General features: G+C 47.6%; 48 protein-coding genes and 1 riboswitch (2 of these 49 running past the window's edge). Of the genes, 26 read left to right on the forward strand and 22 right to left on the reverse strand.

Translation table 11 applies throughout. The features are described from left to right. The 3 genes from PGW97_RS18485 to PGW97_RS18495 all read left to right on the forward strand — a co-directional run. On the forward strand, positions 1–1,611 hold the 3' portion of the coding sequence (locus tag PGW97_RS18485) for a PTS mannitol transporter subunit IICBA (RefSeq protein ID WP_273860397.1). The gene continues 393 nt to the left of window position 1, outside the view; 1,611 of the gene's 2,004 nt are visible here — the last part of the coding sequence; the start codon falls outside the window, past its left edge; it ends in the stop codon at positions 1,609–1,611. 118 nt (positions 1,612–1,729) lie between these two features. Then, on the forward strand, positions 1,730–2,875 hold the full coding sequence (locus tag PGW97_RS18490) for a mannitol-1-phosphate 5-dehydrogenase (RefSeq protein ID WP_273860398.1): 1,146 nt from the start codon (positions 1,730–1,732) through the stop codon (positions 2,873–2,875). A gap of 154 nt (positions 2,876–3,029) precedes the next feature. Then, on the forward strand, positions 3,030–3,560 hold the full coding sequence (locus tag PGW97_RS18495; protein ID WP_047884602.1) for an MltR family transcriptional regulator: 531 nt from the start codon (positions 3,030–3,032) through the stop codon (positions 3,558–3,560). A 261-nt stretch (positions 3,561–3,821) separates the two neighbouring features. Here the strand turns inward: PGW97_RS18495 and PGW97_RS18500 are convergent, their stop codons facing one another. The 3 genes from PGW97_RS18500 to PGW97_RS18510 form a co-directional block, all read right to left on the reverse strand. Further along, positions 3,822–5,768, reverse strand: a complete 1,947-nt coding sequence (locus PGW97_RS18500) for a glycogen debranching protein (RefSeq protein WP_273860399.1) — start codon at positions 5,766–5,768, stop codon at positions 3,822–3,824. A gap of 62 nt (positions 5,769–5,830) precedes the next feature. Continuing rightward, a complete protein-coding gene (locus PGW97_RS18505) occupies positions 5,831–6,652 on the reverse strand; it encodes a MalM family protein (protein WP_047884600.1) in 822 nt (273 codons plus the stop codon). 148 nt (positions 6,653–6,800) lie between these two features. After that, positions 6,801–8,042: a maltoporin gene (locus PGW97_RS18510; RefSeq protein WP_047884851.1), complete on the reverse strand. Its 1,242-nt coding sequence runs from the start codon at positions 8,040–8,042 to the stop codon at positions 6,801–6,803. A 1,014-nt stretch (positions 8,043–9,056) separates the two neighbouring features. On the opposite strand from PGW97_RS18510, the gene PGW97_RS18515 reads away from it, so the two are divergent. Continuing rightward, on the forward strand, positions 9,057–10,259 hold the full coding sequence (locus PGW97_RS18515) for a potassium/proton antiporter (RefSeq protein WP_047884599.1): 1,203 nt from the start codon (positions 9,057–9,059) through the stop codon (positions 10,257–10,259). A 196-nt stretch (positions 10,260–10,455) separates the two neighbouring features. Here the strand turns inward: PGW97_RS18515 and PGW97_RS18520 are convergent, their stop codons facing one another. Further along, complete coding sequence (locus PGW97_RS18520; protein ID WP_047884598.1) at positions 10,456–10,635, reverse strand: hypothetical protein; 180 nt, start codon at positions 10,633–10,635, stop codon at positions 10,456–10,458. Positions 10,636–11,039: 404 nt separating this feature from the next. Beyond that, positions 11,040–12,149, reverse strand: coding sequence for a maltose/maltodextrin ABC transporter ATP-binding protein MalK (gene malK / locus PGW97_RS18525; protein WP_273860400.1), 1,110 nt, complete (start codon positions 12,147–12,149; stop codon positions 11,040–11,042). Positions 12,150–12,755: 606 nt separating this feature from the next. Here malK and malE point away from each other — a divergent pair. The 3 genes from malE (at position 12,756) to malG (ending at position 16,512) form a co-directional block, all read left to right on the forward strand. Next, complete coding sequence (gene malE, locus PGW97_RS18530; RefSeq protein WP_217392515.1) at positions 12,756–13,937, forward strand: maltose/maltodextrin ABC transporter substrate-binding protein MalE; 1,182 nt, start codon at positions 12,756–12,758, stop codon at positions 13,935–13,937. Positions 13,938–14,054: 117 nt separating this feature from the next. Next, the gene (malF, locus tag PGW97_RS18535) at positions 14,055–15,608 is read left to right on the forward strand and encodes a maltose ABC transporter permease MalF (protein WP_242551992.1); all 1,554 of its coding nucleotides are present in this window, start codon (positions 14,055–14,057) and stop codon (positions 15,606–15,608) included. Positions 15,609–15,621: 13 nt separating this feature from the next. Next, entirely contained in the window at positions 15,622–16,512 is an 891-nt protein-coding gene (malG, locus tag PGW97_RS18540; RefSeq protein ID WP_047884595.1) for a maltose ABC transporter permease MalG, read from the forward strand. A gap of 832 nt (positions 16,513–17,344) precedes the next feature. On the opposite strand, the gene PGW97_RS18545 is transcribed toward malG, so the two are convergent. Both PGW97_RS18545 and PGW97_RS18550 read right to left on the reverse strand, forming a co-directional pair. Then, positions 17,345–17,908 (reverse strand): DUF1415 domain-containing protein, encoded by a 564-nt coding sequence (locus PGW97_RS18545; protein WP_273860401.1) that lies wholly within the window; start codon positions 17,906–17,908, stop codon positions 17,345–17,347. 194 nt (positions 17,909–18,102) lie between these two features. Next, positions 18,103–20,157, reverse strand: a complete 2,055-nt coding sequence (locus tag PGW97_RS18550) for an exoribonuclease II (RefSeq protein ID WP_273860402.1) — start codon at positions 20,155–20,157, stop codon at positions 18,103–18,105. Positions 20,158–20,919: 762 nt separating this feature from the next. Here PGW97_RS18550 and PGW97_RS18555 point away from each other — a divergent pair. Next, entirely contained in the window at positions 20,920–22,848 is a 1,929-nt protein-coding gene (locus PGW97_RS18555; protein ID WP_047884592.1) for a DEAD/DEAH box helicase, read from the forward strand. 313 nt (positions 22,849–23,161) lie between these two features. Continuing rightward, on the forward strand, positions 23,162–24,871 hold the full coding sequence (locus PGW97_RS18560) for a phospho-sugar mutase (RefSeq protein ID WP_273860403.1): 1,710 nt from the start codon (positions 23,162–23,164) through the stop codon (positions 24,869–24,871). 226 nt (positions 24,872–25,097) lie between these two features. Here the strand turns inward: PGW97_RS18560 and PGW97_RS18565 are convergent, their stop codons facing one another. Further along, on the reverse strand, positions 25,098–25,550 hold the full coding sequence (locus PGW97_RS18565; protein WP_273860404.1) for an exoribonuclease R: 453 nt from the start codon (positions 25,548–25,550) through the stop codon (positions 25,098–25,100). A gap of 276 nt (positions 25,551–25,826) precedes the next feature. Here PGW97_RS18565 and mrcB point away from each other — a divergent pair, with 276 nt between their 5' ends. Both mrcB and PGW97_RS18575 read left to right on the forward strand, forming a co-directional pair. Further along, positions 25,827–28,217 carry a penicillin-binding protein 1B gene (mrcB, locus tag PGW97_RS18570; RefSeq protein ID WP_273860405.1) on the forward strand — a complete coding sequence of 797 codons (2,391 nt, stop codon included), beginning with the start codon at positions 25,827–25,829 and terminating at the stop codon, positions 28,215–28,217. A 149-nt stretch (positions 28,218–28,366) separates the two neighbouring features. After that, the gene (locus PGW97_RS18575) at positions 28,367–28,918 is read left to right on the forward strand and encodes an NUDIX hydrolase (protein ID WP_273860670.1); all 552 of its coding nucleotides are present in this window, start codon (positions 28,367–28,369) and stop codon (positions 28,916–28,918) included. Positions 28,919–29,109: 191 nt separating this feature from the next. On the opposite strand, the gene PGW97_RS18580 is transcribed toward PGW97_RS18575, so the two are convergent. Further along, positions 29,110–29,397: a Rho-binding antiterminator gene (locus PGW97_RS18580; RefSeq protein ID WP_047884589.1), complete on the reverse strand. Its 288-nt coding sequence runs from the start codon at positions 29,395–29,397 to the stop codon at positions 29,110–29,112. Positions 29,398–29,933: 536 nt separating this feature from the next. Next, positions 29,934–30,722, reverse strand: a complete 789-nt coding sequence (locus PGW97_RS18585; protein ID WP_273860406.1) for a RelA/SpoT domain-containing protein — start codon at positions 30,720–30,722, stop codon at positions 29,934–29,936. 425 nt (positions 30,723–31,147) lie between these two features. Between PGW97_RS18585 and PGW97_RS18590 the strand changes: the two genes are divergently transcribed. Further along, the gene (locus PGW97_RS18590) at positions 31,148–31,480 is read left to right on the forward strand and encodes a hypothetical protein (RefSeq protein WP_273860407.1); all 333 of its coding nucleotides are present in this window, start codon (positions 31,148–31,150) and stop codon (positions 31,478–31,480) included. Between the two features lie 108 nt (positions 31,481–31,588). Here PGW97_RS18590 and PGW97_RS18595 read toward each other — a convergent pair whose 3' ends face one another. From PGW97_RS18595 to PGW97_RS18605, 3 genes are all read right to left on the reverse strand, one after another. Continuing rightward, positions 31,589–31,942, reverse strand: coding sequence for a HopJ type III effector protein (locus PGW97_RS18595; RefSeq protein WP_047884586.1), 354 nt, complete (start codon positions 31,940–31,942; stop codon positions 31,589–31,591). A gap of 139 nt (positions 31,943–32,081) precedes the next feature. Continuing rightward, the gene (locus PGW97_RS18600) at positions 32,082–32,477 is read right to left on the reverse strand and encodes a DUF2750 domain-containing protein (protein WP_047884585.1); all 396 of its coding nucleotides are present in this window, start codon (positions 32,475–32,477) and stop codon (positions 32,082–32,084) included. 106 nt (positions 32,478–32,583) lie between these two features. Continuing rightward, positions 32,584–33,606 (reverse strand): transporter, encoded by a 1,023-nt coding sequence (locus tag PGW97_RS18605; RefSeq protein ID WP_047884584.1) that lies wholly within the window; start codon positions 33,604–33,606, stop codon positions 32,584–32,586. 428 nt (positions 33,607–34,034) lie between these two features. Here PGW97_RS18605 and PGW97_RS18610 point away from each other — a divergent pair, with 428 nt between their 5' ends. The 6 genes from PGW97_RS18610 (at position 34,035) to PGW97_RS18635 (ending at position 38,704) form a co-directional block, all read left to right on the forward strand. Next, complete coding sequence (locus tag PGW97_RS18610) at positions 34,035–34,625, forward strand: hypothetical protein (protein ID WP_047884583.1); 591 nt, start codon at positions 34,035–34,037, stop codon at positions 34,623–34,625. A gap of 44 nt (positions 34,626–34,669) precedes the next feature. Next, the gene (locus PGW97_RS18615) at positions 34,670–35,005 is read left to right on the forward strand and encodes a hypothetical protein (RefSeq protein ID WP_047884582.1); all 336 of its coding nucleotides are present in this window, start codon (positions 34,670–34,672) and stop codon (positions 35,003–35,005) included. A gap of 183 nt (positions 35,006–35,188) precedes the next feature. Then, a complete protein-coding gene (locus PGW97_RS18620; RefSeq protein ID WP_047884581.1) occupies positions 35,189–35,755 on the forward strand; it encodes a hypothetical protein in 567 nt (188 codons plus the stop codon). A 115-nt stretch (positions 35,756–35,870) separates the two neighbouring features. Beyond that, positions 35,871–36,545, forward strand: coding sequence for a C39 family peptidase (locus PGW97_RS18625; protein WP_047884580.1), 675 nt, complete (start codon positions 35,871–35,873; stop codon positions 36,543–36,545). Positions 36,546–36,553: 8 nt separating this feature from the next. After that, a complete protein-coding gene (locus PGW97_RS18630; protein ID WP_047884579.1) occupies positions 36,554–37,063 on the forward strand; it encodes a hypothetical protein in 510 nt (169 codons plus the stop codon). Positions 37,064–37,360: 297 nt separating this feature from the next. Further along, on the forward strand, positions 37,361–38,704 hold the full coding sequence (locus PGW97_RS18635) for a sigma-54-dependent transcriptional regulator (protein WP_047884578.1): 1,344 nt from the start codon (positions 37,361–37,363) through the stop codon (positions 38,702–38,704). Between the two features lie 110 nt (positions 38,705–38,814). Here the strand turns inward: PGW97_RS18635 and PGW97_RS18640 are convergent, their stop codons facing one another. The 7 genes from PGW97_RS18640 to PGW97_RS18670 form a co-directional block, all read right to left on the reverse strand. Then, positions 38,815–39,831, reverse strand: a complete 1,017-nt coding sequence (locus PGW97_RS18640; protein WP_273860408.1) for an adenosine deaminase — start codon at positions 39,829–39,831, stop codon at positions 38,815–38,817. 118 nt (positions 39,832–39,949) lie between these two features. Continuing rightward, a riboswitch (purine riboswitch) is annotated at positions 39,950–40,049 on the reverse strand. 147 nt (positions 40,050–40,196) lie between these two features. Next, on the reverse strand, positions 40,197–40,946 hold the full coding sequence (locus PGW97_RS18645; protein ID WP_273860615.1) for an MBL fold metallo-hydrolase: 750 nt from the start codon (positions 40,944–40,946) through the stop codon (positions 40,197–40,199). A 340-nt stretch (positions 40,947–41,286) separates the two neighbouring features. Further along, positions 41,287–42,198, reverse strand: a complete 912-nt coding sequence (locus tag PGW97_RS18650) for a sensor domain-containing diguanylate cyclase (RefSeq protein ID WP_273860409.1) — start codon at positions 42,196–42,198, stop codon at positions 41,287–41,289. A 178-nt stretch (positions 42,199–42,376) separates the two neighbouring features. Continuing rightward, positions 42,377–42,874 (reverse strand): copper chaperone PCu(A)C, encoded by a 498-nt coding sequence (locus tag PGW97_RS18655; RefSeq protein WP_047884576.1) that lies wholly within the window; start codon positions 42,872–42,874, stop codon positions 42,377–42,379. A 43-nt stretch (positions 42,875–42,917) separates the two neighbouring features. Beyond that, positions 42,918–43,466 (reverse strand): hypothetical protein, encoded by a 549-nt coding sequence (locus PGW97_RS18660; protein ID WP_273860410.1) that lies wholly within the window; start codon positions 43,464–43,466, stop codon positions 42,918–42,920. 213 nt (positions 43,467–43,679) lie between these two features. Beyond that, a complete protein-coding gene (locus tag PGW97_RS18665; protein ID WP_273860411.1) occupies positions 43,680–44,369 on the reverse strand; it encodes a response regulator in 690 nt (229 codons plus the stop codon). A 20-nt stretch (positions 44,370–44,389) separates the two neighbouring features. Next, positions 44,390–46,069, reverse strand: a complete 1,680-nt coding sequence (locus PGW97_RS18670) for an ATP-binding protein (protein ID WP_047884573.1) — start codon at positions 46,067–46,069, stop codon at positions 44,390–44,392. Between the two features lie 192 nt (positions 46,070–46,261). Between PGW97_RS18670 and PGW97_RS18675 the strand changes: the two genes are divergently transcribed. The 8 genes from PGW97_RS18675 (at position 46,262) to PGW97_RS18710 (ending at position 55,547) form a co-directional block, all read left to right on the forward strand. Then, positions 46,262–47,245, forward strand: a complete 984-nt coding sequence (locus PGW97_RS18675) for a tripartite tricarboxylate transporter substrate binding protein (protein ID WP_047884572.1) — start codon at positions 46,262–46,264, stop codon at positions 47,243–47,245. A 244-nt stretch (positions 47,246–47,489) separates the two neighbouring features. Continuing rightward, complete coding sequence (locus PGW97_RS18680) at positions 47,490–47,963, forward strand: tripartite tricarboxylate transporter TctB family protein (RefSeq protein WP_217392569.1); 474 nt, start codon at positions 47,490–47,492, stop codon at positions 47,961–47,963. Between the two features lie 3 nt (positions 47,964–47,966). After that, positions 47,967–49,532, forward strand: a complete 1,566-nt coding sequence (locus PGW97_RS18685; RefSeq protein ID WP_047884570.1) for a tripartite tricarboxylate transporter permease — start codon at positions 47,967–47,969, stop codon at positions 49,530–49,532. A 168-nt stretch (positions 49,533–49,700) separates the two neighbouring features. After that, entirely contained in the window at positions 49,701–50,639 is a 939-nt protein-coding gene (locus tag PGW97_RS18690; RefSeq protein ID WP_169776017.1) for a LysR family transcriptional regulator, read from the forward strand. Between the two features lie 389 nt (positions 50,640–51,028). Next, a complete protein-coding gene (locus PGW97_RS18695) occupies positions 51,029–52,234 on the forward strand; it encodes a NupC/NupG family nucleoside CNT transporter (RefSeq protein WP_047884569.1) in 1,206 nt (401 codons plus the stop codon). Positions 52,235–52,746: 512 nt separating this feature from the next. Continuing rightward, complete coding sequence (locus PGW97_RS18700) at positions 52,747–53,274, forward strand: NADPH-dependent FMN reductase (RefSeq protein WP_047884568.1); 528 nt, start codon at positions 52,747–52,749, stop codon at positions 53,272–53,274. A gap of 603 nt (positions 53,275–53,877) precedes the next feature. Beyond that, positions 53,878–54,114, forward strand: a complete 237-nt coding sequence (locus PGW97_RS18705) for a hypothetical protein (RefSeq protein WP_242551958.1) — start codon at positions 53,878–53,880, stop codon at positions 54,112–54,114. A gap of 8 nt (positions 54,115–54,122) precedes the next feature. Next, entirely contained in the window at positions 54,123–55,547 is a 1,425-nt protein-coding gene (locus PGW97_RS18710; RefSeq protein WP_273860412.1) for a porin, read from the forward strand. 145 nt (positions 55,548–55,692) lie between these two features. On the opposite strand, the gene PGW97_RS18715 is transcribed toward PGW97_RS18710, so the two are convergent. After that, complete coding sequence (locus PGW97_RS18715) at positions 55,693–56,130, reverse strand: GlcG/HbpS family heme-binding protein (protein ID WP_047884566.1); 438 nt, start codon at positions 56,128–56,130, stop codon at positions 55,693–55,695. Between the two features lie 23 nt (positions 56,131–56,153). Continuing rightward, positions 56,154–57,671 carry the 3' portion of a malate synthase A gene (aceB, locus tag PGW97_RS18720; RefSeq protein ID WP_273860413.1) on the reverse strand. 108 nt of this gene lie beyond the right edge of the window, so only the last 1,518 of its 1,626 coding nucleotides appear in the window; the start codon falls outside the window, past its right edge; it ends in the stop codon at positions 56,154–56,156.

The raw sequence follows: 57,671 nt of genomic DNA on the forward strand, positions 1-57,671 counted from the left end.
AACAACTTCTCTGCGGGTCTGATAGGGATGATTTGCGCCATTGTTGCGTTTTTCATGATTGGCCCGTTCGTGAAAGTGTTGTCAGGTGGGTTGGCGGCCGGTGTTAATTTTCTGGTTGATGCCGGATTATTACCACTGACCTCCATTTTTGTTGAGCCGGCAAAAATCCTTTTCCTGAATAATGCCATCAATCACGGAATTTTCTCTCCGCTTGGTATCCAGCAAGCCAATGAGATGGGCCAGTCTATCTTCTTCCTGATTGAGGCAAATCCGGGGCCTGGTCTGGGTGTGTTACTGGCTTACATGGTATTTGGTCGTGGCACGGCGAAGCAAACCGCTGGCGGTGCATCAATTATCCACTTCTTTGGTGGTATTCATGAGATTTACTTCCCGTACATTCTGATGAATCCACGTCTGATTCTGGCGGTTATTGCGGGCGGGATGACGGGTGTGTTTACCCTGACAATGTTCAACGCCGGTATCGTGTCACCGGCATCACCGGGCTCTATTTTTGCGGTACTGCTGATGACACCCAAGGCCTCATTCGTGGGAGTGATTGCGTCAATCATTGCCGCTACCGCTGTGTCTTTCACTGTTGCATCCGTACTGCTGAAAACGCAACGTGAGTCTGAAGAAGACGACGGGACGTCACTGGCGAAAGCCACCTCACAAATGAAGGGCATGAAAGAAAGTGCTAAAGGACAACCAGCCGATGTAACGGCTAATCGAAAAGACGATATCAATCTGGCTCATGTGCGCAGCATTATTGTAGCGTGTGATGCCGGGATGGGCTCCAGCGCGATGGGGGCAAGCCTGCTACGTAAAAAAGTGCAGGAAGCCGGTCTGAACATCAGCGTCACTAACTGTGCCATTAATAGCTTACCGCAAGAGGTAGATATCGTGATTACTCATAAAGATCTGACGGATCGCGCGCGTAAGCATGCGGCCCATGCCAAACACCTTTCTTTGACAAACTTCCTGGACAGCCAGGTATACAATGACCTGGTGACCAGTATTCTGGCTGCTACCAGACCAGAAGCGGCGAATGATGCCAATATGGTGAATGTTTCACCGATCGCCGCCAATGATGATTGCTTTAATAAGGATGACGGCTTTAATGCTGACAGCGCTGCGCAACATAGCGGCAGTGAGGCACAACAGCCGCAGGTCTTCCAGATTCAGGCGGAAAACATCCACCTTGGGTTGCAGGCTGGCAACAAGGAAGACGCGATTCGCTATGCCGGTGAGCAACTGGTTCGGTTAGGCTACGCGGAACCAGAGTATGTGGACGCGATGTTCGAACGAGAAAAAATGGTGCCGACTTACCTTGGCGAGTCCATTGCCGTGCCACACGGTACCGTCGAAGCTAAAGACCGTGTCATTAAAACCGGTATTGTAATTTGCCAGTACCCATCAGGTGTGTGCTTCACTGAGGATGAAGACGACGTCGCCAAACTGGTTATTGGTATTGCCGCAAAAAATGATGAACATATTCAAGTTATTACCACCATCACCAATGCTCTGGACGACCCAGATGCCATCGAGAGGCTGACTCAGACCCGTGATGCCAGTGAAGTACTGCGCATTCTTGCGGGTGAGCAGGCTGCCTGATCGGCTGCTGACGGTTAATTGAGTAAATCTGAGGTCGGCCTCTGTTGCTGTCCGGCCTCATTCACTCTCTAGCATATTGAGAGTGATGATAAATGCATTGATGTTGAAGGATTTGAATATGAAAGCAGTACATTTTGGCGCAGGTAACATTGGTCGAGGTTTCATCGGTAAATTATTGGCAGATGCGGATGTCGCGGTCACCTTTGCTGACGTGAATGAGCCGCTGGTGGATCAACTTTCTCACCAGCAATCCTATAAAGTGAAAGTAGTAGGCAGTGAATGTAAAATTGACACGGTTACCCATGTAACCGCGGTCAACTCGGCCAGTCCGGCTGTGATAGAGCAGATCATTCACACCGATCTGGTGACCACCGCCGTCGGCCCAAACGTATTGGATCTGATTGCAAAAACCATTGCGACGGGATTGACCCATAGGTTTGAGGCCGGTAACAACCAGCCACTGAACATTATTGCCTGCGAGAATATGGTTCGTGGCACCAGCCATCTCAAGCTGGAGGTGTACAAGCATCTCAATAATATCTATCACCAGCAGGCCGATGAGTGTGTTGGGTTCGTAGATTCAGCGGTTGATCGTATTGTTCCGCCTGCTGAAGCGGCTAATGATGACCCGCTGGAGGTGACTGTAGAAAGCTTCAGCGAGTGGATTGTCGATAAAGATCAGTTTAAAGGCGAGATTCCGGCCATTGAGGGCATGGAAACCACGAATAACCTGATGGCTTTTGTCGAACGTAAGCTGTTTACCCTCAATACCGGCCATATTATTACCGCCTACCTCGGTGCATTGAAAGGGCATCAGACAATACGTGATGCTATCGAAGATGCTGAGATCAGAGCTGAAGTAAAAACAGCCATGCAGGAGAGCGGAGAAGTGCTGATTCGTCGCTACGGTTTTGACCGAGCACTGCACCATGCTTATATCGAAAAAATCCTGTCCCGTTTTGCCAATCCTTACTTGCGAGATGAAATTGATCGGGTCGGTCGTCAACCTATTCGTAAACTCGGAGAAAATGATAGATTAATCAAACCATTACTCGGTACAATTGAATACGGTACGGAAAACGGTACGTTGTTGAAAGGCATTGCTGCCGCGCTGAAATACACCAATAACACCGATCCGCAAGCAGTAGAGCTTCAGACGGTTATTCGGGAAAAAGGGTTGCGAGCCGCACTGTCACAGTACACGGGATTGTCTGCTGACAGTCAGGAGGCAGAAAAAATCGAAGCGATTTACCAGACCTTGTAGTTAACTGCTTGGTAGTTGAACTGCTTGGTAGGTAACCGCGTTCGATATTTCACCCTGATTTGTCAACGTGACATTGAAACGCATCAGGAAGGCCGGGAAGGGCGCAGGTCCTTCCCCTGTTACCCCCCTGATTTATTTAGAGAAGACAGTTGTTATGGCACAGAGTGACCAGGAGTCAGACATTCTTGAAAGGCTAAGTGAGGCGCCGACAGCTCGGGGATTTTTCATTTCTACGGTGGAAATTTTCGAAGAAGCTGTTGATGCCCTTGTGCAGCGCATTTTTCGGAAGGATGATTTCGCGGTGAAATCTGTCGTCGAACCGTTGCTCGGGAGTGCAGGGCCGTTAGGGGAGTTGACCGTCAGACTGAAACTGTTGTTTGGTCTTGGCGTCGTTTCCCATGATGTCTACGATGACATGGATGCAATCATCCGCTTGCGGGATTTCCTCAATAAGGAAAGTCAGGACTACGGATTTACTGATCCGGCTATTCTGGAGCCGATTAAAACGCTGAAAGTAGTACATAAGATGGGCGTGGTGCAGCTCGATATTCTGCCGCCGGATGATGATACTGATATTGCGTTTTATCAGATGCAACTGGCACGGCAAGAGCAAGTTATCCGCTCGGCGCTGGCGTTGGCCGTATCCAGTATTTGTACTGAGCTCGACAAAGACAGCCCGTTCTGATCGGCGAAAACGGTTTTACGATCTCTTTTCTTCAATGGCTCTGAAGCCTGCATCCTGTCGTATCTTGTGCGATTAGCACAAAGACGGATGACTCCCTGAGATATCAATCAGGAAGTATGAACCAGGTAGTGTTTCTCATCAGCCATCAGCCCGGCGAGTAACGCCGGACTGATGTTTTGAGGGACTTGACGACATCAGAGCAGAAACAGGCTTCTTTTGTGTCAGCTTGCTCTGCTTGATACCGTTTCCCGCACATCTCCATCAGGTGTTTATTGAAGCAGATTGCCGACAAAGTATCGTCATCGAATGGGCGCTTTGCATATAGGTGGTTTGAATCTCCCTGCTGCACACTGCCAGCTCAGAGGTATCACAAATAATTTTCCAACGGCTGTTTTCGGGCAGACGATACCGGGTCGGAATCTCAGAGCCATTAAACAGAAACATCAATTCATCACCGTGTTTATCCAGTCCTAGGATTAATGCAAACGCTTCGATGTGTTGCCAGTCATCGGCATTCATTGGCGTTCCGTTTGAACGCAACCAGTTCACCCGGTGACGACCGCGATCGTGGCCGCTGAAGGCTTGTATAAACGGTGTCATGTAGGTTTGTCGGGCGTCAACCATGCATGACAACCAGCGCTTGAAGTCTTCTTTGTCCTCACCCGGTGTCCAGTCAGCCCAACTAATGTCATTGTCCTGACAGTATGCGTTGTTGTTCCCTTTTTGGGTATGCGACAAGGCATCAACCGCCAGAATATGGGGAATCCCAAAACTGAAGAGCAGGGTGGTCATCAGGTTTCGTTTTTGGCGTTCACGACGAAAGCGTACGGCATAGTTATCGGTGTCACCCTCAATGCCGTGGTTCCAGGAGCGGTTATCACCGTGGCCGTCACGGTTGTGTTCACCATTTGCCATGTTGTGTTTATGGTTGTAAGACACCAGATCTTGCAGGGTAAAACCATCATGGTAGGCAATATAATTGACTGGCAGTTTATGCGGCCAGAGCCCCGCACTGACCAGATCACGGGAACCCATGATTCGCGTAGCCAGCTCTCTGACATTATTGTCACGACGGAGCCAGTAGCTTTTCACGGTATCTCGGAATTTGTCGTTACATTCATTCCACGGTGACGGAAAATGGCCAAGCTGGTAGCCGTCTGGGCCAATATCCCAGGGTTCGGCGACCAGCTTGATACGCTTAAGCACCGGATCCTGCGCTATTGTTTTAAAAAACGCGCTGTCGGGTGCGAAGTAATGGCCATGACGTCCCAGTGTGGCCGCTAAATCGAAGCGGAAGCCGTCAATCTGGAACTCATTTACCCAGTACCGGAGGTTATCCAACACGATGTTCAGGCTGGGCTGATAGGTAAGATCGACCGTATTCCCGCAGCCGGTATAGTTGATGAAAGACTTGTCATGGTTCAGCAGGTAATACTTCTTGTCCAGCAACTTCAGGTGGAAGGCCGGCCCCTCTTCGCCGCCTTCAGCCGTATGGTTGAAGACCACATCAAGAATGATTTCAATGTTGTGCTCATGGTAGGTTTTCACCAGCTGTTTCAGCTCAGCAATCGGGTCTTCTGATGCGAAGCGGGCATCTGGTGCAAACCAGCTGAGTGGGTTGTATCCCCAGAAATTAGTCAGCCCTTTTTCCTGTAAATGCGGCTCGTCGTAACTGGTCGCAATCGGCAGAAGTTGCAGTGTAGTCACCCCGAGTGTTTTGAAATGCGCCAGAATGCTCGGGTGACAGAGGCCAAGGTATGTCCCACGAATATGTTCAGGAATACCAGGGTGCGATTGGGTGAAGCCTCTGACATGGACTTCATTGATGATGGTGCTGGCACGCGGAATGCGTGGATGGCGACTATTGCCCCAGTCAAAGGGTTGATAATAGGTCACGGCAGCCGGTACTTGCGTACTGAATGGATTCTCTGCCAGGCGAGTGGCGTACGAATCCAGAATCCAGACGATGTCATTGCCTTGTTTGCCCTGGTACGCGTATTTCACGCCATTGCCAAGGTCATGGATAAAGACAGAGTGAACACCGTGATTATGTGCAAATAGTGGGATAGTGCAGGGCTGGTCGTCGTGATCAAAAATAATCAGATTCAGGTGGAGGTGTGAAGGCGCGTGAATAGCAAAATTACAGCCTTCTTCCGATAGGGTCACACCTAAATCATGTGGTGAACCTGTTTCGAATTGCCAGTTCATGTTTCCCTCGAACAACGAATAAAGGCTGCCAAAGCAGCCTTTTATTACAGCAAAGACATCGCTTAGTGCTTCTCAACTGCCTTGATGAAGGTAGAACGGGCGTCTTTAATGCCCAGGCGTTCAGCCTCATCCAGCAGCTTCATTGCCTTATCTATATCTCCATTAATGACAGCGTTTTCGATCGAATTCAAGTAATAGCCGCGACTCTCTTCCATCGCTGGAGCCTGATCGGGGATGGGTTTGTTGAAGGTTACGGCTGCATTATCGAGCTGTGGCGAGGAGATACGCATGGCAAACCGTCCATATGGACTGTGTTGTGCGTAGGGATTCGGGATATCCGGCTCAACGGTGTGGCGCGCACGGGCATAGGCTTTAGCCGGGTGCAGCATCTCAGTCGACTGCTGAACATCTTGCGGGGTGGTGTACACCAAAATACGGACTTCATCGGTATTGTAGGCAGGCACAAAACTGAAATCGCCTTCTACACGGTCGCCGTCGAGCAACTTGGCTGGCTGGTAAGCGAACTGGTCGAAGCGATAGTTCTCCAGTTCCTTGTTGTTCTGATCAAGAATCTTGATGTTCGGAGCATAAATGGTGTTGTTAGCAAAGCTCTTTAGCTTCAGGGTGATAGCCCCACGGTTGGCGGGCACCTTGAAGGCCGCTATCGGGCCGGCACTGTCAGCGGCGTAGTAGGTCTGGCTCTTGGTATTCAGTTCAAAAGCGACATCTGATGGCAGTGATAGAGGTTTCCAGTCAATTTGTGCCAGTGAGGCATTGCGTTGCGCAGCTTGGGCGGCAGACGCTGAAGTATCAACAATATTCTCATTGCTGGCACAGCCACCTAGCAGAGCGGCAGCAATACAGAGGGGAAGCAGTTTTTTCATATTATCTTTACACCTTTTATGTGGCTGTATTTGAGCTCATGCGGTGAAATAGAGCATGAAATCAAATACAGCCAGTCTCGGGAGAGACTGGCTGTGGTATTACGTGTCGTGGTCAGTTATCACAAGATAGTGACCACCAGACAGTCGATTACCACCAAGCTTCAGCCTGGATACCTACGTTGTACTCAGTGTCGTTACCAGCACCGAACGCATTGTCGTTGTCGTAGTCAGACAGGTAGCTAGCGTAAACACGGATTTCAGGACGTGCCCAGAAGCTGTCGCCGGCAGACCATGCCTGAGCGATAGTGAACTTGCTTCCAGACTTGTCTTCACCTGATTTATCTTCGTCGTAGTAACCGGCTTCGAAGATAGTCTTCATGCTGTCATCCCATTTGTACATTGGACGAACCACAGCACTGAAGATGGAGTGGTCTTTAGCGTTATCAAATGAGGTATTTGCGTAAACCAGCTGGTGGCCGATTTCCCAGCTCTTAGCTGGCGCAATCACACCCCAGTTGATGATACGGTAGCCTTCTGCATCGTCGTTAGACGAAGCATTGAAGTAGTGACCGGCACCCAGGCCTGCCATTTGCTCACCAAAGCCTTCTGTACCGTACTGCAGAACAGTTTTGTTGAAACCACCCAGGAAGTTACCTTGAGTCATTTCTGCTGTCAGCATCACACCATCGTTGTAGTTGTTGCCGACTTTCTGAGCGTCTGTTTCGTTAACCATGGCGTAGTTGACGCCCAGTTCCAGACTGGCATCAGACCACAGACCGATGCCGGCGTAACGCACGTCGAAGTTGTTAACGTTCACATCGCCAGAATCGTCACGAAGCCATGCAACAGACAGTTTACCTGCGCCAAGAGAAAGGTTTTCTACACCGGCACCTGCACCAGACGTATCCCAGTAGTAGAAGTCAGAAATGTGGATATCATGACGTTGGTAGTAGCGCTTACCTGCCCACAGAACCGCCTCTTTGTCGCCGCTGAACAGGCCTTTCGCCTGAACATTGAACTGACGCAGTGCAACGCCCAGGTCGTCTTTACAGTTGATGGTGGAGTTTGATGATTCGAACTCACACGTTGAGCCAGTGCCTTCCCAGTCGTTTGAACCGTTTGATGTTACAGCCAGCATAGAGTCAACGTAGAAAGACTTACCATTCTGGTTGTACACTTCTTTGCCCAGACCAATTTCGCCGTAGACGTCGTTTTCGTTACCCAGACGGCCAACTTTGGCTTTCTCGTAAGAAAGGTTTGCGCCGTTTTCACCGCTGATCCCAACACCTGCACGCATGTAACCATGGAAATCTACACCGCTTTCAGCAAATGTCGCAGTGGACATCAGTGCAGCAGACACTGCCGCGGCAGTCAGACAAATCTTGTTCAATTTCATTACTGAAACTCCTTCATGGAACGTTATATTTTTTTATTTGCTTATAAAAGGTGGTGGGCTTCTTACGGATACAACCCGCCGCCTGAAATCCATTTGTAAAATGGGCGGGTTGTGTTCAAACCCGCCGGACCAGTAGGGTCACGTTCTCAAATAAACCGAGATAAGCGTGAATTCGACAGTGAAACTCACAGTGTTTACCTGATGCGTTTATATTGAGCCTCACCTGACGCATAAACATCCTCCTCCTCCCTCCTCCCTATGAGGATAGGAGGGAGGAGGAGTGTCCAGATCACGTTTTGTAGCCTTGGTATGGGGTGGAGGCATAAATTAGGGTTAAGTTGTGGTGCAGATCAAAATTTGAAACCTTTTGAGGCGGGCTGAAAGAAATTTAACATGACGATTATCACAGGTTTAGAGGCGTAGAAAGTGGCGTAAGGCGCCGTTTGATAAGGGCTCATTGTCACAAACTGCAAATTATCGTGATGAAAATCGCATAAAAATTTTGTGGTTCAATGTGTGGAAACTTGATGTTCATCACGATCAAATGCGGGAGAAATCAGGCGTGCTTTCAGAGGGAAACCCAGACTTATATTCATCATGCCGCTCTTTTGTCTGATAAAGGGGATTTTCAGCAAGTCTGCGAATCGAGCATCTAAAATGAGTATGAAAGAGGAGCATGAAACTGAGAGAAAAACGTTAAAGCATGACTGCCGTTATCACATCAGATACCACTTTTATTAAGAACAGAAAAAAGTGCCCCTGATTGTTGAACCGATGAATATCTCTGATAAGAGTAAGAGCGAAAAAAGTCGATGAAAAGGCGAAGAGGCACAGAAACAGCCAGACAGTCCCAGTAAGACTTTTCCACGATTATCGAATGGTAAAAATATGCGCGAAATTAGTTGTTTTTTAACAGGTTGAAATGATTATTTGGTCTATTTCTTTGCCGGAAATTAACACTATTAGCATATACTAGTGCAAACACTTTCCTTGGCTAGGAGAACTCTATTGACCTTACAAATTGCATTTGTACTTATGGCTTGTCTGGTGGCGTTAGGCATCCTGCTGCATCAGCCATCTAAAACACTGGGTATCCCCTCGTTGCTGATTTTCATTGGTGTCGGACTGATGTTCGGTAACGGGGAATTTAACTTTATTTACGATAATCTTGCACTGACCTCACTGATAGGCTCAATTGCCCTGAATGTAATTGTATTTGTGGGTGGCCTGAATACATCGACCAGCGCGATTCGGGTGGCGTTTAAAGAAGGCGGTATTCTGTCCACCATTGGCGTGCTGCTAACGACAGTGCTGCTTGGCGGCATGCTGTACTTTATTACGGATTTCAATTTCCTGGCCTGTTTGTTATTTGCTGCCGTGGTTTCATCAACTGATGCGGCGGCGGTATTTTCGATTCTTGAATCCAAAAAGCTTAAGCTGAAGCACAACACAGACACTGTACTTGAGTTCGAATCTGCGACGAATGACCCGGTGGCGTTGCTGATGGTGACTATCCTGACCGGTATTCTGGCGATGTCTGGTGATCCTGTTACCGTCGGATCCATCACGGTCACGCTACTGCAGCAAGTCGTGGTTGGACTGCTGGTGGGTTACGCTGTCGGAAAAATCTGTGTCGGCCTGCTAAATGCGATCAAACTTGAAGAATACGGTCTTATTCCGGTATTTGTGATGGCCTGCTTCTTTATTGCTACTTATGGCGGCGAATTGCTGGGCGGCAACATCCTGATCGCGTCGTACGTATCAGGCGTGATGATTGGCAATAATTTGCAAAGGGGTCGGGAAGTCAGCCGGCACTTCTTCAACAGCGTGTCGTGGCTGGCTCAGGCTCTGATGTTCATCATTCTGGGTTTGCAGTTCTTTCCGAAGGAGCTGTTCAGTGATGCCCTGGCGTCAATTTTGCCTGCGATAGCACTGATTTTTGTGGCTCGCCCGGCCGCGGTATTCCTGAGTTATCTGCCGTTTCGTAAGGTTGAGCGCAATAAGAAGCTGTTTATTTCCGCAATTGGCCTGAAAGGCGCAACGCCTATTGTGTTTGCGTTGATTCCGGCTGCGGCGGGTGTAGAAGGCGCACAACAAATGGCGCATATGGTGTTCTTTATTGTTCTGATTTCTGTTGTCTTGCAAGGCGCAGCATTGGAGCCTCTGGCAGACAAGCTGGGGCTACGTCAGGATGAGGAAACCTCAGCCTGAGCTTCTGTCCCTGTTGGCAGTGGCGGGAGACGGTGAGGCAAAACACGCTTTGTAGATCGTTGACTGTTCGGCCATTAAGGCAAAGTCAGATAAGACGTTAGATAAACAGAAAGCAAAACGCTGAAAAAACGGGCACGTTTGAACGTGCCCGTTTTTTTGTACCTATAACGCGGGTAGCGCTATCTGGGGAGGATCATTATTCGTCAGGGTAAATCCTTCCTTCAATTGAGTACGGCTCTCTGCTATCAAACAGACTTTTTTGACCTTTAAGCTTTTTCACTTCATTTTCCAGCATTTTTGCCTGCTGATAGTCGCCTTCCTGGTAGGCGAAATAGATACGCTGTTCAAGATCTTCGATTCTGTCACGATGGTTCATAGCTCGCTCCTCAATCAAAGTGACCAACATCAGGGGGGCTCAGCCCGGGTGTAAAATGGTGACACGGGCAGACCCATTATCCTAAGTGGGTACGTATTAAGTGTAGAATTGGTTCACTGTACGCTCCATGTTGATCCTGTATTGGGGACTCGATAGGGGAAGAGGAAAACCTGACGGAGTGACTCTGCCAAGGTGAACGAAACAAAAACGGCCGGTTAGAAAACCGGCCGTTTGGATTAATTATCTCTTGGATTATTTATCTCTTGGAATATTAAGGCCTCGCATATTAGGTCTTAGTTGCTTAATTAAAGACCCGACAGCTTAAAGAACTCAGTGTTCAACGATAAATGCCTGCTACCCCGAGTGTTTGCAAGGCATCGACCATAAAGGCTGCTCTAGCTGCGTTAGACACCATCTTCCTGATGCAAGCGACGGCAGGCAGTGCCATCACGATGGAACAGATGGCAGCGATGCGCAGGAATACCAACCGAAAAACGTTCGCCGGAATCGATAGATAGGGTGTCTGACTGACGGTAGATGAAGTCTGCATCCACGCCTTCCAGTTCCAGGTAAACCTGTGTCTCGTGGCCCAGTTTCTCGACAACCAAAACGCGGCCTTCAATGCAGGCATCACCGTCGTCGCAAGGCACCAGGTGTTCAGGGCGCACCCCTAAAGACATGCGGTCACCTTTGGTCACCGTCGTACCGTCAACCTGAATCCAGAATGCTTTGCCGTTCGCCATTTGCACCATCACTCGGTCACTTTCCACTTCTTCAATGAATACGCTCATGAAGTTCATCTTCGGTGAACCGATGAAACCTGCTACGAAACGGTTTTGCGGATAATGGTATAGTTCCAGTGGTTTTCCGACCTGAGACACAAATCCGCCATCAAGTACCACAATCTTGTCAGCCAGAGTCATGGCTTCAACCTGATCGTGGGTAACGTAAATCATGGTGCAGCCCAGCTGCTTGTGTAGCTTGGCCAGTTCGATACGCATCTGCACACGCAGGGCAGCGTCGAGGTTAGAGAGTGGTTCATCAAGCAGGAAGACGTTAGGTTGTGCGACCAGTGTACGACCGATGGCCACACGCTGACGTTGGCCGCCAGAGAGGGCTTTTGGCTTGCGCTCCAGCAGATGTCCGAGTTGAAGAATTTCTGCCGCGTGGTCAACACGACGTTTGATTTCCGCCTTATCGGCTTTGGCCAGTTTCATCCCGAATGACATGTTGTCAAACAGGTTGAGGTGAGGATACAAAGCGTAAGACTGGAAAACCATGCCGACTCCGCGCTGAGAGGGCGGCACGTCGTTCATGCGTTCTTCACCAATAAACAGGTCACCTGATGTGATGTCTTCCAGACCGGCGATACAACGTAGCAGGGTTGATTTACCGCAGCCCGATGGACCAACAAATACCACAAATTCCCCTTCAGCGATGTCAAGATCGACATTCTTGGAAATCAGGTTATCTCCATACGCTTTACAAACGTTTCGTAAAGTCACACTCGTCATCGAGCTTATCCTCTAAGTTTGTTGTTGCCTGTAAGGTGCAATGATATTCAGCTTGCACCTTACCGGTAAAGAATCCTGAACGGCAGTTGAAAAAAAGGGGTAGCGTCATCACACATCGCTGACGTGAAATGAAGCGCTACCCTGACTCAATCTACTCCATTTACTTCCCCAAGAAATAAAGTAGCCCTGTCGTCTCCAATAAAGTGGTCACAGTGAAAACAAAAATAAATCGTCAAAAGCGTCTTCAACTACCCCGATGAGTATGGAACCAATTTTACCCAGACGGGCATGCTGAACATCCTCCTTATTGATAAATAAAAAGGGGGATGAGGGGGGGAGGAGTACATGGATCACACTTTATAAACCTGTACACCGATAATGAAAAAACGGCAGGTTACCATGTGCGCATAATCACAAATGCACCTCATAATTAGATCTGCGTCACCATCCGAGATGACCAAGATCACGCTTTCAACTTAGAGGGGGTGGGGGCGTAGGGCACAGGATGATGTTCAGTGCCTTTTGAATATGGATGATAGACCCTGACAATTTTGTTGCAGTCAGGTTCTGCAACATTGCAAATAACAATCACGAAGGATGTTAATAATGAAGAAAGTCCTCAGCACAGTCGCTTTATGTACCCTTGCTGCTCTTGGCTCCGTTCAGGCGCACGCTGCGATTGAAGAAGGTCAACTGACCATCTGGATTAATGGTGATAAAGGCTATAACGGCCTGGCAGAAGTGGGTAAAAAGTTTGAAGCTGACACGGGTATTAAAGTAACCGTGTCACACCCTGATGCGCTGGAAGAGAAATTCCCGCAAATGGCTTCTACAGGTGATGGCCCGGACATCATTTTCTGGGCACATGACCGTTTTGGCGGTTATGCGCAGGCTGGCCTGCTGGCTGAAATCAAACCTTCTGATGATTTCAAAGCCAAGTTTGTTGATTTCACCTGGGATGCAGTTTCTTACAGCGGTAAGTATGTGGGTTACCCGGTTGCAGTTGAAGCACTTTCTCTGATTTACAACAAGGATCTGGTTGCCAACCCACCGAAGAACTGGGAAGACATTGCTGCTCTGGACAAAGAACTTCAGAAAAAAGGCAAGCGTGCCATTATGTGGAACCTTCAAGAACCGTTCTTCACATGGCCAATTCTGGCAGCTGATGGTGGTTACGCGTTCAAGTTCACAGCGAATGGCTATGATGCCAAAGACGTGGGCGTGAATAACGAAGGTGCCAAACGTGCCATGAACTTCGTGAAAAACCTGGTCGACAAAGGTGTGATTGCAGCAGATGTTGACTATTCTATTGCTGAGTCTGGCTTCAACCAGGGCAATGTGGCAATGACCATCAACGGTCCTTGGTCCTGGTCAAACATTGATAAAGCCGGCATCAACTACGGCGTAACGCTGCTGCCTAAGTTGAACGGTAATCCGTCCAAGCCTTTCGTTGGCGTACTGACTGCGGGCATCAGCACGGCGTCGCCAAACCAGGATCTGGCTGTTGAGTTCCTGGAAAACTACCTGCTGACTAACGAAGGTCTGGCTAAAGTGAACAGTGACACCCCTCTGGGTGCGGTCGCTCTGAAATCCTTCCAGCAAGAACTGAGCTCTGACAAGCGTATTGCTGCAACTATGGATAACGCAATGAACGGTGAGGTAATGCCAAACATTCCTCAGATGTCTGCCTTCTGGTATGCCGAAAAAGCGGCAATCACCAACGTAGTAACAGGTCGTCAGTCAGTGGATGATGCACTGAATACTGTTGCCGAGCGTATGACGAAGTAATTGCTTCCATAGTTATACCGTCACAAAGGGGGAGGGGACTCCCCCTGTTCAGAAGTACTGTGAGGATCTCTAATGCAGTCTCATCAAGCGGCCGATATGTCAGTTGTGAAGACCGATATGGCAAATCAATCAAAGCCAAAATTAAGTGCCAGCCATAAATCCTGGTTGAAGTGGGCTTCGTTAGGGTTAGTCAGTTTTATAAACGGCTACGCTACCATTCTTATGTATGCTCGCGGTGAGTATGCATTCGCCCTGTTAACGCTCGTTTTGACTTCACTGGGCGTGTATATTTTTGCCCGTAAGCAAACCTACGCTCACCGTTATATCTTTCCTGGCGTGGCCGGGATGATTCTGTTCATCATTTTCCCGCTGTTATATACCGTCGGCTTGTCATTCACCAACTACAGCGGCAGTAACCAGCTGAACCTGGAGCGTGCGCAGAATGTACTGATGCAGCGCACTTACCAGAGCGGCGACAGCTATAACTTCTCCCTGTATGAGCAGAATGGCAATTTCAGCATCGCCCTGAAAGATGGCGATCAGTGGTACAGCACTGATTTCTATGATTTGAAAGCACTGCCGACTGATGAAGATGTGGCACTGCGCCCGGTGGATGTGCCTGCTGGCGAACAAGCACCACTGAAGACCGTGATTCAGAACCGGACCGGTATCAGTGGCCTGGTGCTTGCCACGCCGGGTGGTACAGAGCTGAAAATGTCTGGTCTGCGTCAGTTTGCGGAAATTCAGCCGCTGTATGTGTTGCAAGAAGATGGCGAGACGTTATACAACACCCGTGAAGACAAGACACTGAAACCAAACTATGAGATTGGTTTCTACCAGCAGGTTGATGATAACGGTAACTTTGTCGGTGAACCGATCGCACCGGGCTTTATTGTGAATATCGGTATGGATAACTTCGCCCGCATTATGTCGGATCCGGGTATCCAGCAACCATTCTTCAAGATTTTCATCTGGACCGTTATCTTCTCGGCGCTGACCGTTGTGCTGACACTGGCTGTTGGTGTGATTCTGGCTCAGATTGTTTCATGGGAAGCATTGAAAGGGCGTGGTGTTTATCGTGTCTTGCTGATTCTGCCTTATGCGGTACCAGCCTTTATTTCGATTCTGATTTTCAAGGGGCTGTTCAACCAGAGCTTCGGTGAAATTAACCAGCTACTGCAAGGACTGTTCGGGTTGAGCCCGGCGTGGTTTACGGACCCGTTCCTGGCGAAAACCATGATCATCATCGTGAACACCTGGCTGGGTTACCCGTACATGATGATTTTGGCCATGGGTATGCTTAAGGCGATACCGGATGACTTGTACGAAGCCTCTGCGATGGATGGTGCCGGCCCGCTGGATAACTTCTTCAAGATTACGTTGCCATTGCTGGTCAAGCCGATGATTCCTCTACTGATTGCCAGTTTCGCATTTAACTTTAACAACTTCGTGCTTATCCAACTGCTGACCAATGGTGCGCCGGATATGATTGGTACCAGTGTTCCTGCTGGTCATACAGACCTGCTGGTAAGCTACACCTACCGTATCGCATTCGAAGGTGCAGGCGGTCAGGACTTTGGTCTGGCCGGGGCAATCGCGACAATTATCTTCCTGCTGGTTGGTGGTCTGTCACTGCTCAACATGAAGTTCACCAAGCTGGAATCAGAGTAAGGAGTGCTGAAAAATGGCTATGGTTCAACCTAAATCGCTTAAATATCGTATTTGGGCAACCCATATAGGTATGTGGTGTTTCCTGGCGCTGATCATGTTCCCGCTGCTGATGGTGATTGCGATTTCCTTCCGGGAAGGTAACTACGCATCCGGTGAGCTGATCCCAAGCAATCCATCTCTGGAGCACTGGAAACTGGCGCTGGGTATCGCTGTACAGAATGCTGATGGCTCTGTAACGCCACCCCCGTTCCCGGTACTGACCTGGCTGTGGAACTCGGTGAAAGTGGCTGGCTTGACCGCAATTGGTATTGTGGCGCTGTCTACCACGTGTGCTTATGCATTTGCCCGCATGAAATTTGCAGGTAAAACCATGATTTTGCGCTCGATGCTGATTTTCCAGATGTTCCCTGCTGTACTGGCTCTGGTTGCTCTGTACGCGCTGTTCGACCGTCTCGGCGCCTACGTGCCATTCCTGGGTATGAATACACATGGTGGGGTGGTATTTGCCTATATGGGCGGGATTGCCCTTCACGTTTGGACAATCAAAGGTTACTTTGAGTCGATTGATAACTCTTTGGAAGAAGCCGCTGCGCTGGATGGGGCAACCCCATGGCAGGCATTCCGTCTGGTGCTGCTACCGTTGTCAGTGCCTATTCTGGCGGTGGTCTTTATCCTGTCGTTCATTGCTGCGGTAACGGAAGTGCCGGTTGCATCGCTGCTGTTGCGTGAAGTCGACACCTACACGCTGGCTGTTGGTATGCAACAGTATCTGTACCCTCAGAACTACTTGTGGGGTGACTTCGCGGCGGCTGCGGTATTGTCGGCGCTGCCAATCACCCTGGTATTCCTCCTGGCACAGAAATTCTTGGTTGGTGGCCTGACAGCTGGCGGCGTGAAAGGTTAACGGCAGCCTTTGAACCGAGTCTTCCGTAAAGCGAGTAGCTTCTGGAATAAATAGCGAAAAAGTAAAGCACATCAGGGCCTGCATATGCAGGCCCTTTTTTATGTGTTTATTCGCTTATATTTGGCGAGTTAACTGAGTCACTATCAGGTTTTGAAAAATGAGATTTCAGTGTTTGAAGTGAATGTTTGACGAGAATGAATACGGTCAAACGATATTATATGAAACGTTAGGCGATGGCTGATTTATTATTAGATTTATCAGGAAATTGATAATATAACGTATTAAATTTGATGAGTTTTGTAGTCTTTTTTATTTCCCATTCAGCTTGAGACTGTTATTATAATTTGTGTGGGGTATGTTGAGTACCTCATCTAATAACCTTAATAATAACACGCTTGTCGGTTCACTTAGGCAAGTGTTTTAAGCCGGAGTCTGACGTTGGTTTGGCCGCCGATCCGTCAGCAATAATTCGCGCTTATCTATATTGGCGTTGCTGCATAGCTGGGCTTGTTTTCTTTCGGGAAGGCAAGTTGACCTTAGTAACCGAACCCGATATCCATGGTCGGGTTTTTTTATATCTGTAATTTCACGCTCGCGTTTTCTGTGTTGCCTTTCTGTGTGCTTCTTTTGTGAACGTCATTTATGAGCTTCTATTTATAATGGCTTTCTGAGTGGATTCCTCGCAATGCGCTCTCGATCCCTAGATGCCAAGTCACTTAAGCCGCTATTCAGGACAGCTAAGTCAAGACAGCTAAGGCAATGCCCTAAGCCAAGGGACAAAAAACGCCTGTTGAGATAAAACCCAACAGGCGCTTATGCAAATCAATACGGATTACTTTTTAAGAAACGGGAACAGCGTTGCCACTTCCTCTGGTGTCAGGGCTTCTACCCGTTCAATGTTTCGCTCCGGGATCCCTTCAGGGTCAGGATAGTGTTTCAGAACTTTTTCCATGCTGTCTTCACGGATCAGATGGAAAATCGGGTAGGGCGAGCGATTGGTCAGGTTCTCTGCATCATCTGGGTGCGTGCCGTAGAAGCAGTAGTCCGGGTGGAAACTGGCAATCTGATAAATACCATCATAACCGGCTTGAATAAGCAGGCCATCAAGAATATCGAGAAACTGATTGTAGTCATCGAAACTCTCAAACAGATTCGGGGTGACAACCAATGTCGTTTCGAGCTCATCAACAGGCGTCGTATCAAGTTCCTGCATCTGGCGGTAGATGTCTTCCAGCGCATCATTTTCTGTTGAAGCCTCACTGACGTGAATCTTAATTTGTTTATTGCGCTGTGGCTTAGCGGCAAACGGACACAGGTTCAGTCCGATCACGACGTTGTCCAGCCATTGCTGGACGGCAGTATGAACCGTGTTGTGATCTGATGTTGTTGATGACATAGCTGACTTCTTTTCGTAGTTATTGTACGTATTCGTTTAATCATGTTTGCAGGCAAGCAGATTGGTTGCACTGCGGATCGTAATGACAGCCTGAAAACTCAGGTAAGCAAAACAATCAATGTGTCCTGAACAAAGTATAAGGGCCAGCATCTGCTGGCCCTTATTATTCTGAACAGTTTTTCTGAATCAGCGAATTATGCTTTTTCAGCTTCTGTTGTTACAGACGCTTCAGTCGCCGCAGATTCCACCGCAGGGGCAGTTGTTTCAGCTTCTGGCTTGTCTGATGGCAGATCAGGGTACTGCTTCACTGGTTTCGCAACCAGCTGACGGGTAGCAGCACGAACTTCAGCAATAACCACTTCGAAGTGGTCACCCAGTTGGTATTCGCGCACTTTGTCGATATTAATGATACCCAGATCGCCGTTACATTCGATACGCTCTTTGTTATCCAGGATAAGCGGAGCAGGAATGAAGGCCGCAGCACCGTTTTCTAGCAGACGCACGCGCATACCGGCACGGTTGATATCGAATACCTCAGCTGTGAAGACGGTACCTTCTTTAACAGCATCTTTCAGTAGGCGAACGTATAGCCAATCAGCCACATCACGTTCAGCCATGCGATGGTTACGACGGTGCGTTGCAATTTCTTCACCTACGCTGTCATCTGGCGTTTGTACCGGCTCCAGACCTGAAATCACCGCTTTCAGCAGACGATGGTTAATCATGTCGCCGTATTTACGGATAGGTGATGTCCAGGTCGCGTACACATCCAGACCCATTGCGTAGTGTGGAGCTGGCTTGTTGCCCACTTCACTGTATGCCTGGAACTTACGCAGACGATTGTCCAGATAGGTAGTGTCCTGATCGTTCAGCCAGCGGCGCAGCGCACTGAAACCTTCAAGCGTCAGCAGATCGTCTTTTTCAAACGGAGCTTCAGCGTTAGTCAGGAATTCCATCGCTACATCCAATTTTTCCGGATTGAAGCCGCTGTGGAAGTTGTACACACCCAGACCGAATTTTTCTTGCAACACGCGGCCTGCACAGATGTTAGCTGTGATCATGGCTTCTTCAATCATGCGGTTTGCAGTACGGCGAGGATCGGTATGAATCGCGATGACATCGTTATCTTCGCTCAGCTCAAAGCGGTAATCAGGACGATCCGGGAAAACCACGGCATGCTTGGCGCGCCATTCGCTGCGTGCGTTGGCCAAACCATGCAGGGCTTTAACCTGTTCAATCACGACGTCAGACGGTTCCCAGCCTTCACACTGGCCATTTTCCAGCAGATCAGACACATTGTCATAAGCCAGGCGGCCGTGAGATTTGATCCACGCTGCGAAGAAGCTGATATCGTTCTGAATAACACCGTCTTTATCGATGGTGACACGACAGCACAGAGCCGGACGGGTCTCACCTTCCATCAGAGAACACAGTTCGTCACTCAGTTCACGTGGCAGCATTGGGATATTACGGCCTGGCAGGTAGATGGTAAAACCACGCTGACGGGCTTCATCATCCATCTTGTCGCCAACGGTAATGTAAGACGTTGGATCCGCGATAGCGACCGTCAGTTCAAAACTGCCGTCTTCGCGAGCAACTGTATAGATGGCATCATCCATATCTTTGGTTGACTCACCATCGATAGTGATGAATGGCAGATCAGTCAGGTCCTGACGCTCCAGGCCTTCTTCCAGCATGCTCCAGCTTTCCTGTGGGGCTGGTTCTGCATTTGGCAGATCGTGACGTGCCAGAGTTACCCACCAAGGCGCAATTTTGTCATTGCTGTCAGTGATTTTCTCTTTCACTTCACAGAAGAAAGTTTTGTTATCACCGACCAGCGGGTGGCGGGTCATGTGAGCAACTACCCAGTCACCTTCTTTAAGAAGTTCAGGATTCAGACCTTTAACAGGGCGAGCCTTGATAGCGTCCTTTAGTTGCGGGTGATCCGGCACGACATGCAGGCGGTCGCGGATCAGTTTAATGCGGCCGATAAAACGGCTCAGGAAAGGCTCAATCAGTTCTTGCGGTTCAGCAACTTCACGCTCTTTCTCTGTACGAATTACAGCGATAACACGGTCACCGTGCATCACGTTCTTCATATAGGTCGGTGGAATGAAATAACTTTCTTTGTTATCGACTTCAAGAAAGCCGAAACCGCGGTCAGTGGCTTTGATGCTGCCTTCTTTCTTAGGAAGCGTTTCCTGAATCTGTTTTTTAAGTTGTGCTAGTAAAGGATTATCTTGAAACATTATGCCCGGTCTCAGGTTGTTAACTCGGACACTATAAAGTTTTCGGCCGCTAAAACCAAGTTTCTCGGGAGGAAGACACAGGAATGTCACAGAAAGATATACTGAAAAGAGGCTCAAATAGCGGATGGTATAAAAATTGTGACCGATAAGGCTGCTTATATATGTATCCGTTATAAAGGGTAAGGAGCAAGGGGGAAGGGACACGTTGCGGGCTAAGAAACCCAGCGATATAGCTTTGGTTTCAGCCAGCAATAAGCAGTAAGTGGCTAGCTGAAGCAATCGGCTTAGGAATGTCGGAATAGGCATAAAGAGGGCTAAACGTAACGGTTTTGTGAGCTGTAGAACGTAATAATTGAGCTAGATGCGTTGTTTTTAAGACGGGTTGTGAAAAGCCGACGTGGGAGCGAAGCAGAACGGTGTATTCGGCGCCGTTATTTAGGGAAAGCCATGAAATTACTGTGTTTGTAAGGCACTGAACGGGGCGGTCAGGTTTGCCAAGGTGGGACTTCAGACGCTATCACTTGCATAGAAAATGCGTCGAAAAGAAACAAAAAACGGCAAGTCATTGGGCGAATTGTTTAAATAGTAGTTTCTTGAAAGTTAATTTGTGACAGCGCTCAATTTTTTCTGGCTTTTTATCGAGTAATGGCGCACAATGCGCGCCTTCACTATTGTCGAGGCCCAAGCTTGTGGTTGCTGTTGCAGAACCGTTTTATAGCCTTAGGGGCCCCGTTTTATGTTCGATTATTTATTGGGATCCCAATGCAAGAATCTGTTACAGAATTTCGCCAGTTAGACCTGGCCGACACACTACTATCCGCACTTGACTCAATGGGCTTCGTTGCGCCGACTCCAATTCAGGCGGCGTCTATTCCTCTTCTACTTGCCGGTAATGATGCGCTGGGTAAAGCGCAGACAGGTACGGGTAAAACAGCTGCATTCTCACTGCCGCTGCTGAACAAACTTGATCTGAACCAGCACAAGCCACAAGCCATCGTTATGGCGCCGACTCGTGAGCTGGCTATTCAGGTTGCAGCTGAGATTAAAGTTCTTGGTCAAAACATCAAGGGCCTGAAAGTTCTGGAAATTTACGGTGGTGCTTCTATCGTTGACCAGATGCGTGCTCTGAAATCAGGCGCTCACATTGTTGTGGGTACTCCTGGTCGTGTTAAAGACCTGATCACTCGTGATCGTCTGCACCTGGACGAAGTACACACTTTCGTTCTGGATGAAGCAGATGAAATGCTGAAGATGGGTTTCGTTGATGACGTAACCTGGATCATGGAACAAGCGCCTGAATCGGCACAGCGTGTTCTGTTCTCAGCAACTATGCCTCCAATCGTTAAGGAAATCGTTGATCGTTTCCTGCGTGATCCAGCGCGTATCGACGTAGCCGGTGAAAACCGTACTGTTGCTAAAGTTGAGCAGCAGTTCTGGGTTGTAAAAGGCGTAGAAAAAGATGAAGCAATGATGCGTCTGCTGGAAACAGAAGACACTGACGCGTCAATCGTGTTTGTACGTACTCGTCAGGATACCGAGCGTCTGGCTGACTGGCTGTCTGCGCGTGGCTTTAAGGCTGCGGCACTGCACGGTGATATTCCTCAGTCACTGCGTGAGCGTACTGTTGAGCACATCAAACGCGGTGTGATTGATATCCTGGTTGCAACTGACGTTGTTGCTCGTGGTCTTGACGTGCCACGTATCACGCACGTATTCAACTACGACATCCCGTTCGATGTAGAATCGTACATCCACCGTATCGGTCGTACAGGCCGTGCCGGTCGTAACGGTAAAGCGATCCTGCTGGTTCGTACCAACCAGATTCGTATGCTGCGCACTATCGAACGCGTGACTAAATCACGCATGGAAGAAATCCAACTTCCTCTTCGTGATGCTGTTGCTGAAGCCCGTCTGAGCCGTCTGGGCCAGGAGCTGGAAGCTCAGAAAGAAGAAGCAAGCCTGGAGTCTTTCGTTGAGCTGGTAGAAAAGCTGCAAGAAAGCATCGAAGTTGACGCGGCAACACTGGCTGCAATGCTGCTGAAGCGTCAGCAGGGTAACCGTCCTCTGTTCTACAAAGGTCCGGACCCAATGATCGCTGCAGTTGAGCGCGACAAGCAGCGTCGTGACCGTCGTCGTGATGACCGTGGCGAGCGCGGTGAACGTGGCGAACGCGGTGAGCGTCGTGAGCGTCGTACTTACAACACTGCTGACTGGGATACTTACCAGCTGCAAGTGGGCCGTGAGCAAGGCGTACAGGTTAAAGATATCGTTGGCGCAATCGCAAACGAGCTGGGCCTGAACAAAGACAGCATCGGTGCAATCAAACTGGCTCCTGAGCACACTTACGTTCAGCTGCCTAAGAAACTGCCAAACGAAGTTGCAGCTCAGCTTAAGAAGCTGCGCATCCGCCAGAACGACGTGAAAGCGGTTGTGGTAGAAGACGATGTACTGCGTGAGCACCGTCGTGGTGGCCGCGAAGGCAACCGTGGTGAAGGCCGTGAAGGCAACCGTGGTGGTTACCGTGGTAATGCCAATAATGGCAGCCGTGAAGGTTTCCGCCCACGTCGTGACGGTGAGCGTCGTTTCGACCGTAACCGTGGCGGCGATAACCGTGGCAGCTTCCGTGGTGAACGTAACCACGGTAGTACGGGTGCGCCACAGCGTCGTAGCAAGCCTCGCTTCGAAGACTAATCGTCTAGCGTAAAGCACTAAATCGTAATCCAGCCCTTAGGGGCTGGATTTTTTTTGCCTGTAAAACGCCCCTGCCAGTTGAATATAGCAATATTTACATTTGAGTTGATAATGGTTATCAGTTAGATTGTTTGGTCGCCACATTGAGACAGATTTCGTTGTCCCATGTAGCACAACCTCTATACTTTTTTCAGTTGTTTCTGAACTGTACAGAACCCTTGGAAGGACGGTGTGCTGATGCAGCACGTAAACGGCCTGACAATTTCGCCGTTAGGGCGGGTTCAATAGCATTCTTAAATGGTAGGACTTCCATATGAATACAGAAGTATCAACTTGGCTGGCACGCGATCCCGATCCGGTTACAAGAGAAGAATTACAACGGCTTATTGATACGAATGACCGTGATGCGCTGGAAGATCGCTTTTCATCTCGACTGGCGTTCGGTACTGCCGGATTGCGTGGGATTGTTGGCGCAGGACCCAATCGCATGAACCGCCTGGTGATTCAGGAAACGGCACTGGGACTTGGGAAGTACCTGCTGGCCACTTTTAGTGACGCAGCCTCACGAGGCGTGGTGATTGGTTATGACGGTCGTCCTGACTCCTCACAGTTTGCCCGTGATGCAGCCGCTATGCTGGCCTCACTGGGGATTAAGGTCTACCTGACTGAGAAAGTGGCCCCTACACCGCTAGTGGCATTTGGTGTCCGTCATCTTGGAACGGCTGCCGGTATTGTTGTGACTGCCAGCCATAATCCGCCAGCGTACAATGGATTTAAAGTGTATTGGGACAATGGCGCGCAGATCATTCCTCCACATGATTCAGGGATAGCAGCACAGATTGATATTGCAGCATCTGAACCACTACCGGTGATGAGTGTGGAAGATGCTGAGCATCAAGGGCTGTTGACCTGGCTGAACGGTGACTTTTACACTGAGTACCGTAAAACGCTCAATAACAGTGCGATTTTGTCCAATCATCAGCAGCCGGAGGCGGTTAGTCTGGCGTATACCGCGATGCATGGTGTTGGAGCTGACATGGCAGAGCAGTTGCTGGCTGATGCTGGTTTTAAAAATGTGTACAGCGTTAAAGCCCAACGCGAGCCGGACGGAACTTTCCCGACGGTGAATTTCCCCAATCCAGAAGAAGCCGGTGCGATGGATATGGTGATCGCTGAAGCCAAAGCCCATGATGCAATGCTGGCTTGTGCCAACGATCCTGATGCTGATCGCTTTGCGGTGGCAGTCAGGACGGAAGATGGCGAGTACAAAATGCTGACCGGTGATCAGGTCGGTGTGTTGTTGGGACATTACCTGCTTACCCATGCTGCACCGGAGCAAAATCTGGTTGGTACCACTATTGTTTCTTCCAGCTTGTTGAAGAAAGTTGCTGAGGCCGCTGGGGCGAAGTATTACCAGACATTAACCGGCTTTAAATGGCTGACCAACATTGCCATGCAGAAGCAAACCGGGGACAACCAGTTCTTGTTTGCGTATGAAGAAGCGCTGGGTTACACCGTGGGGCAGACCGTGTGGGACAAAGACGGCTTGTCAGCCTTGGTGGCCTTTGCACAGTTGACCTCAGAATTACAGGCTCAGGGTAAAACGATCTGGAACCGGTTGGAAGATATTTACCGTGAACACGGTTTTTACCTTAATGCGCAGCGGAGTATTGCCCTGGATCCGAGCTCGCCACCGGTTGGTGACAGTCTACGTACCACACCACCAGAAGCCATTGCTGGTCGCGCTGTGGTCTGCATTGACGATTTGAAAACATCGCAGCGCCAGTATGCTGATGGTAAGGTGGAAGCCATCGACCTGCCTGCGAGTGATGTGCTGATTTACTGGCTGGATGACGATTCCCGTGTGGTTGTGCGCCCGTCCGGTACGGAGCCGAAACTTAAGTGTTACTACGAGGTGGTAGAGCCAATTGGCCATGAAGATTGTCTCAAACATGTTCAGCAGCGGGCGGCTGAAGCGATGGACGATCTGATCACCAAACACCAGGCATCTTTACCGAAATAGTTTACCGAAATAGCGAGATGGAACACTGGTATCTGCGAAAGCTTCAAAGATCGCGATAGGTTTTAGCGGAGAACAAATAGCCGGGCATAATCGCCCGGCTAATTTTTATAATGACTTTTGTTTTAACGCGTTGCTGCGGTGACTGGCTGCCTTTGTCCGATAAACAACTCATTGTATAAGCAACCTGTTCTAAACCAGCTTGTTCAATGAACACTCAGCTTAAAAGTTATTGGCTGCGTTTTTCGTTAAGTTCTGCGTAGGTATGTAGCAGCTCGGTCAGCACTTTAATCCAGCCAAACGCGTCAGAGGGTGCATTTGGAAGAATTTTTTCTACCTGATCACAATGTTGTTCCAGTGTCACTGCCTCTTCCAGATTGAAAGAGATCGCGTAAAAATGCCACAGCAGCAAACGCGTCATGCGCTCGGTATTTTGAGACGCATTGTCAGACTCACTAAACGCACCTTTCACTTCGCCCAGCGCAATGGCTGTCATACGTAACATCGCATCAAATTGCGCCGAAATAAGTCGCTCCTGACTGTCGACTTCTTCTTGGTCAAACGTAAACAATTCCTGCATGACATCTTCCGGCACCATGCGGCTCACCACTCTGTGGCTGAATTCTTCCAGTTCATGACGCGGCATGGTCATCAGGCATTCGAGTTTATAATCACGTTCCATAATTTTCGGCTTGATCGTTCAGTTAAAAATAGAATTCCCGCGTTAACATCATCACTATTTCGCGTAAAAACGCGGTGTGTGAATGATTCGGTGGGGGCAAGTATTCTGCGGGATTTTATCGCGGATTACCAGCCGGGTTGCAACCTTGCGCTGTGCTCTCGTCATCTGCAAAAATCAAGTGTTTAGCCGCTTTTCATGTAGGCTTTGACATTTTTCTGACACCGCAAAATGATGCTTGCGCTAATGTCTGCGCGTTATTTCTACCAGAAACAGACTATGACAAAGCAACAGACACCTGACGATTCTAAGCAATCACCTGAAAACACCCCTTCTTCACGCATGGTTCCGCCTAAAAAGAAGAAGGAAAAAAAGCGTAGCTGGCTGGCTTACACCGCAATTGCAGCGGTTATTGCCACATCTGCTGGCCTGATGAAAATGGGCTACCAGCTTAACGATGAGGTGACCGCCAAATTTGAAGGGGAGCTCTGGCAGCTGCCTTCTGTGGTTTATGCCCGAGAGCTGACACTTCAGCCGGGCGCATTGATCCGTTACGAAGATCTGGTCAATGAGTTGAAGGTACTGAAATACCGGAAAGTGGACAAACCGTCTCAACCGGGTGAGTACACCACCAGTCGATTAAAGGTCGAGTTCATTCGCCGCCCGTTTGAGTTCCGTGATGGGGAGCAGGATGCCCGCCATGTACAGGTGACCTTTGATTATTCCAGTGTAAAGAAAATTATCGATGTCCCCAGCAAGCGAGAAATGGGGATCTTGTCGGTTGAACCGAAATTGCTTGGCATGCTGGAAGCGAAAACCGAAGAGCAGCGCATTTATAAGCCAAAAGATGAAATGCCGCAGCCTCTTATTGATGCGCTGATTGCCACCGAAGACCGCGACTTTTATGAGCACGAAGGGGTGTCTCCGACTGCGATTATGCGCGCATTTGTTGCAAACCTGAAAGCCGGCCGTACTGTTCAGGGAGGCAGTACCCTGACCCAGCAACTGGCGAAAAACATGTTTCTTACCAGTGAACGCAGCTTGTGGCGGAAATTCCGTGAAGCCTATATGGCTCTGATCCTGGATTACCGATTCACCAAAGATCAGATTCTCGATGCTTACCTGAATCAGGTATACCTGGCGCAGAGCGGTCGTGAGGCGGTGCATGGCTTTGAGTTGGGCTCTCGGTTCTATTTCGGGTTACCACTGTCTGAGCTGCGGGTTGATCAGCAGGCATTACTGGTGGGTCTGGTCAAAGGACCGTCTTACTACAATCCGTGGCGCTATCCTGAACGTGCAAAAACACGCCGTAACTTGGTGTTGAAGCTGATGGCAGATAATGGCGTTCTGGAAGAAAACGAGTACAAGAAGGCTTTAGATAAACCGTTGGATTTGCAACCGAAAGGTAAGATTGCTAACCGACAGCCTGCGTACTTTGGCCAGTTGGAACGTGAACTGCAAGCGAAAGTCGACGGTTACCAGCCGGGGAAAGGGTTGCGTCTGTTTACTACGCTGGACCCCCGCTCACAAGAGCTGGCTGAGCGATCCGTCAATTCGGTTATTCCACAATTGGAAGCACGAGCTGGCAATGAGCTGGAAACCGCGGTGGTTGTGGCGGATCGCCTGACAGGTGAAATCCGCGCGATGGTGGGAGGCTCTCGTACCGGTTTTGACGGGTTTAACCGTGCGATTGATGCCAAACGTCAGATTGGTTCGGTGGTGAAACCTGCGGTGTATTTGTCAGCACTGGAGCTGCCAAAGCGTTTCTCACTGGCGACCAGTTTGCAGGATCGACCACTGACGCTGAAAGGACAGAAAGGTGAAAACTGGACACCACGAAATTATGACCGTCAGTATCGAGGAGAAGTGCCATTGTATCTGGCACTGGCTAAATCTTACAACATCCCGACAGTCAACCTGGGGATGGCGGTTGGCTTGGATCATGTCATTGATACCATGACCAAGCTGGGAATCGATGAAGGTGAAATCCCGAAATTACCTTCAATGCTACTGGGAGCATTTACGCTGACGCCACTGGAAGTTACTCAGATGTACCAGACCATCGCCAGTGGTGGTCGTCGCAGTAAGCTGACGGCACTGAATGCGGTGGTGGATAAAGAAGGCAATATGCTTTATCAGCATTTGCCGACATCCAAAGAAGTGGTATCTGAGGAAGCGGCGTGGCTGACACTGTACGGTATGCAACGTGTGGTGACAGAAGGTACAGCGCGTTATCTGAATTCTGTATTGCCGTCTTCCCGTCTGGCTGGTAAAACCGGTACCTCAGATAAGGGCCGTGACAGCTGGTATGTGGGGGTCGACGGTCGTGAAGTGGTGACGATCTGGATGGGGCGCGATGACAACAAGGCGGTGAAGCTAACAGGTTCTGCCGGGCCACTGCGTCTTTATGCTGACTATATCCAGCACCGTGATCCTGAACCGTTGGTACTGAAACGTCCGTCAAAAATTGTTGATTTTGATTATTACACAGACCGTCAGGGCGTACTGGCACAAAGCTGTATCGGCCAAACGCATCTGCCTGCCTGGGATCCGGAAGGAACGTTAAAGCAGGGCTGTATCCATCAGGGCTTGGGTGATGATATTTCGGAAGGGATTCGCAAAGGCTCCGGCCAGGTTGAAGGCTTCCTGAAGCGTCTGTTTACCTGGTAACCCTGAGAAACTGATTCTCTGGTTTATCCTCACTGGCTTTACTGCTATAGGGGATCATGCCGATAAGGGGATCGGTGCCGGGCATTGTCGAAATGGCTTCAGGCCGCTACAATGCCCGGCTCTTTCATCCGGTAGCAGAGACTTCTTCCATGCGTTTACTCCAATCAAGTGTCCATCCCGAGCTGACTAATTTGGACGGCACGCTTTTCCATCGTAAAGCGGCACGTGGCATCATCCTGAAAGGCGAAGAGATCCTGATGGTGTATACCGCACGTTATCACGATTACACGTTGCCGGGTGGTGGACTGGATGATGGAGAAGACGCTGTTGAAGGGCTGATTCGTGAGCTGCAGGAAGAAACCGGTGCCAGAAATATTCGCGACATTCGTGAATTTGGTCTGTATGAAGAATATCGCCCTTGGTATAAACCGGATTTCGATATCATGCACATGGAATCATACTGCTATGTGTGTACGATTGATGATGAGCTAGGTGAGACCCGTTTGGAAGACTATGAAGTCATTAATGGGATGAAACCAGTGTGGATCAATATCTTTGATGCTATCGCTCATAATGAGCACACCATGGCGAACAGTGAGAAGAAAGGCATGTCGATTGAGCGCGAAACGTTCCTGCTCAAGCGCATTGTCGAAGAGTTGTTGCCTGAGGCGTCTGAAACGGTGCTTCAGGCTGCGAGCTGAGCATACAGAAGCCAGCGTAGTATGTTAATGCTTTGCAGCGAAAACATCTGCGCCTCCCAAAGACTTATATCTGTGAAAGGCTGCCAATGGGCAGCCTTTCATTTATGTACTTGAACCTGTTTTACGTTGTTTTACGTAATGTGGCATCTTGTCTGATGCTGAACTTTATCTCAGCAGGCTGGATGCCGTTCTCATACACCAACGGTTTTATCAAATTCACTCTTGGTGACTTCATCAAAACGGGCATTAGGGGTCAAAGCTTTCATGCGGTTAATGCAATCCAGTCGTATTTTGGTGTATTGATACTGTGTTTTACAGATCAGCCATTCCGATTTGTCCGGCTGAATGTCGGTATCTATACACCTTCCTTCTACAGTAGAACCATCCCGTAATTCCAGCTGCACATCGTAATGATACAGGCAGGCTAGCTCAAAATGGTCATACAGGGCGCAATCAATGGGCTGGTAGCGGTCACTCATGGTTCCCTCATCTGGTAGTGGACACGTTTCAAACACAGGTAATTTACACGCAAAACTAAACACCTGTTAGTTAACCGTAGACAACATCATTGTGTCACAAAACCGTCATGAGCGACTTTTGAGACTCAATATCGAAAAACTGTCTGTAGTTTGAGACACCACCGTGACTAATTGATTCCTCTTATCCCTGAGATTGTGTGTTTGAATAGGCACTTCACGGCACTTTTCACAGACGTCGTAATTATGCTGTGAAGCTGCACTTTCGAAGATTTGTGATTACGGGTATAAGGTTGGCCGCCGCTCATTAGGTTAGAGAGGTAAATTGGTAGATAGTTACATAGGTGGATAGTTAGATAGGTAGATAGTTAAATAGGTTGATAATAAGTAGATAGGGACGACGGATCCGACAGCAGTGGGTCGGCGGCCAGAACTGCAGTTTACATGCTGAAAACTAAAACCCGTCGATTAAAACCCCTTTTTAGTCAATCCCGCTGAGTAATATCAGTGTTAGTGCCTGGTGTGAACCTGACGGCTGGTTAGCTAGCCAGCCGGTTAGGGTGCAGGTATTGCTGCCAGGCATCATGATACAGAGCCTGTGAAGTAACCCTAAGTTGGCTGATTTGGGCCAGTTCAAATTCACTCAGGTCGCGAGATTCATGTTGTGCGCGACGCTCAATGTTCTGAATCTGTTCATAGATGTCATGCTCAGGGCCGCTTTTGACGGTAGAAATCGCATCCAGGTGAAGCTGAACTTCAGCAATCATGCCGGTTTCCGGCAATTGAACCAACACTTTCAGGTCGCGGTAACCTGACGGGGCCGGATTTTTAAAACGGTTCTTAACCGCAATCAGGGTCGACTCCTTTCCAACCAGTTCAAATGCCTGTACCAGGCTGGGAATATCACGGGCAACAATGGATGCACGAGCCAGGTCGGTGATCTGGCTGGCATCGCCATTGAGCTCTGTCTCAATTTTACTGAGCGCGCGTTCTTTGGATTTTACATCAGGAATAATTACGTCGTTCCCGGTCATCATCCCCACTTCTTTAATCAGGTTGCTTAGCTCTTCTTGTGCATGCGGAGCGACCTGATACAGCGCATTAAAGTGGCTGTAAGGCTGTCGAATGTCTGATGAACGCCAGCTATTGATGCTATACAGACCACTCAGACTGCGTTGAAACGATTTCTTGCTAGTCTCGGATTGCTTGGATGAGACCTCGTAATCCAGACGGTCAAAGTCATTCAGTGTCGGGGAGGCAATGGCAGAGCCTCGACCCATCACACAGAACAGAATAAATGCGGTACGTAGTACGCCTTTAATATCCATTAAACAACTCCTGTTTCGCCAGATTTCTGGCTGATACGTAAAACGTTAAAATGATGGGTAGCCCCATGCAAAAGCGACGTATCCAGTTGTGTTGCCGAATGATTTTCTTCAGTAATGAGATTATCAACTTTATCTGAACGACACATGAATTTTACGTCAGCGTGAAGTGAAATCGATCACATTGGTGATAAATCATCGATTCTGTGAAGTGATTTGTAACATTCCTTATCATCCCGAAAGGATCTGACGTGTTTAATGATAAAATTTGGGCCTGATAGCGGGAGGTGAGTCAGGAAAAAGCGCCTGTATAAGTGCCTTACACACGGGATATGGCTGCTATGACGCTATCGGAATGGCGTGAGCAGATGAGACGCGACATCTGCTTTTTTAACATCTACAGGCGAGCACAACTGCCAGGGTAAAATATGCAACAAGATCTATTAATCATTTTTGCAGCCGTATGGCTTGGTATGGCGCTGGGCAGCTTTATGCTGTTTCATCGGGGAAAAGACGTTGCGAAAAAACGTAAGCTGTGGCCGGTGTACACGATCGTTAGTAATGTCGTGATTGCTGCGGTGGTTGTTTACATGCAACCGCCATTCACCATGATGCTGGGATTGCTGGCTTTTATGGTGCCTTTGACCTGGCTTACCATTCGTTCAACACGTTTTTGTGATGCCTGCGCACACCCGAGCCGCAGCCCATTTTTTATGAAGCCGCCATCAACGTGCTCGCACTGTAAAAAGCCGCTGCATTAAGCATTCTAAACAACGCCCGGTATTCAGTGATGATCGGGCGTTTTCTTTTGCGGGCGTTTGTTTAAGCTTTATTGCTTATGTTGTTGATGCAATAAAAAGCTCGAAACATCAGGGTTTGGTGGTCAGAGGGCAGTCGTCAAACTTAATCCCGGCCCAGCCATACTTCATAAAATGGCGAATGTTCTGATGATCGCTGCCAGCTGGGTGTTGCAAAACATCGTTACGGTAAAACTCACCAAAGCAGGCGAGTGTTTCAGCTTCTGTCAGTTTGTTCAGTTGAGCGAAGGCAAAGATGCGGCAGGAGCCTTCATTCGTACCGGCTGGATTAGTCAACGTTTCTTTGCCTAAACCGTTTGAGAAGGTCACAGGGGCATATGCGTAGTTGTCGTTGATAACCTGCATGACCTGGCTGAAACTTACTGATTCCGGCTGCTGTTTGAGTTGGGTAAAAAATGCCTCCATGGCAACATTCCTCGTAAAGTTAACGCAGTTTCTGTAGGAAGTTATGGTAAAAAAGGGGGAGTCAAACACTCCCTCTTTATTGGTGTCAGCAATTTTGAGAGCGGGTTGCCCAAAAATTCGCAGGAGCAATAATCGCAACTTAGCGGGATTGTTTCTTTTCCTGCTGACGCAGTTCAAAATCCAGCTCTTCAGGATCGATAACTAATCCATCTTCGTCCACATTCGGAAAGACGACAACAGCCAGTTGATCATCCGCTAAGCCATAAGTCCAGCGGCTATGCCATTTATTCAGCGAAATTGATTCAGCCTTGCAGGACTCCCAGTCTCCGGTTGCCCAGGCTTCTGCAAACTCACGGTTAGGCCAAACCGGTACACAGTCATCATCTTCTGTATTCAGCATGACGCAGCCATGTTCGTCAGTCAGAATCCAAATTTCTCGATTGGCTACCACTTCTTTCAGCAGATACTGGTAGCGTTTCTCTGAATCATAATTTTGGATTGTCGCAATTTGGCTTGGGTCTAGTGGCGTAGACATGCAATTTTCCTGTCACTCATAGTAATAGCGTTATAGCTTAGAGGAAAATTAGACTTTAGTCATTGAAGGATTCCCCGCCAGTGAACTGACGGGGAACAGATGCGCGTTATTTCAGCGTATATGGAATGCGGACAGAAAGTTGGAAGTCAGGGGCGTCAGCGGTTAAACCGGCTGTCACACCGACGTTCAGTGTTGTATCTCGGTTAATGGCGTAGTTGGCACCCATCGAAATAGAGTCCAGTTGCAGCAATTTGGCATCCGCCGGGGTAGAACCATTCACTTCTGATTTGAAGATGGTTTTGTGGCTAAGGCCCAGGCTGAATGAAAATCGGGGATTGACGGCAAAACCCATACCGGCGCTGAAACCAATGGTATCACCTAAGTCAATACTGGTTTTAGTCCGTTCACCGTCTTGTTCAACCGTTACATCATCTTCAATATTCCAGATGTAGCTCAGGTTGGCATAAATAACCGCCGGGTCGATGGGCATAATCATTGTCATGCTCGGCTCTATACTTGGAAATCCAGAGCCCGTAGGCAGTTCTGCAAAACCGAACTGATCGTCAATAGGCACATCATATGGCGATGAACCTGTGGTTGTTTTAAAACGGACACCTGCGATCCAGTAAGGCGCTTCTAGCATATTAATTTGATACTTAAAGGCCGCTTCTATATCGCCAAGATCACTATTATCAAAGGTTCTGAGTTCAGGCGCATCACTGCCTGAGCCATTCACGCTTCGACGAGAAATCGAATCATAACGATATACCCAGGGAATTCTGGCTTCTACTTCCAGTCGGTTGGTGATCCCGTAACGGCCCGTTAAACCGAATGTGAGTGTTGTTCGGTCAGTGTCATTGGCTTCGATAAGGCCAACAATCAAAGACGGCAAAACGGTGTAACCTACGACAGATACGGTATTGGATGAGTTCTGGGTAAAGGAAAGACTGGTATCCAGAACAAAGGATCCTTTAGGGGTCAGAACGCCTGGCTGTTCAAAAATGTCAGCGACCGTTTGAACCCTTTTCGGCTTTTTGTCTGGAGCTGTTTCAGCAGGTTCTTCTGCTGCTACACCTCCGGACACCAAAGCAAGAAGCACGATTAGGCTTTTGTTATTGAAAGTAGTCACGATTTCCTCACTTATTACTAAACGGCTAACCCCTGAAGGTATAAAAGCAGTAGGCTTCTTTTATGAATAAAAAAGTGAAACGAACTGTTAAGAAAATCATAGTCGAGGTGAGAATAAGGTGGTAACTGAGATTCTCAGAATAAGTCTTAGTAATGAGAACAAACCATACTCTTCTATAAAATGAGAAACAGGTTTAATTTTTCTTAAAAATAAAAAGGTGCTCTGACAATTGAAAATATGAGACAAAATTTCAATATGTTTACGATATAAATAGAGGTAATTAAAAAGGAAATTTAATGATTTAATTGATTCGATTTTTATTAAAAATAATACAGAAGCCAAACTTGCCATCGCTATAGTTAAGTTATCTCGCAAACACGTGCGAGTGATTATAAGAAAATAACTCTCAATATATTTGGAGTACTATCATGCGTAAAACACATATCGCACTATTAGTAGCAGTCGTAGCTTCACCTCTTGCGCTAGCAAATACATATTATGACCCTTATAACCCATACGGTGGTTATGACAGCAGTGATAAAACAGTTTCTGACTCATACAACAAGTCTTTAGACGCCAGTCTGTATGTAGACGTAAATAAAGAGTACAACATCGAAAAGACTTACAAGTCTGATGACGATGTTTTGAAAATGTACGACGTGAATAACACGTACAAAAAAACCTGGACTGATAACAGCTCACATGATTACAGCCAGGATTGGAATATCAATTTAGAGTACAACGACGTTCAGGCTGTTTCTCACCTAGATGGTGCAGTCACCTACAGTGAAGTGACTTACGGCGGTGCTTGCTGTGACAGTGGCCATGGTTACGGCAGCTACGGCGGTGGTTACGGTGGTGGCTATGGTTCAGGTTCAACACTGACTGTTAACCACACTAATGATATGTCCGGTGCATTTGGCGGTGCTTCAGGTATCAATATTGCTGGCCAGAATGCGGGTAACAACTCCTTGGTTCAGCAAAGTGCTAGCACCAACGCCATGTTAGCAGGTAATTAATCAAGTATAACTGAGGGCTGCAAGTCAGCCCTCAGGAGGATGTCATGAAATATTTAACGCTGATAGCGGCAATGATAGCGACAACCAGTGCTTTTGCTGCTGATGAGTTGGATATTCTAGCAAATTCCGAACAGCTCTCGTCCGAAATGATGTCTGTTTCAAGGGGAGGGGAGTATGAGCTGAAGTTGGATAATCTTTACGCCAGTTCGGAAATGAATGGTGATGTTGCAGGAAACGCGGCCTATAACAACACAACAGGTGATAACCTGATTGATGCAGGTTCATTAAGTAATTCATCTGGCGTGTTTAATATAGTCCAAAACACAGGTAACAATGTGTTAATTCAGAATGCAACAGTGGTAAACCTGACATTGAAGTAATTGTTAGTCTATCTACGCTAACTGAAAGTTAGTATCCAACAAATAACAATAGAAATATGTTGGTTTCGCAGGGCATAACAAATCTTCTAATATCTTGGTTTTTATCATTATCCTCAAAGATAATTGATTACCATTTGAAACGGATTTATCTGAATAAATATATAATTAATTTGGAGTATGATCATGCGTAATACAAAAATTATGCTATTAGCAGCAATTATTGCGTCACCTCTTGCACTGGCTGACGGCGGATATGGTGGTTACGGCGGTTACGATAATGGCTATGACGATTATGATAACGTCACCATTGATGGTAGCTATAACAAAACTACAAATGTTGACGTTGATCTTTCATACGATAAGACTGTCAATTACAGCAAATACAGTTCATCAGATGATGATTATCTGAAAATGAAAAATGTGGGCAATACTCACGAGTTTGACTACGAAGATAATTCTTACAAGGATGCTTCAAAAGATGTAGATATTGATGTTGAAGTCAACAAATACCTTGCAGAGTCAACACTATATGGTTCTGTTATGGATACGAGTGTTACTTACGGTGGAGCATGCTGTAAAGGCTCATCAACTGATGTCATGGTTGACCATGCGAACAACATGCACATGTCTTACGGTAGTGCATCAGGTATTAACATCGCGGGTCAGAACGTGGGTAACAACTCCCTTGTACAACAAACTTCAAGCACAAACGCAGCGCTTGTTGGCTCAGGTAGTGGTGGTTCCTACTAAAAATATAAAGGGCCGTAAGGCCCTTTTTATTTCGGGTTATCAAATCTGATATTTGTGACTTCTGCAGATTCACTATAGTAACTATAACTTCAGTTTTCAGGTAGGCGGCAAGCGTATGAAAAGATCAACTTTATTGCTTATCGGCCTGTTTACATCAACACATGTATTGGCACTGGACTATTTCCCTAGTCGCGGCGGGTACAACGTTCAAGTAAAGAGTTATCAAGAACAACTTTTTGGTGATGTTTTTAAACAACAATATGACTTTAGCTGTGGTTCAGCTGCCCTGGCATCGCTGTTGAGGTTTCATTATGGTATTGATGCGCAGGAAAATACGATTTTTGATTTCATGTTTAAAAATGGTGATAAGAAAAAAATTGAAAAACAGGGATTTTCAATGTTAGACATGAAAAAATATCTGGATTCTCTTGGGCTTGATGCGAACGGGTATAATATCCCGCTTGAACGGTTTCAAAAAATACGCATTCCAGCAATTACAATTGTGAACTTTGATGGATATATGCACTTTGTTGTTATTAAAGGGATGAATAAAAAGAATGTGATTCTCGGTGATCCATCTCGTGGTACACTTATGATGCCAATAGATGATTTCAAAAACTATTATAAAGGCGCTGTGCTACTTGTGAAGAACCGAGCGAAAATTGGTCGCGAAAGCTTTATTACTGCAGATAATTACAATATTTATACACCTTCACCCTCGTCAGAAGCGGTTGTCAGAGACTCGTTATCGACATTCAGCATTACTCTACCTGGGTCGAATGAATATTAGAGGCTAGTATGAAAAGGTTAACTCGGTTATTTGTCGCTACGGCATTTGGGAGTACTGCGCTGTTAGCGCATGCTTCTATCAGTTATCTATCCGTTGATGAATTGGGCTTAACCTCCTTGAGTGAGAGTGAAATGTCCTCATTAAGAGGGGGATTTGTCTCTATCAGCGACAACATAATCAACATAGGGCTATCAATCAGTACCGCTATTAATGGCGAAACTGTATACTCCACTCACATCGCCGATTTTACGATTAATAATGGTATATTGACCAGCCGGGATGGCAGGGACACCTATGATTACGGTGACCCGGTAAAAATCATTTCTCATGGCTATAATAATATTGTTAAAGGTAAGCCAGGATCTGATGTGATGGGTGTCTTTGTCCAGAACTCAAAAGATAATACCGTTATTAACAACCAGACTGTTTTGGATATTGAAGCTGATATTAAAAGCTTTAATCAACAAACTCTCTTTAAAACCCGGCTGGAAAATTCCATTCTTTACAATGGATATTAAACTAGTCGTATAGTAAAAATTTGTCATATTATCACTTTTTTGTCCATTCTAAAGGTATTGCTAATGCAATACCTTTTTTATTGGCATCTCTTTTGGCGTAAACGATAAAAAGTTCAGTTTTTTTTGTCTTTTTTCATCACTGATAAGTTAATGATAATGTTGATATTAAGTAATTAATTGTTTATTTGTTTTAGGGTTTTAAGCATTTCTTAATTTTGAAACTCTACCAAAAATGAATTTTTTGCCTATATTTTTATTACATTGATAATAAGTATAAATTGATAGAAGGTGACTTCGATGGTGGCTCAAAGTCAAAATAAATCAATGACTGGTCGTTTAGTTGCAATTGGATGTAATTATGAACCTTGGATTGCGCTGCTTGAACAATCAGGTTGGAAAACACATTGTTGTTATGACCTGCGTACTGCAGATTCAATTCTTGAAGAGTACAGTCCATGCATCTGTGTCGTTGATTTAAGCAATAACGACTTTAGTTTGAATAGCATTTCTTTGAGGGCAAATAAAACTAAACAAGTTAAATGGATTGCGATTATTAAAAAAGAGCAGCTGAAAACGGATGCCATCTGCCAATTTATCAATAACTTTTGCGTTGATTATTTCACCGTTCCGGTTCCGGGTAGTCATTTGCTTGACACGGTCGGACACCAGTTAGGAATGCTGGAAATTGAATCGCGTACCTGGGTCGAGATAACCTCACAGCATGATATGGGCCTGTTTGGTGAATCGAAATCTATTAAACAATTACGGGATATGGTTCGTCGTGTTGCAATGACCGAAGTGAATGTATTCCTGACAGGGGAAAACGGTACAGGTAAAGAGTTGATAGCAAAATCGATTCACAACCTGTCCAAGCGTAAAAATACACCATTTACTGTCGTAAACTGTGCCTCTTTAAATCGTGACGATGACAAAATGTCACTGCTGGACGGTTCATATCGTCAGGAAGATGGTACGCGTTTTACCGGCACATTAATGCTCGATAACGTGGAAGAACTGTCAAAAGACTTACAAGAAGATCTGCTCACTTATTTACAAGCGCCGGCCAGCGAAACATTGGATGGAGAAGATGCGGCTGATATACGAATCATTGCCACTTCCAGTGCTGATCTAGAGGCGGCTGTGGCAAGCGGAGAATTCAGTAAAGAGCTGTTCTACCGGTTAAATGTGTTCCATATCAAAGTACCAACCTTGCGTGAACGTGGGTCAGATATTTTCCTTTTAGCAGAAACGTTTTTGACCAAGTTTGCTCGCGAGTACAGCACAATGGCTGCTTCGTTTTCGGAAGATTCCAAACAGCTACTGCTTCGCTACAGCTGGCCGGGTAATGTGCGTGAGTTGATTAATCAGGTCAAACGTGCGGCATTGCTGGCAGAAGGCAGCGAAGTAAGAGCAGAACATTTTGATCTGCCTAGTAAGGCAAACCTGAAGCAAAGTCTGCGAAATATTAAAGATGAAGCTGAAAAAGATGTTCTGGTTGCGGTACTGGAAACACATCGTGGTCAGGTCGCTTCTGCAGCCAAAGACCTGGGGGTTTCAAGAGCAACAATGTATCGCTTGTTGAATAAACACAACATTGTGCCAGATTCCCGTCACTACAATAATGGGTTTATCAGAGACTGAACCGAGGCAATACCCAGATAATCAGAAGCCCCCAAATGGGGGCTTCTTTTTTATTTATCTTTGTTCTGCTCTCTGCTCTGCGTGAAAGCGGCCTTTGTGAAGTTTATGAATTAATGGGCACGAACATGTTGGCTCAGGTAGTTTTCTACACGTCGGCAATAGCTGGCTTTATCCTCATCGGAGATAAAGCTGGCTTCAATCGCATTCAGGGTAAACTGTGCGAGTTGTGAATTGCTAAGTGGATGGGCTTGCGCCACGGCTAAAAAGTTGTCTGTCATGTACCCGCCAAAATAGGCAGGATCATCAGAATTGATGGTGACGCAAAGCCCTTTATCCAGTAAATCCGTAATGTTGTGTTCGGCCATGGTCTTAAACACTTTGAGCTTAATGTTTGAGAGTGGGCAGACAGTCAGTGGCATTCGCGATTCAGCCAGCTGGCTGACCAGGGTTTCGTCTTCGATACAGCGTACGCCATGGTCAACCCGCGAAACGCCAAGCATTTCTATCGCGTCATAAATGTTCTGTGCCGGACCTTCTTCACCAGCGTGGGCCACTGTTTTGAACCCAGCCTGCAATGCGGCTTTAAAGACCCTCGCAAATTTTTCTGGCGGGTTGCCTTGTTCGGATGAATCCAGACCAACACCCACGATTTTGTCTTTAAACGGCAATGCTTCTTCAAGGGTTTTGAACGCCGATGTTTCATCGAGGTGACGCAGGAAGCACATAATGATCTGGCTGCTTATACCAAGCTCTTTCTTCGCCTGATCAAGGGCGCGGCTGATACCGTTAATGACGGTATCAAAAGGAATTCCGCGTTCGGTGTGGGTTTGAGGGTCAAAGAAAATCTCTGTGTGAATCACATTATCCTGCTTACAGCGCAGCATGTAGGCCCAGGTCAGATCGTAAAAGTCCTGTTCGTGAATCAGTACATTGGCGCCCTGATAGTAAATATCCAGGAACGATTGGAGATTGGTGAACTGATAGGCGGCCCGAACGGCTTCAGGACTTTCAAAAGGAATACTGACCTGGTTGCGTGTCGCCAATTCAAACATCAGCTCTGGCTCAAGAGAACCTTCGATATGGAGGTGGAGTTCAACTTTAGGTAATCCGTTGATAAAGTCTTTCATAGTAAGCCCTTATTCTTCTCATAGAGTTAAATCTGCTTCCGGTACATGGCCAGAAGGAGGAGATTAGCGCTAAGGTACTTTTCTGCTGAGTAGTGAAAGAATTACAAAGAGAAAAGCACATTTGCGCTTCACTCTTCGTAATCAGAATTTTACGGATTCTGGTAGAAACCCCCATACCTTATTAATGGGGTTATACGAAGTGTTCTGCCAGCTATGGAGTAAGTCTAGACATCGATCTTACTGAATAGCAAAACAATAACGATATACAGGCGGGCGATGATTGCATAAAGTGGCTGACCTTGCAACGTAGTTTATCAATAGTAGATTGATACGTACGCGGTTGTAGATGCCTGTTAGACCCAGCTTCAGCGTCGCCGTAGGGCTCGCTTAACTTTACTTTTCACGGCTCGCCAGTGAGTGATCGGTTTGCGTGGAGCGCGTTCCAGCACATGCTGATAGTCTTCTGGGGACGGTGTAATTTCTCCGCCGTGAGCAAGAATGATGGCATCCGGTTCAAGTGCCATAATACGCTGTACTGAGGCGCGGTAACGGTTAGGGTAGAATACGGGAAATGGCGGAATGTAGCGCCCCTTCACTTTTACCATCAAGTCGGCCACATAGACTTTTCTTGATGGTTGGTGATAAAGAGACAAGTCACGATCTGTATGGCCCTGAGTTGAAATGGCTTGCCAATCTGGAAAACCGGGAATCTTTTCGCCGTCATCTAGCAGAAAGTCAGGTTTGAGTTTGGCGGAGTACCAGAGAAAACGACGCGGCTTGCCCATACGTTTGGCAACCCAGTCTGCCAGCACCAGATCGGCCCAATGCATCAACTGTCCGTCAAGTCCGCTGTACCATTGGCCGGGAACATTTGCCGAGGCAATTCTGCATCCTGTTAGTGTTCGTAAGCGGTGTGCAGCCCCGGCGTGGTCAGGGTGCATATGCGTGACAATCACCAGGGATAAATCATTGAATGCACGCTGCAGTGTGTGGGTGATGTAGCTTCTGAGAAGTGGGATATCTGCCCGGCTGCAGCCGTCAAGGAGAAGCAGGCCGCGGCGGTATTCCGCCAGATAAATGGTCTGTATGTAGCCTTCAATTCTGTGAAGTTTGATCATTGATGACACGTCCTGCGTCCTTATGTAAACATCCGTTTAAATTTAATTATGCCCATTTTTTATCGTGCGACAAGTTGCCGTGGTGAGAAATGAGTTAATCGCTCAGAAAGGACAAGGAAGACAGCAGAACAGAAATGACGGCTTAATGATATTTGCGGCTCAGTACCTTGGTTGACTATAGCGCGTCGATAAGTCATTTAAATAAATAGAAAATATAAATGTCTACATTGTAAATTGTAGAAATAGGGTAAGCAGAATGGTTACATTAGGGCGAACTAATGTCTGAGGTGTTCCAGGTATCTATGTCGTTTAATATTGTTAAATATTGAATGGTGATTTATATGGCAATAACCTGATTTCGTCCTCTGTTTTTAGCATTATAAAGCGCATCATCAGCACGGTGAAATAGTGCATGAAACTTTGTGTCATCATTTGACAGGTCTGTTACACCAATACTCAGGGTTAAATTGATATGTGATTTTCCGACATTGAATAAGTGCTTGCTGACGGCCTCACATAACCGGTCTGCTAATAAATGTGCCGCATCGAGCGGGGTGCCGGGTAATAAAAATGCAAACTCTTCTCCACCGATCCGACTGATCGTATCTTCATTGCGAATGTTGTTGCTCAGAAAAATACTGAGTGCTTTCAGTACCTCATCACCAGCATGGTGACCAAAGGTATCGTTGATTTTTTTGAAGTGGTCAATGTCAGCGATCAGCAGCGAGAGAGGAACACCATGGCGCTTGGAGAATGAGAAAGCTTTATCGGCCTGATAGAAGAAGCAGCGCCGATTGGCCAGTTTGGTCAAATAGTCTGTATTGGCTTGATTTTCGAGTTTCAGTTTCAGCTTATGCAACGCAGTGATATCGGTTGATACGCCATATAAGCCGATCACTTGTTTGTCTTTGCCGAAGATTGGCGCTTTGACTGTTTTAAAGACGCGAAGCACTTGCTGGGAAATCAGGTAACCGCTTTCTTCAATTTCGACCAATTGCTTCTTGTCAATAACGCGCCTGTCACTGTCTAAAATCCCCTGTAAATGACTGGAGGTAAAAAAGCTTTCATCACTTTTTCCTATAATGTCATCTGGCGTGCAATGAAAAAGATCGCAAATTAATTGGTTAACGTATAAATAGTTTCCATAAACATCTTTAATATACACATACGCGCCCATATGATTTAAGACACTTTCAAATATTGTGTTTACATTATTTATAGTAAGCTCACTATCTTCAATTTTTATCATTTTTTCCATGTGAAAGGATGAAATAGGGGGAATGATAGTAAGATTCTATATCTCAAATTAACGCATGTGGGTTTAAATTATTCTGTCTGGATGAATTTGTGAAACAATTCATATTATGAATGAAAAAATAAGCTGCCAACTTGGCAGCTTATTTAATTATGATTTTGTTATTTCGCTATCAGTGACCGCTATGATCCATCTTCATCGCATCTGACTGATAAGTCGCTTTTTCAACCTTCACTTCAACTTCTACGGTACCGGCATGTTGGAAGTTCAGAGTGAGCGGGAAACTTTCACCCAGTGCCGGGGTTTTCTTCAAATCAAAGAACATGATGTGCAGTCCGCCGGGTTTAAGGTTCTGCTGGCCTTCTGCAGGAATGGTGATTTCTTGTACTTCCCGCATTTTCATCATGCCATTTTCATTCACATGGGCATGCAACTCGGTTTTTCCGGCGATCGGAGAGCTGGCGCTGAGCAGGGTGTCCGCTTCTTTGCCGTGATTATCGATAGTAAAGAAAGCGGCAGCAACCTGTGAGGTCGGTGGGACTTCTTTTGACCACGGGTGATCAATGTTCAGATTTCCCCCTTTGTATTCATGGGCTGACGCGATACCAGAAAACGTAAATTGTGTAGCAAGCAACATTGTGGCGCAGATGAAGGCATTTTTAAGTGTCATAATTTTTCTCCTTAAGGCTGGAAGGTCAATCCAGCGGTAATAATCACATTGAATACTGAGTTGAGTTAACGTGATCCAGTGGTGGAGAATGTTTGGGCGCAAAGCGGTAAAAACGTTTACTAATCGTAAAGGGAGAGGAAACAGGCTTAACACGCCGACGATAACTGACCAGCGCCATGATCAGTAAAAATGCCCCTTCCAGATTGAAGTGGTTGCCAGGATGCAGTTTAAACACCGGACAGTGGCTTTTCAGGAGAGTCTGATGGTCAGCCTTTGTATGTGATTCAGCCTGGCTGGATTCCAGGCTACTGAGTGAAACCCACTTCAGTCCCTGACTGGTGCATATCAACACTTTGTCCCGTGTCTGCCAGTTTCGTGGCACGTTGCTTAGATATGCGTTTTTTTGATGCTCGTTTACTTGGGGTACTGCTTCTTGGTAGCCAGTTTCTTGGTATCCGGGTAGCAGGCCGACATTGAACACCACCAGTGAAGAAAGTAAACCCGATACGATGATCGACACCACCACCAGGTAACAAAGACCAGTGTGCAGGCTTTTGGGTATGGGAAACAATGTATGGTGGTTGACTGACATTTTTTCAGTGTAGGACTTTTTGGGCGTGAATATTAACAGTCACACATATACTTGTAATCAAAGTTGTTACATAGACGTTGGGAAATTGAGATCTGTCTAACGCTTGTCAGGCTGACCTGAATAATTGGGTCAGCCTGCTGTGCCTGTGCCTGTGCCTGTGCCTGTGTATTGTGATCATTAAAAGTATCAGCTGCCTAAACGTAGTCAGATGATTCACAGCGGATGGTATCGACGTTCAGGACGACCGACAGTGCCGTAAGACACTTCAGCATTCAGCTCGTCGGTACTGACCAGAAATTCCAGGTAGCGGCGTGCTGTCGTCCGGCTGGCACCGATTAACTGCCCGACTTCTTCGGCATTAAGGGCATTGTGGCTGCTTTTGAATACCGCTCGAATTTTGTCCAGGGTAATGCTGTCAATGCCTTTGGGCAGGCGAGGGGCACCAGATGTATTTTGCTGGATTGTCGCTGATTGAAGCAGGCCATCCACATCGCTTTGTACCAGAGATTCCATGTCGGAAAGTTTGCTGAGCTGACCACGAAACTTATCGAGTGACGCCTGCAGGCGCTCAAAAACCAATGGTTTGAGAATATAGTCAAAAATGCCGTAACGCATTGCGGTGCGTAAGGTCTCGACTTCTTTGGCTGCGGTAACCAGAATCACGTCAGTGTTGCAACCATCGGCGCGTAACTCCCGGAGCAAGTCCAGCCCCGTCCCCTTCGGGAACTGGTTATCTAACAATAATAACTGAGGTTGAAATACCTCAATCAAATCACGTGCGTCGTTCAGACTGTGGGCGATACCAACCACATGAAAGCCGTCGATTCTTTCGACAAAACGTCGCTGAATTTCTGCGATTTGTTGATCATCTTCAATGATGACCAGGCTTATTGGGGTTGTCATTTGAATTCCTTTCGTTTCTATCAGTTTGCTGGCCCTGAAAAGGGGATTGGACCGGCATTTAAATCTTTACCGCGTAGTAACTCACTCAGTTCTTTCGGTAAATATAAGGTGAAGCGGCTGCCATATGGCGAAATAGGCTCGACGGTGATCATGCCGCCTAAATGATCGGTCAGGCTTTTCACTAAGTCGAGCCCGATACCATGGCCGGGTTGAGACTTGGTAGAAAAGCCCCGGGTAAAGATTCTCTCACGGTCACTTTCCGCGACGCCTGGCCCTTGATCTTCGATTTCAAAAATCAACTCTTTACCATAATCAGAAAGTGACAATGTCACGGATCCGCCCCGACCATAATGTGCCAGTGTGGCTTCCAGCGCGTTATCGATCAGGTTACCCAAAATGCTGACTAACTGCTCTCGCGGCAAGGCATCAGGCAGTGCCGACATCTGACTTTCCTGCTCAATGTGTAGCGTCAGGCCCAGTTCTTTGGCGCGGTTGTATTTACCCAGCAGGCACCCGGCCAACACACTGTCAGAAGTCACGCTCATCAACTGCTGTATAAAAGCCTGATGACTGGATGTTTCCTGACCGATCACCGCCAACGCTTCGTCTTTAGCGTCTATCTGAATGAGCCCAGCAATAGTGTGGAGCTTATTGTTGTATTCGTGTGCCTGACTACGAAGGCTGTCAGCGTATTGCTTGATACGGGTCAGCTTCCGGCTGACCAGATCGACTTCATTTTTCAGTCGGAAACTGGTGACGACACCCGTGGTCTTATCGTCCTGGCGAAGGGGGATGCGGCTGGCAATCAGCAGATGATTGTGCAGCCAGATTTCTTGATCAAACTGTGGCTGACCGCTTCGCAGAACGTGCAGCATGCCGGTATCTGGCAGTACTTCCATAATATGCTTGCCAATATACTGCTCGTTTTCCGGTAGTTCTAACGTGCGAATTGCCGCATGGTTAAAGGTGGTAATCATGCCTTTCTGGTTGATGGCAACAATGCCTTCCCGCACCGCTTCCAGTGTGGCATTCCGCTCTTCAAACATCTGTCCGATCTGTTCCGGCTCTAAATCAAAAATCGCTTTCTTAAAGTGACGGGCAAACCAGATAGCGGTGAACACACTGAAAGCAAAGGCCGCGGCGATGGCCAGCATCATGGACAAGCGATGATTACTGACTAATTGTTCAACGGTATCAAGCAGATAACCAACGGACACAACGCCGATAATTTGAGTGCCTGTGTGATTGAAAATCGGGGCTTTGCCGCGTACCGACCAACCGATACTGCCTAACGCTTTGGATACATAAGGTATTCCTCCAATAAGCGCTGGTGCATTGGTATCACCGTCATCGTCAGACATGGGTTTCCCAATACGCTCCGGAAATGGGTGAGCGAGGCGGATGCCATCCCGGTCTCCAATGACGACAAATTTTGCTTCGGCAGATTTTGCTATCTTGTAGCTTAAAGGTTGCAGTATGTCGGTGTTTCTTGTTTCAACCGCATCGATCAGCGTGGGGGAGGCTGCAATGGCCTGTGCGACTCGCATGGCCTGGTGGCCAATTTGTTCTTCTAATACTGTATCGAGATAGCGTATCGCGAACTGGCCAAGAATACCTGTCTGTGATACCGCAATGACGCCTAAAATCAACACCATACGTGTTTTTAACTGTAGGTGGCGCAGCGATAATAATTGGGTCATGTGGGTGAATCCTTCCACCAGAACGTGCAGGGGGACTACTTTACCGTTTTCTGTTCAGCTTTGCTGTGAACATTATGAACAAAATGATGTTTAACTTCGTTATTCACAATAAATTTACAATCTGTTAATCGGGATGACGCTGGCATAACTTTAGCGGTGGAGGAACACATAACTATTTTAAGAGGACATCTTATGCTTACTCAGTTCATCTCCCGCAAACGTGTTACTGTACTTGCAGCATTTATGGCGTCGGCATTGAGTGTTGGGCACGCTCAGGCCAAAGTTGAAGAGGTTCATTTCCTGGTTCCAGGTGGCGCTGGTGGCGGCTGGGACAGCACAGCCCGTGGCATTGGCGAAGCCCTGTCAAAATCGGAGCTGGTTGATAAAGTTTCCTACGAAAACATGTCCGGTGGTGGTGGTGGTAAAGCGATTGCTTACCTGATCAAGACCGCTGAACAGTCCCAAGACACGCTGATGGTCAACTCCACACCGATCATCATCCGATCTCTGTCTAACGTGTTTCCACAGTCTTTCCGTGATCTGACTCCTGTCGCTGCGACGGTTGGCGACTTCGGCGCGTTTGTCGTGGCAAAAGACTCTCCTTACCACTCGTTCACTGAACTGGCGGAAGCTTACAAGAAAGATCCTCGCTCAGTTTCTGTTGCTGGTGGTTCTGCTCGCGGCAGCATGGATCATCTGGTTGCGGCACTGGCTTTCAAAGCGGCAGGTGGTGAACCACGTAAACTGAAATACCTGGCTTACGATGCTGGTGGTAAAGCCATGGCGGGTTTGCTGTCTGGCGAAACACAAGTGCTTTCTACCGGTCTGAGTGAAGCGCTGAGCCTGGCTGAAGCCGGTGAGATCCGCATTCTTGCGATGACAGGTGATGCGCGTTCTACTGCAGCACCTGATGTCCCGACGCTGAAAGAGCTGGGCTACGACGCTACTTTTGTCAACTGGCGCGGCTTCTTCGGTGCTCCGGGGCTGAGCGATGAGCAGGCCGATGAGTTTGCTGATGTACTGAAGAAAATGTACGAAACCAAAGCTTGGGAAACCGTTCGTGACCGCTACGGCTGGACTGAAATCTACAAGCCTCGCAAAGAGTTTATGGCGTTCCTGGAGCAACAGGAAAAAGAAGTGGGCGGCCTGATGCGCGAGCTGGGTTTCCTTAAGTAATCTTCAACGGCGTACCCGGATGTTCTGTTCTCCGATGAGAGATTTATCCGGGGCGCCATCTGTTGCGGCGCTGGTTCGTTACTACAGGTTGGCATTCCCGCCTTGTGCCTTGTCCGGGCGCTGTTCGAAATCAATCTAACCTGTTCAGTTCACGTGCTGATCATGTTTTCACTAAATACATGTTTCTGCTCAAGTCATGTTTTAGTTAACGACATGTTTTAACCAAAGAATAGAGGGATCACCAATGACGATAACGAAAGATCATATCGGCGGTCTGGTGTTTTTATGTTTTTCCATCGCCTACGGCTACTACGCCAATGAAATCGTGTTGTTTCCCGGTGATGAATTTGAACCCTTCAACGCCAGATCCATGCCAACAGCCCTGGCTTTAATGGGAGCCGTTCTGGCGGTGTGTCAGCTACTGACGGCCAGTAAAAAAGAGAAAGAATGTCTGAAGTTAACCGGTTACGACTTTTCGCTGGTGGCTAAGTTACTGGTTCTGATGGTGCTGTTTGCCGTGTCACTGGAATGGCTGGGCTTTATGGTGGGAACCATTTTCTTCCTGGCTGGTGGCTACTGGCTGCTGGGTGAGCGAAGAATCAAGATTGTCGTGTTGGCGTCTGTACCGTTTGCTGTCGGGTTTTGGTATGTCCTGACGCAACTGTTAGATATTTATCTGGCTCCGGGCCGGGTCTGGACAATGATGTTGGGGAGCTAAACCATGTTTGATGGAATGATGTCAGGGCTGACAACTGCGTTTATGCCCTTCAACTTACTGATGGTTGTCGTCGGGTGTTTTGCCGGTACCTTTATCGGCATGCTGCCGGGACTGGGTCCTATTTCTGCTATTGCGCTAATGATTCCGATTACCTACGGGCTTGATCCTTCTTCGGGTATTATTCTGATGGCCGGGGTGTATTATGGCGCTATTTTCGGGGGATCAACCTCGTCGATCCTGATCAATGCGCCGGGCTGTGCGAGTACTGTGGTGACTGCGTTCGACGGTTATCCGCTGGCACAAAAAAATCAGGCTGGCAAAGCACTGGCACTGGCGGCGTATTCTTCTTTCACCGGTGGTACGGTTGGCGCCATTATTCTGTTGTTTGCCGCACCGGCTCTGGCAAAAGTATCACTGAGCTTTCAGTCGTCAGATTACTTTGCTCTGATGGTACTGGGATTAACGGCGGTAGCGGCTTTTTCCGGGAAGGGGCAGGTGCTGAAAGCCCTGATGATGACGGTTTTTGGCCTGATGATTGCGATGGTCGGCAACGATGTGATGACCGGCATCCCACGCTTTACCTTCGATAATATCAACTTGATTGATGGCATCAGCTTCCTGCTGCTGGCAATGGCAACATTTGCTCTGACAGAAGTCATTATGACGGTACTGCGTGGCGAGCATAAAGAAGAAGAGCCGCAGATGGACATGAATTCCCTCGGCAGTATGAAGCTGAATAAAGAAGAGGTGAAGCATGTTGCGCCGACTATTGCGCGCTCGTCGGTGTTCGGTTTTCTGGTTGGTGTACTGCCGGGTGCTGGTGCAACTATCGCCTCTTTCCTGAGTTACGGCATGGAGCGAAACCTGGCACCAAAAGCGGAGAAAGCGAAATTCGGGAAAGGCGCGCTTCGCGGGCTGGCAGCACCGGAGTCAGCGAACAATGCGGCTTCTACTGGTTCGTTTGTCCCTTTGCTGACACTGGGTATTCCTGGGTCAGGTACCACTGCTATTATGCTGGGAGCGCTGATTGCTTACGGGATTCAACCGGGCCCGCGTCTGTTTGTCGATAATCCGGATGTATTCTGGTCGGTGATCATCTCGATGTACTTCGGCAATCTGGTACTGCTGATTCTGAATCTTCCGTTGATCCCTTACATTTCTAGATTGTTGGTGATCCCGCGTCCGATTCTTATCCCGTTGATCCTGTTCTTCTCAATCACAGGGGTATATCTGGTTAGCTTCAATGCGTTTGATATTCATATGATGGTTATCATTACCGTGATTGCGACATTCCTGAAGTTACTGAATTTCCCGATGGCACCGATGCTGCTTGGCTTTATTCTGGGGGATATTCTGGAGAAGAACCTGAGTCGATCACTGACCTTGAGTGACGGTAGCTACTCTTTCCTCTGGGAGCGCCCACTGACACTGTCGATCATGATCATCGCGGCGCTGGCACTGCTGATGCCGTTGGTAACTGCGGTGCTGGAGAAGCGCAAGCAAAAGTCTGCTCAGGCGACCTTAACGGAACTGAACGATGGCGAAGCCAGGCTCAAAGCGGGTGAATAAGCTGTTGTTCAGACAAGCCCTTAAGAAGGTATACACATTTAAAATCCCGGTGACTTGCCGGGATTTTTTATTGTCGCTACACTCCGTTGATTTATTGGGATGGAGCCTTGCTAAAAGGCTTTTTCCTTACCGACTCAGTCCTTGTTAACGCTTTCGGGAGAGTGTCCAGTGACCCATGACAAAGCCAGCCAAATGGTGATTTTTGATACCTTATTGCAGGCCGGAAGTTTTACCGCTGCCGCCAAACAGCTGGGTGTCTCGACCTCTCATGTCAGCAAGCAGTTGGGCGCGCTCGAAGAAGCGTTGAACGTAAAGCTGCTGCAGAGGACGACCCGGACATTTACTCTCACCAATGCGGGGCAGGAGTTTGCCATTTATGCCCGCCAGGTTGTAGAAGCCGTTAATAATGCCACGGACTCTATGGCGTTCGAGCGTGATGACGTGGCCGGGGTGCTGCGTCTAGGGTTATCCCAGTCTTTCGGCACCATGCACATCATTCCCGCCATTGAAATTCTGCAGCAAAAATATCCGGAACTGCAGGTTGAGCTGAGCTTGTTTGACCATCAGGCTGATATGCTGGCTGATGGGTTGGATCTTTGGATCACCAACTATGAAAATATTCCGCAGGGCTATGTTGCACAGCGACTGGCTGATACTCGCTTTGTTGTTGCTGCATCACCAAAGTATCTGCTGAAGCGAGAAGTGCCATACCACCCGTCAGAGTTGGTCAACCACAATTGCCTGACTTATCAGAGCCGACAGCGAAACTACAGTTGCTGGGAGTTTGCAAAAGACGGTGAGGCTACCACGGTGAATGTTTCCGGCAATTATCGGGTGGATCTGGCAGAAGCCGTACGAGATGCCGCCGTGGCTGGGTGGGGGGTAGCTTATCTGGCCACATACTTGCTGCGCGATGAGTTTCGGGACGGTAAGTTGATTCAGTTGTTACCTGACTGGCAGGCAGCGCAACGTATGCCATTTTACGCGGTTTATCCGAGCCGTAAGCATTTGCCGCGCAAGATCACGGCGGCGATTGACTTCTTCAAACATCACATCGGCGAACAGCCTTACTGGGATAAAGCGCTGATGCCTTGGGTTAAGCTTTGAGGCCGTGATCCAACCAGATACGAAAATAGCAAAGTGAATGACAAGGATGGGCATCCTACGATTAAGAGCTATTTCTAGGCTCGGCTTTTAGTACGAGACTTTTCAGCATATTCGTATCAGTACAAAACAGGCAGTGGTTAGAGTAAATACAGGTCAGTGTGGTTTTTTTCAGCAGCTCCCTGAAAAGATTGTTCGCGCTGACAGAAATATTTTTTCCATATGGAAAAAATTTCCTTTGGAACTCCAATATTTTCAATACTATCAATTTGTTGAAGACTCTCGACAGGTGAGGTAAGAAACTCAGTAACAAACCGGCAGCAAAAGGATCTTGAAGGCAAACCTTTGCGCTATAGAATGCGCCGCTTCTTCATTGAACGTAAGGTTTTACTATGTCTTCCCTCTTCGGTATTGCTGCGATTCTGCTGTTTGCATACCTGCTATCGACAGATCGCCGGAATATTCCGCTGAAAACGGTCAGTCTGGCTTTCACCCTTCAGGTGTTGTTTGCCTTACTGGTGCTTTACGTACCCGCCGGTAAGGAAGCACTCAGCCAGGTTACTTCTGCGGTCTCCAGCGTAATCGATTATGGTCAGCAAGGGATTTCATTTCTGTTTGGTGGTCTGGCTACAGGCAGTGTCGGGTTCGTTTTTGCCGTTAATGTTCTTGGTATCATCATCTTTTTCTCCGCTTTGATCTCTGCCCTGTACCATATCGGTCTGATGCCAAAAGTCATTAATGTGATTGGCGGCGGGCTGCAACGTTTTCTGGGTACCGGACGTGCCGAATCGCTGTCGGCCACCGCGAATATTTTTGTCGGTATGGTAGAAGCGCCGCTGGTGATCAAACCGTATTTGCAAAAAATGAGTGATTCTCAGTTTTTTGCTGTCATGACCTGCGGTCTGGCCTCTGTAGCCGGCGGCACGTTGGTGGGGTATGCCTCTCTGGGTGTTGAACTGAATTTCCTGATCGCTGCCGCGTTTATGTCAGCACCGGCAGGTTTGCTAATGGCAAAAATGATGGTTCCGCCATCCGCTGAACAGAGCGGGGATGACGAAGTAACCTCGGTTGAGATTCCACGCGCCACCAACGTGGTGGAAGCGCTGGCGGATGGCGCAATTGCAGGCCTTCGTTTAGCGGTGACCGTTGGTGCGACCCTGCTCGCATTCATCAGTGTTATTGCCCTGCTGAATGGGTTACTGGGAGCGGCCGGTGATCTGTTCGGTCTGTCTCTGAGTTTTGAAAAGTTGCTGGGCTACGTATTCGCGCCGGTCGCTTTTTTACTGGGTGTTCCCTGGAATGAAGCCAGCATTGCCGGCTCACTGATTGGCAATAAGATTGTGGTCAATGAGTTCGTGGCATTTATTCAGATGATGGAAGTGAAAGATCAGCTGAGTGAGCACTCTCAGGCAATTGTGACTTTCGCGCTGTGTGGTTTTGCCAATATTGGTACGATGGCCATTTTGATTGGCGGCCTTGGCAGTATGGTTCCTGAACGTCGCTCATACATTTCTAAAATGGGCTTCCGTGCAATTGCGGCAGGCGTACTGGCTAACCTGATGAGTGCTGCGGTGGCCGGAGCCATTTTGTCTTTCTGATTTACACCGCTCCAACCCGTTAATACGTTAAACCAGAAAGGGCCTTCGGGCCCTTTTTTGTGCCTCTCGAACGGGTGTTGAGCCGATAGGCGTTCGCAAAGCCTGCTGGATTAAATGATTACGTTATGTACTTAGATGAAGTAGCTAATCAGATGTAGTAGCTATTCTGATGGAGTAGCCGTTCAGATGGGGACAGGGAGCCAGGGCTTACGTCTGCCACACTGTAAATCGTGTCAGCTTACCGTTCAGCAGTATGTCTCAAACCAGAGGCTCCAACAGTGAAAATATAATCTGTGTTGCATATTTCCTTTTAAGTAAACTTAAAAATTTACTTAATCGATGGGTTTTGGTAGCGTGAGTATTAAGAAGAGCTGCAACAGCGTTGTGGAACGAACCGTGTGCTCCCAATGGGTACCGGTTATCTGATACCACCTTGCGTTAATGAGGTTGAATCGGGGCCTGTGGCTCAATCAAGACAGAGATTAATGCGGAACGATGAAAAGGATATCTGGATGAAAGTTATTGCTTTTGCTGCAACAAACAGCACGACATCTATCAACAAACAACTGGTTAGCTATGCGGTATCGCTCCTCGGTAATGTTGAGGTGGAGCTGCTGGATCTGAATGACTATGAAATGCCGCTATACAGCGAAGATCGGGAAAAAGCGACGGGTCACCCAGAACTGGCCAAGCAGTTTTTGAACAAACTGAATGATGCCGACGCCATTATCATTTCATTTGCTGAACATAACGGATCTTACTCTGTGGCTTATAAGAACGTTTTTGACTGGTGTTCTCGTATTCAGCATAAGGTGTATCAAGGCAAACCTATGGTACTGCTGGCAACGTCACCGGGAGCGGGTGGTGCACAGAGTGTACTGGCGGCGGCAAATGGCTCAATGCCATATTTTGGGGCTGAGGTGAAAGCGTCCTTGTCAGTACCGAATTTTTTTGACAATTTCGACACCGAAAACCAGCGCATGATCAATCCTGAATGGGATGACCGACTACATTCTGCAATGCAACAACTGTTAGCCTAATGCAATTCCTGTCACGCTGTTGTGAACGATGATCACGACATAACCGTTCCAGGTGTTGGATGCTGAACTTTAGCGGCTGCTTTGATTCACCCCCTCAGTTTCATCTGTTGACGGCGGTGATGAATAGCAGCCGTTGGTATAAAGAGCAGCAATCCATAGTCTCGAATTACGACAAGAGGAACGGGAAAATATAAGAACTATTTTATATGTCATATTTTCTCTTTGTTATTTTTAAAAGTTAAATAATTACAACTACCGTTGATTCAGTCACACTCATTACAATAAATATATTTATCAGAATGCGAATTGCTTCTTATTTGACAGTTTATTTCAAAAGGTTTCAAAATATTTTAAATTATTTACTTTTATTTATCTGTCTGAATATTAAGGATTTTAAACCAGTTTCTTCATACCAAATGACTAACTCAAACATCATTGTGGCCAAATATTGCTCAGTTGTGTGTTGAGACTTTTAGTCAACCTTATATAATTCCGCCGTAAACAACACTGTTTTATACGATAGAGTTTTAAACACTATTCCCCATTTTTATTCCAGCTTGTCAAAGCGGAAGGTCGTTCTTTGCCTGCGATTTGGAATCCATTATGAAATTATTGAAATTACACTTGCTGCCTGTTTTAGTACTCGGCCTGACCGCCTGTGGGGGAGGGAGCGGAGATGACACACCTTCGCAACCTACAGTGGACAGCGGATCACGTGCTCCGCATGGATATAAGATGACGCTGAATATTGATCAGAATGATCTACAGGCGCTGCAGAACGTGAAATATGCCTCCAATGGTGGTGCGGGGATCTCTACGCCGGATAATTTCAAAAAATAGGTAATATGATGAAAAAATTGATTATTGGCTCGGCAGTATTGGCTGTCTGCACGCAAGCCAATGCGGCTCCATCAGTTCAAGGTTATTACCAGGCGAAAGAGCTGATTACGTATACCACGGAAAAAATTCAGCAGAACAAAGCGGAATTTTTCATGCTCGACTTTGCATTGACGAAACCGGCTCAGTCACAACCGCTGTGGATTACCTCCAATGATGCGTTGGGATATTTCCAGGCTAACAATACTGATGTAAACGAGGATGAGTTTACGCGGATTTTGACTAAAGTCAGTCCGAATGGTCTTCAGGATCAGTCTGTCTGTCGGGTCGATAGTCAGGGTACTCAGGTTGCTTATTTTGCTAATGGTCGTGATAACTGCTCCGAACATTATGAGCAGCAGCCAATGGCTATGAGTAAAAAAGGCAACAAAGTGTCTTTTATGCGTCGTTGGGATTTCGACAATAATCAGCCGCATTTTGATATTCAAAGTTACGATTACACTGATCAGTCTGAAACATTGACCCTGGACTATCTGCTGCAATTTGAAGGGCGCTGGATTGGTACAGTTGTGCGTATAAACAAAAGCGAAACAACTCTTAGTTCAGGGGAAAAGACACCCACATACGATGTGGCTAGTTATGGGTATTCCGGCCCGCGATCAGGAATACTCTCAGGTGGCGAAAGCTTACTTTACAGTGAAACGCCGTACTATCTCTCAGACAGTGAAGAAGATACTGCGCAAGGTTCGTCGGCAAAACATTTAGTTAACACCCGTTTCTATACCGTCAGCCTTGTGGATGCGGACTATCGTGGGCGCAATCTGGTTACCACAAGTCCGACTTACCAGATCAACCGGGATTTCGTAAAAGCATATACTCTGGAAAATGGAAAAACGGCGTATTTTGTGTCTGATCCGCAAACGTTCCGAATAGATCAATCGCTGACAGGCCCTTACGACAGCGGGGTATATATGGATGAAACCCCGTATGATCCTGAACGAGGCACAGATGCTGCCAGTAGCGGCGAATGGGTAAGCCATGCGTTCAATAACACGCACCATCTTGTTAGTTTCAGCCCGACATACTGCATGATAGAAGATATCGCCAAGGATCGCCCGGTGACCGCATATCTCACCCAAGACGGAACAGGTTCATGGCTACCGTCAATGTATGATTGTAAGCAGCATGAAAACGGGACGGTGCCGAAAGTGTATACCCATTTCATCAACAGCAACGGCGATGAGTTTCCGGTGACGGCATATAAACAGAGTGCCAAAGATATTTTGTATGTGCGTAATCAGCATCCACAGGGAGAAGAGGAGCTGTTGACACCTAATGAGGTAACTCAACTGGTAAATTCATCCCGTTATCAGGAACTGAAAGCTGAGTTGAGTCAGCGATTCCGTTGGTCGGAGCCATACAGTATTCTGTATTAAGACGCGTGCGGAGATTAAGTCAGAAACAAAAAAGGTCGCCGAGGCGACCTTTTTTGTACGTCTGTTTTACGGACTCGGCATGCCGGATTGCTTGGCACCTAATGATTGTCGAACTTGTACATCCGGAAAGTGCCTCCGTAATGGCTCAGGCGGCTGTTTCATCACTATATAAGTCAGCAAATCCGATACCATTGATGGCGCATTGTTCATCAATGTCAGAGAGATCACCACTCACACCAACTGCCCCCAGTACCGTTTTACTGGCATCTCGAATCAGCAGACCGCCGGGTACCGGCACCATATTGCCGTGAGCCAGAACGTTTACGGCAGAAATAAACGCGGGACGAGTGTCTGCATCTTGCGCCAGCTTACGTGATGAGCAACCCAGCGCCAGCGCTCCCCAGGCTTTTGCGATGGCAATGTCCGGGCGCATCATGCTGGCCCCATCCTGCCGTTGCAGAGTGATCAATTTTCCTCCGCTGTCGAGCACCGCGACGGTAAGTGGCGCGCAGTTGCACTGTTTACCGGCCTGAAATGTGCCATCAATAATGGCTAACGCTTGTTGTAGACTTAAACTTCCCATGTTAACTCCTGATTTTTGTTAACTTAGGCTGCTCCTTTCAGCAGCGCATAACTTGGTAGAGTCAGGAAGTTGGCAAATTCGTCAGCTGTAGACAGTTTATAAAAAAGGTCAGCGGTTTCTTCAAACCGTCCGGCAGCATAACGAGGCTCACCAACTTCCTGTTTTATGGTATCCAGCTCTTGGTAGAGCCAGGTGTGAAAAAGTTCTGCGGTAAAACGCTGGCCATCGTCCAGCGTTACGCCGTGATGGATCCATTGCCAGATATTGGCGCGGGAAATTTCTGCTGTCGCAGCATCCTCCATCAGGCCGTAAATTGGCACGCAGCCCATGCCCTGAATCCAGGCTTCGATGTAGTAAAGGGCGATGCGAATATTTTTTCTGACCCCAGCTTCATCTCGGGAACCCTGGCAAGGCTGGAGCAGTAGCTCGGCAGAAATCGGGCTTTCCGGACTCTGGAAGTTGAGCTGATTCTTCTGTCCGTTCAGGTGTGCGTCGAAAACGGACATGGCCAGATCGACTAACGCCGGATGTGCGACCCACGTACCATCGTGGCCATTACGGGCTTCACGCTCTTTATCGTCGATGACTTTGGCGGTGACTTTTTCCATCTCAGCAGGATCTTTAGCCGGAATGAAAGCAGACATTCCGCCCATCGCCAGTGCGCCTCGTTCATGGCAGGTACGCACAAGTAACTGGCTATAGGCTTTGAGGAATGGCTGATCCATGCCAACGCCGTGGCGATCCGGTAGGATCCGGTCGGTATGATTTTTCAGGGTCTTGATGTAACTGAAAATGTAGTCCCAGCGGCCACAGTTCATGGCGACGATGTGATCCTTCATCGCATACAGCATTTCTTCCATCTGGAAAACGGCCGGTAGGGTTTCAATCAGCACTGTGGCACGAATTGTGCCCCGTTCTACGCTGAAGTGATCTTCAGTGAAGCGGAATACATCATCCCACCATTGGGCCTCTTCCATGCATTCCAGCTTCGGAATGTAGTAGTAAACGCCCAGGCCTTTTTCGGCACGAACTAGGTAGTTGTGGAAAAAGTACAGGGCAAAATCCATCAGACAGCCGGGAATTGGCTGGCCATTAAAGGTAATGGATTGCTCAGGCAGGTGCAGGCCACGCGGACGAGCAATCAGCAGCGCAGGGTTGGCATTCAGCGAATAGTGTTTATCTTTCTGATTGTCATAGTAGCTGATGGTACCCAAATTGGCATCGCGCAGATTGATCTGTCCCTCAACCATGTTCTGCCAGGTCGGGGAAGATGCATCTTCAAAGCAGCACATGAAAACTTTGGCGCCGGAATTCAGGGCATTGATAACCATTTTTCGGTCAACCGGACCGGTGATCTCTACCCGGCGGTCTTTTAATGCGTCGGGAAGGGCTGCGACTTTCCAGCTTTTATCTTCACGAATTGCTTTTGTGTCTTCACGAAAATCCGGTAATTCACCGGCATCAAATCGTTTTTGTTTACGTTCGCGCTCAGTCAGTAACTGATTGCGTCGTTCGCCAAACTCACTCACCAGCAAGCATAA

The sequence above is a fragment of the Photobacterium sp. GSS17 genome (assembly GCF_028621875.1).
Classification (GTDB): Bacteria; Pseudomonadota; Gammaproteobacteria; order Enterobacterales; family Vibrionaceae; genus Photobacterium; species Photobacterium ganghwense.

Bases quoted from the DNA above. Each gene is read 5' to 3' on its own strand.
- PGW97_RS18560 (WP_273860403.1), top strand. From the start codon at position 23,162: ATGAATACAGAAGTATCAACTTGGCTGGCACGCGATCCCGATCCGGTT.
- PGW97_RS18665 (WP_273860411.1), bottom strand. From the start codon at position 44,369: ATGACAACCCCAATAAGCCTGGTCATCATTGAAGATGATCAACAAATC.
- PGW97_RS18710 (WP_273860412.1), top strand. From the start codon at position 54,123: ATGAAAAAATTGATTATTGGCTCGGCAGTATTGGCTGTCTGCACGCAA.
- PGW97_RS18610 (WP_047884583.1), top strand. From the start codon at position 34,035: ATGCGTAAAACACATATCGCACTATTAGTAGCAGTCGTAGCTTCACCT.
- PGW97_RS18635 (WP_047884578.1), top strand. From the start codon at position 37,361: ATGGTGGCTCAAAGTCAAAATAAATCAATGACTGGTCGTTTAGTTGCA.
- mrcB (WP_273860405.1), top strand. From the start codon at position 25,827: ATGACAAAGCAACAGACACCTGACGATTCTAAGCAATCACCTGAAAAC.
- PGW97_RS18565 (WP_273860404.1), bottom strand. From the start codon at position 25,550: ATGGAACGTGATTATAAACTCGAATGCCTGATGACCATGCCGCGTCAT.
- PGW97_RS18590 (WP_273860407.1), top strand. From the start codon at position 31,148: ATGCAACAAGATCTATTAATCATTTTTGCAGCCGTATGGCTTGGTATG.
- PGW97_RS18490 (WP_273860398.1), top strand. From the start codon at position 1,730: ATGAAAGCAGTACATTTTGGCGCAGGTAACATTGGTCGAGGTTTCATC.
- PGW97_RS18595 (WP_047884586.1), bottom strand. From the start codon at position 31,942: ATGGAGGCATTTTTTACCCAACTCAAACAGCAGCCGGAATCAGTAAGT.
- PGW97_RS18705 (WP_242551958.1), top strand. From the start codon at position 53,878: ATGAAATTATTGAAATTACACTTGCTGCCTGTTTTAGTACTCGGCCTG.
- malK (WP_273860400.1), bottom strand. From the start codon at position 12,149: ATGACGAGTGTGACTTTACGAAACGTTTGTAAAGCGTATGGAGATAAC.
- PGW97_RS18650 (WP_273860409.1), bottom strand. From the start codon at position 42,198: ATGATAAAAATTGAAGATAGTGAGCTTACTATAAATAATGTAAACACA.
- PGW97_RS18545 (WP_273860401.1), bottom strand. From the start codon at position 17,908: ATGTCATCAACAACATCAGATCACAACACGGTTCATACTGCCGTCCAG.
- PGW97_RS18660 (WP_273860410.1), bottom strand. From the start codon at position 43,466: ATGTCAGTCAACCACCATACATTGTTTCCCATACCCAAAAGCCTGCAC.
- malF (WP_242551992.1), top strand. From the start codon at position 14,055: ATGGCAAATCAATCAAAGCCAAAATTAAGTGCCAGCCATAAATCCTGG.
- PGW97_RS18600 (WP_047884585.1), bottom strand. From the start codon at position 32,477: ATGTCTACGCCACTAGACCCAAGCCAAATTGCGACAATCCAAAATTAT.
- PGW97_RS18500 (WP_273860399.1), bottom strand. From the start codon at position 5,768: ATGAACTGGCAATTCGAAACAGGTTCACCACATGATTTAGGTGTGACC.
- PGW97_RS18625 (WP_047884580.1), top strand. From the start codon at position 35,871: ATGAAAAGATCAACTTTATTGCTTATCGGCCTGTTTACATCAACACAT.
- PGW97_RS18695 (WP_047884569.1), top strand. From the start codon at position 51,029: ATGTCTTCCCTCTTCGGTATTGCTGCGATTCTGCTGTTTGCATACCTG.
- PGW97_RS18655 (WP_047884576.1), bottom strand. From the start codon at position 42,874: ATGACACTTAAAAATGCCTTCATCTGCGCCACAATGTTGCTTGCTACA.
- malE (WP_217392515.1), top strand. From the start codon at position 12,756: ATGAAGAAAGTCCTCAGCACAGTCGCTTTATGTACCCTTGCTGCTCTT.
- PGW97_RS18700 (WP_047884568.1), top strand. From the start codon at position 52,747: ATGAAAGTTATTGCTTTTGCTGCAACAAACAGCACGACATCTATCAAC.
- PGW97_RS18575 (WP_273860670.1), top strand. From the start codon at position 28,367: ATGCGTTTACTCCAATCAAGTGTCCATCCCGAGCTGACTAATTTGGAC.
- PGW97_RS18505 (WP_047884600.1), bottom strand. From the start codon at position 6,652: ATGAAAAAACTGCTTCCCCTCTGTATTGCTGCCGCTCTGCTAGGTGGC.
- PGW97_RS18685 (WP_047884570.1), top strand. From the start codon at position 47,967: ATGTTTGATGGAATGATGTCAGGGCTGACAACTGCGTTTATGCCCTTC.
- PGW97_RS18640 (WP_273860408.1), bottom strand. From the start codon at position 39,831: ATGAAAGACTTTATCAACGGATTACCTAAAGTTGAACTCCACCTCCAT.
- malG (WP_047884595.1), top strand. From the start codon at position 15,622: ATGGCTATGGTTCAACCTAAATCGCTTAAATATCGTATTTGGGCAACC.
- PGW97_RS18585 (WP_273860406.1), bottom strand. From the start codon at position 30,722: ATGGATATTAAAGGCGTACTACGTACCGCATTTATTCTGTTCTGTGTG.
- PGW97_RS18520 (WP_047884598.1), bottom strand. From the start codon at position 10,635: ATGAACCATCGTGACAGAATCGAAGATCTTGAACAGCGTATCTATTTC.
- PGW97_RS18675 (WP_047884572.1), top strand. From the start codon at position 46,262: ATGCTTACTCAGTTCATCTCCCGCAAACGTGTTACTGTACTTGCAGCA.
- PGW97_RS18630 (WP_047884579.1), top strand. From the start codon at position 36,554: ATGAAAAGGTTAACTCGGTTATTTGTCGCTACGGCATTTGGGAGTACT.
- PGW97_RS18670 (WP_047884573.1), bottom strand. From the start codon at position 46,069: ATGACCCAATTATTATCGCTGCGCCACCTACAGTTAAAAACACGTATG.
- PGW97_RS18715 (WP_047884566.1), bottom strand. From the start codon at position 56,130: ATGGGAAGTTTAAGTCTACAACAAGCGTTAGCCATTATTGATGGCACA.
- PGW97_RS18620 (WP_047884581.1), top strand. From the start codon at position 35,189: ATGCGTAATACAAAAATTATGCTATTAGCAGCAATTATTGCGTCACCT.
- PGW97_RS18555 (WP_047884592.1), top strand. From the start codon at position 20,920: ATGCAAGAATCTGTTACAGAATTTCGCCAGTTAGACCTGGCCGACACA.
- PGW97_RS18580 (WP_047884589.1), bottom strand. From the start codon at position 29,397: ATGAGTGACCGCTACCAGCCCATTGATTGCGCCCTGTATGACCATTTT.
- PGW97_RS18495 (WP_047884602.1), top strand. From the start codon at position 3,030: ATGGCACAGAGTGACCAGGAGTCAGACATTCTTGAAAGGCTAAGTGAG.
- PGW97_RS18680 (WP_217392569.1), top strand. From the start codon at position 47,490: ATGACGATAACGAAAGATCATATCGGCGGTCTGGTGTTTTTATGTTTT.
- PGW97_RS18615 (WP_047884582.1), top strand. From the start codon at position 34,670: ATGAAATATTTAACGCTGATAGCGGCAATGATAGCGACAACCAGTGCT.
- PGW97_RS18550 (WP_273860402.1), bottom strand. From the start codon at position 20,157: ATGTTTCAAGATAATCCTTTACTAGCACAACTTAAAAAACAGATTCAG.